Annotated in this window: 52 protein-coding genes and 2 pseudogenes (2 of these 54 running past the window's edge); 25 read left to right on the top strand and 29 right to left on the bottom strand. The window is 63.6% G+C overall.

Features of this window, described 5'->3' with window-relative positions:
* A protein-coding gene (locus KI242_RS00550; protein WP_212805826.1) for a DUF4105 domain-containing protein crosses the window boundary here: on the top strand, window positions 1-1254 show its 3' portion. The gene continues 708 nt to the left of window position 1, outside the view; 1254 of the gene's 1962 nt are visible here — the last part of the coding sequence; its start codon lies beyond the left edge, outside the window; the stop codon is at window positions 1252-1254.
* 103 nt (window positions 1255-1357) lie between these two features.
* Here KI242_RS00550 and KI242_RS00545 read toward each other — a convergent pair whose 3' ends face one another.
* Window positions 1358-1759, bottom strand: a complete 402-nt coding sequence (locus KI242_RS00545) for a GFA family protein (protein ID WP_212805825.1) — start codon at window positions 1757-1759, stop codon at window positions 1358-1360.
* A 319-nt stretch (window positions 1760-2078) separates the two neighbouring features.
* On the opposite strand from KI242_RS00545, the gene KI242_RS00540 reads away from it, so the two are divergent.
* The 9 genes from KI242_RS00540 (at window position 2079) to KI242_RS00500 (ending at window position 12318) form a co-directional block, all read left to right on the top strand.
* Window positions 2079-3386, top strand: a complete 1308-nt coding sequence (locus KI242_RS00540) for a CitMHS family transporter (protein ID WP_011058492.1) — start codon at window positions 2079-2081, stop codon at window positions 3384-3386.
* A 67-nt stretch (window positions 3387-3453) separates the two neighbouring features.
* The gene (locus KI242_RS00535; RefSeq protein WP_011058491.1) at window positions 3454-4221 is read left to right on the top strand and encodes a TerC family protein; all 768 of its coding nucleotides are present in this window, start codon (window positions 3454-3456) and stop codon (window positions 4219-4221) included.
* Window positions 4222-4437: 216 nt separating this feature from the next.
* A complete protein-coding gene (locus KI242_RS00530) occupies window positions 4438-6096 on the top strand; it encodes a Na/Pi cotransporter family protein (protein ID WP_011058490.1) in 1659 nt (552 codons plus the stop codon).
* Between the two features lie 56 nt (window positions 6097-6152).
* Window positions 6153-7535: an insulinase family protein gene (locus KI242_RS00525; protein WP_011058489.1), complete on the top strand. Its 1383-nt coding sequence runs from the start codon at window positions 6153-6155 to the stop codon at window positions 7533-7535.
* 170 nt (window positions 7536-7705) lie between these two features.
* Window positions 7706-8749 (top strand): DUF5924 family protein, encoded by a 1044-nt coding sequence (locus KI242_RS00520; protein ID WP_015633662.1) that lies wholly within the window; start codon window positions 7706-7708, stop codon window positions 8747-8749.
* Between the two features lie 54 nt (window positions 8750-8803).
* Window positions 8804-9952 (top strand): ABC transporter permease, encoded by a 1149-nt coding sequence (locus KI242_RS00515; protein ID WP_011058487.1) that lies wholly within the window; start codon window positions 8804-8806, stop codon window positions 9950-9952.
* A complete protein-coding gene (locus tag KI242_RS00510; protein WP_212805824.1) occupies window positions 9949-10752 on the top strand; it encodes an ATP-binding cassette domain-containing protein in 804 nt (267 codons plus the stop codon). Before KI242_RS00515 ends, KI242_RS00510 begins: the two co-directional genes overlap by 4 nt.
* A gap of 1 nt (window position 10753) precedes the next feature.
* Window positions 10754-11692, top strand: a complete 939-nt coding sequence (locus KI242_RS00505) for an MlaD family protein (RefSeq protein WP_212805823.1) — start codon at window positions 10754-10756, stop codon at window positions 11690-11692.
* Window positions 11689-12318: an ABC-type transport auxiliary lipoprotein family protein gene (locus tag KI242_RS00500; protein WP_212805822.1), complete on the top strand. Its 630-nt coding sequence runs from the start codon at window positions 11689-11691 to the stop codon at window positions 12316-12318. Before KI242_RS00505 ends, KI242_RS00500 begins: the two co-directional genes overlap by 4 nt.
* A gap of 72 nt (window positions 12319-12390) precedes the next feature.
* On the opposite strand, the gene KI242_RS00495 is transcribed toward KI242_RS00500, so the two are convergent.
* The 5 genes from KI242_RS00495 to KI242_RS00475 form a co-directional block, all read right to left on the bottom strand.
* A complete protein-coding gene (locus KI242_RS00495) occupies window positions 12391-13620 on the bottom strand; it encodes a spore maturation protein (protein WP_019095624.1) in 1230 nt (409 codons plus the stop codon).
* Between the two features lie 176 nt (window positions 13621-13796).
* Window positions 13797-15128, bottom strand: coding sequence for a glutamate/aspartate:proton symporter GltP (gene gltP, locus KI242_RS00490; RefSeq protein WP_011058482.1), 1332 nt, complete (start codon window positions 15126-15128; stop codon window positions 13797-13799).
* A gap of 745 nt (window positions 15129-15873) precedes the next feature.
* A complete protein-coding gene (locus KI242_RS00485; protein ID WP_015633660.1) occupies window positions 15874-16341 on the bottom strand; it encodes an inhibitor of vertebrate lysozyme family protein in 468 nt (155 codons plus the stop codon).
* A gap of 2 nt (window positions 16342-16343) precedes the next feature.
* Window positions 16344-16508 (bottom strand): DUF1328 domain-containing protein, encoded by a 165-nt coding sequence (locus KI242_RS00480; protein ID WP_003170804.1) that lies wholly within the window; start codon window positions 16506-16508, stop codon window positions 16344-16346.
* Between the two features lie 81 nt (window positions 16509-16589).
* Window positions 16590-16874 (bottom strand): hypothetical protein, encoded by a 285-nt coding sequence (locus KI242_RS00475; RefSeq protein ID WP_015633659.1) that lies wholly within the window; start codon window positions 16872-16874, stop codon window positions 16590-16592.
* Window positions 16875-17315: 441 nt separating this feature from the next.
* Between KI242_RS00475 and algB the strand changes: the two genes are divergently transcribed.
* Window positions 17316-18662: a sigma-54-dependent response regulator transcription factor AlgB gene (algB, locus tag KI242_RS00470; protein WP_011058479.1), complete on the top strand. Its 1347-nt coding sequence runs from the start codon at window positions 17316-17318 to the stop codon at window positions 18660-18662.
* 10 nt (window positions 18663-18672) lie between these two features.
* Complete coding sequence (locus KI242_RS00465) at window positions 18673-20457, top strand: KinB sensor domain-containing domain (protein WP_015633658.1); 1785 nt, start codon at window positions 18673-18675, stop codon at window positions 20455-20457.
* Window positions 20458-20461: 4 nt separating this feature from the next.
* Here the strand turns inward: KI242_RS00465 and KI242_RS00460 are convergent.
* From KI242_RS00460 to KI242_RS00430, 7 genes and pseudogenes are all read right to left on the bottom strand, one after another.
* A pseudogene (locus tag KI242_RS00460) lies at window positions 20462-22080 on the bottom strand (EAL domain-containing protein).
* Window positions 22081-22156: 76 nt separating this feature from the next.
* Window positions 22157-22936 carry an N-acetylmuramoyl-L-alanine amidase gene (locus KI242_RS00455; RefSeq protein ID WP_011058476.1) on the bottom strand — a complete coding sequence of 260 codons (780 nt, stop codon included), beginning with the start codon at window positions 22934-22936 and terminating at the stop codon, window positions 22157-22159.
* Between the two features lie 101 nt (window positions 22937-23037).
* Complete coding sequence (locus KI242_RS00450; protein ID WP_011058475.1) at window positions 23038-25221, bottom strand: GGDEF domain-containing protein; 2184 nt, start codon at window positions 25219-25221, stop codon at window positions 23038-23040.
* Complete coding sequence (locus tag KI242_RS00445) at window positions 25218-26096, bottom strand: endonuclease/exonuclease/phosphatase family protein (RefSeq protein WP_011058474.1); 879 nt, start codon at window positions 26094-26096, stop codon at window positions 25218-25220. Before KI242_RS00445 ends, KI242_RS00450 begins: the two co-directional genes overlap by 4 nt.
* A gap of 12 nt (window positions 26097-26108) precedes the next feature.
* A complete protein-coding gene (locus KI242_RS00440; RefSeq protein WP_011058473.1) occupies window positions 26109-26738 on the bottom strand; it encodes a thiol:disulfide interchange protein DsbA/DsbL in 630 nt (209 codons plus the stop codon).
* Between the two features lie 197 nt (window positions 26739-26935).
* Complete coding sequence (locus KI242_RS00435; RefSeq protein WP_011058472.1) at window positions 26936-27541, bottom strand: c-type cytochrome; 606 nt, start codon at window positions 27539-27541, stop codon at window positions 26936-26938.
* Window positions 27542-27586: 45 nt separating this feature from the next.
* Window positions 27587-27877 (bottom strand): c-type cytochrome, encoded by a 291-nt coding sequence (locus KI242_RS00430; protein WP_015633654.1) that lies wholly within the window; start codon window positions 27875-27877, stop codon window positions 27587-27589.
* Between the two features lie 191 nt (window positions 27878-28068).
* Here KI242_RS00430 and yihA point away from each other — a divergent pair, with 191 nt between their 5' ends.
* On the top strand, window positions 28069-28710 hold the full coding sequence (yihA, locus tag KI242_RS00425) for a ribosome biogenesis GTP-binding protein YihA/YsxC (protein WP_011058471.1): 642 nt from the start codon (window positions 28069-28071) through the stop codon (window positions 28708-28710).
* A 415-nt stretch (window positions 28711-29125) separates the two neighbouring features.
* On the opposite strand, the gene polA is transcribed toward yihA, so the two are convergent.
* On the bottom strand, window positions 29126-31918 hold the full coding sequence (gene polA, locus KI242_RS00420) for a DNA polymerase I (RefSeq protein ID WP_123431165.1): 2793 nt from the start codon (window positions 31916-31918) through the stop codon (window positions 29126-29128).
* A 74-nt stretch (window positions 31919-31992) separates the two neighbouring features.
* On the opposite strand from polA, the gene KI242_RS00415 reads away from it, so the two are divergent.
* Together KI242_RS00415 and KI242_RS00410 are read left to right on the top strand one after the other, a co-directional pair.
* Window positions 31993-32280, top strand: a complete 288-nt coding sequence (locus KI242_RS00415; RefSeq protein ID WP_011058469.1) for a DUF2782 domain-containing protein — start codon at window positions 31993-31995, stop codon at window positions 32278-32280.
* 65 nt (window positions 32281-32345) lie between these two features.
* The gene (locus tag KI242_RS00410) at window positions 32346-33296 is read left to right on the top strand and encodes a homoserine kinase (protein ID WP_123431164.1); all 951 of its coding nucleotides are present in this window, start codon (window positions 32346-32348) and stop codon (window positions 33294-33296) included.
* Window positions 33297-33387: 91 nt separating this feature from the next.
* On the opposite strand, the gene KI242_RS00405 is transcribed toward KI242_RS00410, so the two are convergent.
* The gene (locus tag KI242_RS00405; RefSeq protein ID WP_210671238.1) at window positions 33388-34308 is read right to left on the bottom strand and encodes a zinc ABC transporter substrate-binding protein; all 921 of its coding nucleotides are present in this window, start codon (window positions 34306-34308) and stop codon (window positions 33388-33390) included.
* 66 nt (window positions 34309-34374) lie between these two features.
* Between KI242_RS00405 and zur the strand changes: the two genes are divergently transcribed.
* From zur to KI242_RS00385, 4 genes are read left to right on the top strand one after another with little or no spacing between them, the layout of a single operon-like run.
* Window positions 34375-34857: a zinc uptake transcriptional repressor Zur gene (gene zur / locus KI242_RS00400; protein ID WP_011058466.1), complete on the top strand. Its 483-nt coding sequence runs from the start codon at window positions 34375-34377 to the stop codon at window positions 34855-34857.
* Window positions 34857-35642, top strand: a complete 786-nt coding sequence (gene znuC, locus KI242_RS00395; RefSeq protein WP_011058465.1) for a zinc ABC transporter ATP-binding protein ZnuC — start codon at window positions 34857-34859, stop codon at window positions 35640-35642. Before zur ends, znuC begins: the two co-directional genes overlap by 1 nt.
* Window positions 35635-36423, top strand: coding sequence for a zinc ABC transporter permease subunit ZnuB (gene znuB / locus KI242_RS00390; protein ID WP_011058464.1), 789 nt, complete (start codon window positions 35635-35637; stop codon window positions 36421-36423). The genes znuC and znuB overlap by 8 nt, the downstream gene beginning before the upstream one ends.
* Before the next feature lie 37 nt (window positions 36424-36460).
* Window positions 36461-37180, top strand: coding sequence for a PA5502 family lipoprotein (locus KI242_RS00385; RefSeq protein WP_041114991.1), 720 nt, complete (start codon window positions 36461-36463; stop codon window positions 37178-37180).
* 54 nt (window positions 37181-37234) lie between these two features.
* On the opposite strand, the gene katE is transcribed toward KI242_RS00385, so the two are convergent.
* Window positions 37235-39427, bottom strand: a complete 2193-nt coding sequence (katE, locus tag KI242_RS00380; RefSeq protein ID WP_280517143.1) for a catalase HPII — start codon at window positions 39425-39427, stop codon at window positions 37235-37237.
* Between the two features lie 215 nt (window positions 39428-39642).
* Between katE and KI242_RS00375 the strand changes: the two genes are divergently transcribed.
* Genes KI242_RS00375 through KI242_RS00365 form a run of 3 tightly spaced genes read left to right on the top strand, consistent with a single transcriptional unit; the run spans window position 39643 to window position 42148 of the window.
* Window positions 39643-40650, top strand: coding sequence for a methionine ABC transporter ATP-binding protein (locus tag KI242_RS00375; protein ID WP_011058461.1), 1008 nt, complete (start codon window positions 39643-39645; stop codon window positions 40648-40650).
* On the top strand, window positions 40650-41315 hold the full coding sequence (locus tag KI242_RS00370) for a methionine ABC transporter permease (protein ID WP_011058460.1): 666 nt from the start codon (window positions 40650-40652) through the stop codon (window positions 41313-41315). The genes KI242_RS00375 and KI242_RS00370 overlap by 1 nt, the downstream gene beginning before the upstream one ends.
* A 59-nt stretch (window positions 41316-41374) precedes the next feature.
* Window positions 41375-42148, top strand: a complete 774-nt coding sequence (locus KI242_RS00365; protein WP_174395494.1) for a MetQ/NlpA family ABC transporter substrate-binding protein — start codon at window positions 41375-41377, stop codon at window positions 42146-42148.
* Between the two features lie 215 nt (window positions 42149-42363).
* Here the strand turns inward: KI242_RS00365 and KI242_RS00360 are convergent, their stop codons facing one another.
* Genes KI242_RS00360 through KI242_RS00340 form a run of 5 tightly spaced genes read right to left on the bottom strand, consistent with a single transcriptional unit; the run spans window position 42364 to window position 46272 of the window.
* A complete protein-coding gene (locus KI242_RS00360) occupies window positions 42364-42999 on the bottom strand; it encodes an SCO family protein (RefSeq protein WP_015633647.1) in 636 nt (211 codons plus the stop codon).
* Window positions 42996-43898 (bottom strand): heme o synthase, encoded by a 903-nt coding sequence (gene cyoE / locus KI242_RS00355; RefSeq protein WP_011058457.1) that lies wholly within the window; start codon window positions 43896-43898, stop codon window positions 42996-42998. The genes KI242_RS00360 and cyoE overlap by 4 nt, the downstream gene beginning before the upstream one ends.
* The gene (locus tag KI242_RS00350) at window positions 43886-44965 is read right to left on the bottom strand and encodes a COX15/CtaA family protein (protein ID WP_019095615.1); all 1080 of its coding nucleotides are present in this window, start codon (window positions 44963-44965) and stop codon (window positions 43886-43888) included. The genes cyoE and KI242_RS00350 overlap by 13 nt, the downstream gene beginning before the upstream one ends.
* A 10-nt stretch (window positions 44966-44975) precedes the next feature.
* Complete coding sequence (locus KI242_RS00345) at window positions 44976-45566, bottom strand: hypothetical protein (RefSeq protein WP_015633644.1); 591 nt, start codon at window positions 45564-45566, stop codon at window positions 44976-44978.
* A complete protein-coding gene (locus KI242_RS00340) occupies window positions 45532-46272 on the bottom strand; it encodes an SURF1 family protein (protein ID WP_011058454.1) in 741 nt (246 codons plus the stop codon). Before KI242_RS00340 ends, KI242_RS00345 begins: the two co-directional genes overlap by 35 nt.
* A gap of 70 nt (window positions 46273-46342) precedes the next feature.
* Here KI242_RS00340 and KI242_RS00335 point away from each other — a divergent pair, with 70 nt between their 5' ends.
* Window positions 46343-46546: a twin transmembrane helix small protein gene (locus KI242_RS00335; RefSeq protein ID WP_011058453.1), complete on the top strand. Its 204-nt coding sequence runs from the start codon at window positions 46343-46345 to the stop codon at window positions 46544-46546.
* A 6-nt stretch (window positions 46547-46552) separates the two neighbouring features.
* Here the strand turns inward: KI242_RS00335 and KI242_RS00330 are convergent, their stop codons facing one another.
* From KI242_RS00330 to coxB, 4 genes and pseudogenes are all read right to left on the bottom strand, one after another.
* Window positions 46553-47440 (bottom strand): cytochrome c oxidase subunit 3, encoded by an 888-nt coding sequence (locus KI242_RS00330; protein WP_015633642.1) that lies wholly within the window; start codon window positions 47438-47440, stop codon window positions 46553-46555.
* Window positions 47441-47473: 33 nt separating this feature from the next.
* A pseudogene (locus KI242_RS00325) lies at window positions 47474-48030 on the bottom strand (cytochrome c oxidase assembly protein).
* 99 nt (window positions 48031-48129) lie between these two features.
* Window positions 48130-49725, bottom strand: a complete 1596-nt coding sequence (gene ctaD, locus KI242_RS00320; RefSeq protein WP_011058450.1) for a cytochrome c oxidase subunit I — start codon at window positions 49723-49725, stop codon at window positions 48130-48132.
* A gap of 82 nt (window positions 49726-49807) precedes the next feature.
* The gene (gene coxB, locus KI242_RS00315) at window positions 49808-50935 is read right to left on the bottom strand and encodes a cytochrome c oxidase subunit II (protein WP_011058449.1); all 1128 of its coding nucleotides are present in this window, start codon (window positions 50933-50935) and stop codon (window positions 49808-49810) included.
* Between the two features lie 373 nt (window positions 50936-51308).
* On the opposite strand from coxB, the gene KI242_RS00310 reads away from it, so the two are divergent.
* On the top strand, window positions 51309-51959 hold the full coding sequence (locus KI242_RS00310; protein WP_015633641.1) for a hypothetical protein: 651 nt from the start codon (window positions 51309-51311) through the stop codon (window positions 51957-51959).
* Between the two features lie 83 nt (window positions 51960-52042).
* Here the strand turns inward: KI242_RS00310 and KI242_RS00305 are convergent, their stop codons facing one another.
* The 3 genes from KI242_RS00305 to KI242_RS00295 form a co-directional block, all read right to left on the bottom strand.
* Window positions 52043-53578 carry a SulP family inorganic anion transporter gene (locus KI242_RS00305; RefSeq protein WP_011058447.1) on the bottom strand — a complete coding sequence of 512 codons (1536 nt, stop codon included), beginning with the start codon at window positions 53576-53578 and terminating at the stop codon, window positions 52043-52045.
* A gap of 91 nt (window positions 53579-53669) precedes the next feature.
* Entirely contained in the window at window positions 53670-54404 is a 735-nt protein-coding gene (locus tag KI242_RS00300) for a carbonic anhydrase (protein WP_011058446.1), read from the bottom strand.
* A 243-nt stretch (window positions 54405-54647) separates the two neighbouring features.
* A complete protein-coding gene (locus KI242_RS00295) occupies window positions 54648-55706 on the bottom strand; it encodes a PA0069 family radical SAM protein (protein WP_011058445.1) in 1059 nt (352 codons plus the stop codon).
* A 199-nt stretch (window positions 55707-55905) separates the two neighbouring features.
* Between KI242_RS00295 and KI242_RS00290 the strand changes: the two genes are divergently transcribed.
* Window positions 55906-56262, top strand: coding sequence for a hypothetical protein (locus tag KI242_RS00290; RefSeq protein WP_123431159.1), 357 nt, complete (start codon window positions 55906-55908; stop codon window positions 56260-56262).
* Window positions 56263-56307: 45 nt separating this feature from the next.
* Here the strand turns inward: KI242_RS00290 and KI242_RS00285 are convergent, their stop codons facing one another.
* Window positions 56308-56665: the final stretch of a cytochrome c gene (locus KI242_RS00285; RefSeq protein ID WP_123431158.1), read on the bottom strand. The gene runs 947 nt beyond the window's last position; the window shows 358 of its 1305 coding nt (coding positions 948-1305); its start codon lies off the right edge, out of view — the gene reads right to left on this strand; it ends in the stop codon at window positions 56308-56310.

Raw genomic sequence — 56665 nt, 5'->3', positions numbered from 1 at the left:
CTGTACCGCTATTACCAGGAACATTTCGGCTGGGCGCCGGCCACCAAGGACAGCTGCGCCAAGTCCTTCGCCTTCCTCAACGCCGGCAACGACTTCGCCAAGACGCCCCTGGGGCAGGTGGACCCGGAGCGGGTCTACGCGGTGGATTACCTGCTGGCCGAAGCCAACCAGAACTGGGTCAGCCGCTGGGGCCACAGCATGCTGCGCCTGGTGATCTGCGCCCCGGGCCGCCCCCGCGGGCCGGATTGCCGGCTGGACCTGGACCAGCACCTGGTGCTGTCCTACCGCGCCTTCGTTGGTGACGTGCAGCTCTCCAGCTGGGACGGCCTGGTGGGCAAGTACCCTTCGCGGCTGTTTGTCCTGCCGCTGTCCCAGGTCATCGACGAGTACACCAAGACCGAGCTGCGCAGCCTGGCCTCGGTGCCGTTGAAGCTGTCACGCAGCGAGATCGAGGAAGTGGTGGAGCACGCCGCCGAGATGCATTGGAGCTACGACGGCAACTATTACTTCCTGTCCAACAACTGCGCAGTGGAAAGCCTCAAGCTGCTGCGCAGCGGCAGCAACAACAAGCAACTGATCGGCCTCGACAGCATCATGCCCAACGGCTTGCTGGAGGTGCTCAAGGGCAGGGGGCTGGCGGACACCAGCGTGCTCGACGACCCGCGCGAGGCGCTGCGCCTGGGGTATCGCTTCGACTCCTTCCGCGACCGCTACCAGGCGATGTTCGAGGTGATCAAGAAGCGCCTGCCGATCAAGCAGGCCAGCGTCGAAGACTGGCTGTCGCTGAGCGCCGAGGAACGCCGGCACTGGTTCGACCAGGCCGACCTGCGCACCAGCGCCGCCTTGCTGCTGCTGGAGCAGGCCAGTTATCGCCGGCAACTGCTGCTGGCTCAGGACGAGGTCAAGCAGCGCTACCTGGGGGCTCGCGAGCTGAAAAATGGTGGTATGGAGCAGGCCAACAAGACCCTGCAGCAGATCCTCGCCAACAGCGGCTTCCTCAGCCGCCCGGCAGAATTGCTGGGCAGCGGCGGCTACGGCCTGCCTCAGCCCGCTGAATGGCAACGCCTGGAGTCCGAGAGCAGCCAGCGGCAGAAGCAACTGCAATCCTTGACCGGTGACCTGGACAAGGAAGTGCGAGCCCTGCTGGAACCGGCCCGAGCGGCGGAAATCGCCGCCAACGAGGCCAACCTGAAGCTGGTGGGCGAGCATCTGCGGACGCTGCACAAGGCGGCAGGCGGCCTGGAACTGCCGTAGCGCTGCCGAGCCCGCGAGGCTGCAAAAAGGACCGAAGGGCCTTGCTGGGCGGCCTTGAGAGCCTCGCGACCGCTGCGCGCTCGTGCGCTGCCTGCGGCAGCGGCTACAGGGTTTCCTGCGGTTCTTGCGGCAGGTGCTCGTCCAGATGCAACCAGGGCAGGCGGCTGTCGGTCCAGATATGCCGGTCTGCAGGCGCCAGTTCCGGGTGATCCAGGGTGGCGATGGTGACATCGATGTTGTCTGGGCTCAGGTGGGTGATCAGCGCCAAATGAGCACCACAGTTGCCGCAGAAATAGCGCGCACAACTTCCAGATGAGTCGTACCGGGCGGGAACGCCTTCCAGCCATTCGAAAGCCGAGGCGGGCAGGGTGATCCAGGTGCTCACCAGACCGCCACTGACCCGGCGGCAGATCGAGCAATGGCAGTGGGCGATGTCCCGCAACGGGCCGCTGAACTGGTAACGCAGCCGCCCGCAGTGGCAGCCTCCGGTGTGCAACTCTCTCATGTGCATGTCTCCCTGGCGCCGATAGCCATCACTTTATGCCGCCGGTCGCCTGCTGCAACATCCGTTCGTTCCTTTCAGCGACGAAAGCTGGCTGAAAGCTTCCCCCATTAGGATCGCCTCCACTACCGGCAACAGACCGGTTGGCCACAGCGGGCGTTTCTCGCGCTCCCGGCCCTATTAACAACAACAATGGTGATTCTGATGTCCGCTCCTACCCGCCTGTTCGCTGCAACTCCTCCCGTACGCCTCGTGCTTGCCGTTCTGCGCTGATCCCACCCGGTTCGCCATTCCCTAGCCGCGCTACGCCTGGAGTAATCCCATGCTGACTTTCCTTGGCTTTGCCATGGTCATCACCTTCATGTTCCTGATCATGACCAAGCGCCTGTCGGCGCTGATCGCCCTGATCATCGTGCCCATCCTGTTCGCCCTGTTCGGCGGGTTCGCGCCGAAGATCGGCCCGATGATGCTCGAAGGCATCACCAAGCTCGCGCCCACGGGCGTGATGCTGATGTTCGCCATTCTGTATTTCGCCCTGATGATCGACTCCGGCCTGTTCGACCCGGCCGTACGCAAGATCCTCAAGCTGGTCAAGGGCGACCCGCTGAAGGTCTCGGTGGGCACTGCGGTACTGGCCCTGGTGGTGTCCCTGGACGGTGACGGCGCCACCACCTACATGATCTGCGTGGCCGCCATGCTGCCGCTGTACAGCCGCATCGGCATGAGCCCGCGAATCATGGCCGGCCTGATCATCCTCGCCGGCGGGGTGATGAACATGACCCCCTGGGGCGGCCCGACCGCCCGCGCGGCCAGCGCCCTGCACGTGGACCCATCAGACATCTTCGTGCCCATGATCCCGGCCATGCTGGCCGGCGTGGTGGCGATCCTGGCGATCGCCTACATGTACGGCAAGCGGGAAAGGGCGCGCCTGGGTGAATTGCACTTGGCGGGCGACGAGATCGACCACAGCGAGATCAGCGTGTCGCAGTACCCCGACGCTCGTCGTCCCAAGCTGATCTGGTTCAACGGCGCCCTGACCTTCGCCCTGATGTGCACCCTGATCGCCGGCCTGTTGCCGCTGCCAGTGCTGTTCATGGTGGCCTTCAGTATCGCCATGATCGTCAACTATCCCTGCCTGCAGCAGCAGAAGGATAGGGTCGCGGCCCACGCCGGCAGCGTGCTGGCGGTGGTCGGGCTGATCTTCGCGGCGGGCATCTTCACCGGCATCCTGTCCGGCACCGGCATGGTGGATGCCATGTCCAAGAGCCTGCTGGCGGTGATCCCGGAAGCCCTGGGGCCGTACCTGGCGGTGATTACCGCGCTGGTGAGCATGCCGTTCACCTTCTTCATGTCCAACGATGCCTTCTACTACGGCGTGCTGCCGGTACTGGCCGAAGCCGCCAGCCACTACGGCATCACCGCGGTGGAAATGGCCCGTGCGTCGATCGTCGGCCAACCCGTGCACTTGCTCAGCCCGCTGGTACCCTCGACCTACCTGTTGGTGGCCCTGGCCGGTATCGAGTTCGGCGATCACCAGCGCTTCACCCTCAAGTGGGCAGTGCTGGTCTGCCTGTGCATAATGTTCGCCGCTTTGCTGATGGGGATTTTTCCGCTGTTCAGCACTCTATAAAAGCAATGCTTCTGCGCCCGGGCCGGCCTCACGGCCCGGGCTATAACACTCGCTCAAAGGAATACACATGGAATGGCTGACCAACCCGGAAATCTGGGTTGCCTTCTTTACCCTGACTGCCCTGGAGATCGTCCTGGGCATCGACAACATCATCATGATCTCGATCCTGGTCAGCCGCATGCCCAAGCACATGCAGGCGCGCACGCGGATCTTCGGTCTGGCGCTGGCGATGGTCACGCGCATTCTGTTGCTGCTGTCGATCACCTGGGTCATGCGCCTCACGGCCGACCTGTTCGTGGTCTTCGGCCAGGGCATTTCCGGGCGTGACCTGATCCTGTTCTTCGGTGGCCTGTTCCTGCTGTGGAAAAGCTCCCAGGAGATGTACCACGCCCTGGAAGGCGAGGACGAAACCATTGATGAGCCCAAGGGCAAGGGCGGCAACTTCCTCTACACCATCATCCAGATCGCCATTATCGACATCGTCTTCTCCCTGGATTCGGTGATCACCGCCGTGGGCATGGTTTCCCATGTGCCGGTCATGGTGGCGGCCATCATCGTCGCGGTGCTGGTGATGATGCTGGCGGCCGGGACCATCAGCGAATTCATCGACAAGCACCCGTCGCTGAAAATGCTCGCGCTGTCCTTCCTGCTGGTGGTGGGTACGGTCCTGATCGCCGAAGCCTTCGAAGTGCACGTGCCAAAAGGCTACGTCTACTTCGCCATGGCCTTCTCCCTGGCGGTGGAAGCCATCAACATCAAGATGCGCACCGCCATCGCGAAAAAGAAAAAACAGCAGGACCCGGTGAAACTGCGCAAGGACGTTCCTGGTCAATAATCCGGGAATGCGCTGAATGGAAAAGGGGCTCTCGAGCCCCTTTTCTGCGTCTGCAGGAAGCTGTTTTCATGACAGTTTTGTTTCAATCGCCGGTTTGGCTATGCGATGCTGGCGCCTCGTGCGTTAGCCAACTACAGCTTAAGTACATAACGTAGAACGTCGCGCAACAACGTCCACTCGCCCCGCTTGGGGCACTTCACCCCAGGGGGGGCCTCTATGCTGACCCTGCTCAATCTGCTTTCCGCCGTGGCCCTGCTGATCTGGGGTACGCATATCGTCCGTACCGGCATCCTGCGGGTCTACGGCTCCAACCTGCGCCACGTGATCGGCCAGAACATGGCCAGGCGACCACTGGCGTTCATTGCCGGGATCCTGGTCACGGCCATGGTCCAGAGCAGCAACGCCACGGCGATGCTGGTGACGTCCTTTGTCGGCCAGGGCCTGATGGCGCTGACCCCGGCGCTGGCCACCATGCTCGGCGCCGACGTCGGTACCGCGCTGATGGCCCGGGTACTGACCTTCGACCTGTCCTGGCTGTCGCCGCTGCTGATCTTCCTCGGGGTGATCTTCTTTCTCTCGCGCAAGCAGACCCGCGCCGGCCAGCTGGGCCGGGTCGGCATCGGCCTGGGGCTGATCATCCTGGCCCTGCAACTGATCGTCGAAGCCGCGGCCCCCATCACCCATGCCCAGGGCGTGAAGGTCCTGTTCGCCTCGCTGACCGGCGATATTCTCCTGGATGCGCTGATGGGTGCGGTGTTCGCCATGGTGTCCTATTCCAGCCTGGCGGCGGTGCTACTCACCGCGACCCTGGCCGGCGCCGGGGTCATCAGCCTGCCGGTGGCCATCGGCCTGGTGATCGGCGCCAACATCGGCAGCGGGGTACTGGCCTTCCTCAGCACCAGCATGCAGAACGCCGCCGGGCGCCAGGTCGCGCTGGGCAGCCTGCTGTACAAGCTCATCGGCCTGCTGCTGATCATCCCGGTGCTCGACCCACTGGCCCACTGGATGGACAGCCTGGACTTCAGCCCCCAGGAAGTGGTGATCGGCTTCCACCTGCTGTACAACACCGCCCGCTGCCTGTTGCTGCTGCCCACTGTCGGCCCCATGGCCCGGCTCTGCGCCTGGCTGCTGCCGGAGCGCCCCCAGGAAAACGGCCGCGCTCGCCCGCGGCACCTGGACCCTACCGCCCTGGCCACGCCGAGCCTGGCCCTGGCCAACGCCGCCCGCGAAACCCTGCGCATCGGTGACCTGATCGACAGCATGCTGGAGGCGATGCGCGACGCGCTGCAGGGCAAGCAGACCGCCATCACCCAGGAACTGCGCGCCCTCAGCGACGACGTCGAAGCGCTGTACAGCGCCATCAAGCTGTACCTGGCGCAGATGCCCCGGGAAGACCTCAGCGACCAGGACAGCCGGCGCTGGGCCGAAATCATCGAACTGGCGTTCAACCTCAAGCTGGCCAGCGATCTGATCGAGCGCATGCTGCGCAAGGTCCAGCAGCAGAAGACCTCCCAGCGCCGCTCCTTCTCCGAGGTTGGCCTGGAAGAGTTGACCGGGCTGCACGCGCAACTGATCGCCAACCTGCGCCTGGGGCTCTCGGTGTTCCTGAGCGCCGACCCGGAAAGCGCGCGCCAGCTGCTGCGGGAAAAACGCCGTTTCCGCGCCCAGGAGCGGCGCCTGGCCCACGCCCACGTCAGCCGCCTGCAACGCAAGATCGTCCAGAGCATCGAGACCAGTTCCCTGCACCTGGAGCTGATCGCCGACATGAAGCGCCTCAACTCCCTGTTCTGCAGCAGTGCCTACGTGGTTCTGGAAACCTCGGACACCGGCGCGCTGGAGGTCGAAGAGATGGCTGACATCACTCATTCACCCTGAACGTCCACAGTCCCACGAAGTCTGTAGAACTTACGCACGCCGTAAGGAAGCTTGTTATGCGTTGTCTGTTATTCGCCTGCCTGTTGCTGGGCAGTGCACAAGGATGGGCTTTGGATCGTTTCCAGGTCGAAGGCTACACCCTGCCCAATGGCCTGCAACTGCTGCTCAAGCCCGGCAGCGAACGCGGCCACGTGGCGATCCGCCTGGTGGTGGGAGTGGGCCTGGACGACTTCGCCTGTGCCGACAAGGAGTTGCCGCACCTGCTGGAACACCTGCTGTTCAGCGGCGTGGATGACAGCGGGGAAGGCGGCCTGGAAGAACGCATGCAGGCCCTGGGCGGCGAATGGAATGCCTACACCAGCAATGCCGACACCACCTTCGTCATCGAGGCCCCGGCGCGCAACCAGCGCAAGGTCCTGGACCTCTTGCTGTCGCTGCTGACCCATACCCGCCTGGACGACAACGCCGTGGCCGCGGCCAAGCAAGTGGTGGAACGCGAAGGCGGGGGTCACTATTCGCACCTGCAACGCTGGCTCGACCGCCAGGACCTGGGACACAAGGCAGGCAACCAGCTGGCGGTGGAACTGGGGCTCAAATGCGCCGAACGCGCCGAGGTCGGGAACCTGACCCTGGCCCAGCTGGAGCAGGTACGCAAGGACTGGTACGCCCCCAACAACATGACCCTGATCGTGGTGGGCGAGCTCGATCGCTTGCTACCGGCCTACCTGGAGCGCACCTACGGTGCCCTGGAGCCGGTGGAGCCCAGCGAACACCCCGACCTGCCGCAGATCCAGGGCACCGCCGCCCCTGAGCGCACCCTGGTCCATGGCTGGGTAGGGCAGAGCGCGCAACTGCACTGGCTGTTTCCCGAGCCCGTGCTGGACCAGCAGCACGACGAGACCTTCGACCTGCTCAAGGACTACCTGGACTGGGCGCTGTATCGCCAACTGCGTCTTGAGCATGAATTGTCCTACGGCCCCTGGAGTGATCGGGAAGTCTTCGGTGGCGTGGGCTTTCTCAGCCTCAATGCCGACCTTGAGCGCGACGACCTGCCCCAAGCCCGGCAAGTGGTAGAGCAGCTCAAGGCACGGCTGCTCAAGGACGGCCTCGACCCGGCCACCTTCGCCCGCCTGAAACAGGCTGCCATCGATCGCCAGGCCTGGGCCGTGCAGGGCAACAGCGCCCTGGCGGACTATTACTGGAGCGCCCTCGGGGACTTCGACAACGGCCGCTTCAGCGACCCGGCCAAGCGCCTGAAAGCAGTGAGCCTGGAACAGGCCAACCTGGCCCTGCGCCAGCTGCTGCAGCAGCCGGGCTACCTGCGCATCGAACAACCGCTGCTCAGTGACGAACAACTGCTCTGGCTGATCGGCGGCCTGCTGTCCCTGATCCTGCTCGGCAGCTTCGGCGTCTACCTGCTGCGCCGCCGGGCCCGCTGACCCGTGGCCAGGGAGCTTGCTCCCGCCGGGCCGCGCAGCAGCCCCAGGGACAGGGCAATGCGATCGGATTACCTCGCCAGCGCGTACGCACCTGAGCAAGCTCCCTCGCCACGGACCGCCGCCGACGTTATCCTGTCGCGGTTTTTCCTGCCCTGACTGTGATCCCCCCGATGCCGAACCTGACCCTCCTTATCCAGCGCATTCTCGAACTGATGAAGCGCTATCCGGGGATCATTGCGCTCGGCGGTTTCATCTCCGGGGTCGGCAGCTTCATCCTGGTGGACCGGCAACAGAGCCTGGCCTCGTGGATCGCCGTGATCCTGCTGGTGAGCTGGGTCTGGCTGATGCTGGAGAACAGCCTGACCCAGCTGTTCACCAAGGTCTTCAAGCGCGAGATCCCGCAGCCGCTGCTGCGCTATGCGACGCAGATGATCCACCAGGAAAGCCTGTTCTTCGTCCTGCCGTTCTTCTTCATCACCACCAGCTGGAACAGTGGCCAACTGGTGTTCACCGGCCTGCTCGGCGCCGCGGCGCTGATTTCCATCACTGACCCGCTGTACTACAAATGGCTGGCCCCGCGCCGCTGGCTGTTCCTGGCGCTGCACACCCTGACCCTGTTCGCCGCCTTGCTCACGGCCCTGCCGCTGATCCTGCACCTGACCACCGCCCAGAGCTTCAAGCTGGCCCTGGGCATCGCCATGCTCCTGTCCTTTCCGAGCCTGGCCTCGATCCTGCCGATCCGCAGCCTGCGCAGCGCCCTGACCGTGCTGGCCATCACCCTGGCCATCGGCAGCACCGGCTGGCTGCTGCGCTCCTGGGTGCCGCCGGCCACCCTGTGGCTGACCGAGGATGCCATCAGCACCCAGCTCCAGGATCGCACCCCGGGCGACAGCCTGGAGCAGATCAGCACCGCCCAGGTAAGCAGCACCGGCCTGTACGCCTACACCGCGATCAACGCCCCCCGGGGCCTGGACGAGCGCATTTACCACGTCTGGCAATTCAACGGCAGCGAGGTGGATCGCGTCGCGCTGGACATCCATGGCGGGCGCAAGGAAGGCTACCGTGCCTGGTCCCACAAGCAGAATTTCCCCGCCAACCCGGCGGGCGACTGGCAGGTGCGGGTGATCACCGAGGACGGCCAGGTGATCGGCGTGCTGCGCTTCGAGATCACCGCTCCAGATCAAGACGCGGCCAAGACCGGCGAGGCAAAGTAACCGGGATCGTGCTATTACGTAGCACTGCGAAATGGCCACACAAGCTCGGAGCTTATGACTAGCAGCGTGACGCCCGGCACCGCTCAACTGGACCTTGCCCACTCCCCGGCGCAATTGCGCATCGGCGGCGACTGGACGCTGGCGCACTACAGCGACCTCAAGCGCCTCAGCCAATCCCTGGACGGCCGCTACGACAGCAGCACCCATATCGACCTCAACGGCCTCGGCGCCCTGGACACCGCCGGCGCGTCGCTGCTGGTGGAACTGCTGGGGGCAGAACGCCTGGGGCAGTCCGCCGAACACCCCGACTGCACCTTGTCCGCCGCCGACCGCGCGCTGCTGCACACGGTCTACACCTCGTTGAACGACTTCTGCGTACCGGTCAAGGAACCGGAGATCTCGGTCAGCGTGCAATTGCTTTCGCGCATTGGCAGCGCGGTCTATACCGTCTGGCAGGACACCCTGAAGGTCCTGGGCTTCATCGGCCTGATCCTGGAAACCCTGGCCCGCGGCCTGCTGCGCCCCAAGCGCTGGCGCATCACCCCGGTGGTGGCACACATCGAACAGACCGGCCTCGACGCGGCGCCCATCGTCGCCCTGCTGACCTTTCTGGTGGGCGCGGTGGTGGCCTTTCTCGGCGCCACCGTGCTGGCCAACTTCGGCGCCAGCATCTTCACCGTGGACCTGGTGGCATTTTCCTTCCTGCGGGAATTCGGCGTACTGCTCACCGCGATTCTCATGGCCGGGCGCACCGCCAGCGCCTTCACCGCGCAGATCGGCTCGATGAAGGCCAATGAAGAGATCGACGCCATCCGCACCCTGGGCCTGGACCCGGTAGAACTGCTGGTGCTGCCTCGGGTCCTGGCCCTGCTGGTGTCGCTGCCGATGCTGACGTTCCTGGCGATGCTTTCGGGGATAGTCGGTGGCGCGGTGGTCTGCGCCCTGTCCCTGGATATCTCCCCGGCGATGTTCCTCTCGCTGCTGCATTCGGATATCGGCGTGAAGCACTTCCTGCTGGGCCTGGTGAAAGCGCCGATCTTCGCCTTCCTGATCGCCGCCATCGGCTGCCTGGAAGGCTTCAAGGTCAGCGGCAGCGCCGAGTCGGTGGGCGCCCACACCACCTCCAGCGTGGTCCAGTCGATCTTCGTGGTGATCGTCATCGATGCCGTGGCCGCGCTGTTCTTCATGGAGATGGGCTGGTGAGCCGGCCGCCACGCGCGCCGGCGAAGGCGGTGATCGAGGTCCGTGGCCTGTGCAACCGCTTCGGCAAGCAGAGCGTGCACGAGAACCTCGACCTGGATGTGTACCAGGGCGAGATCCTCGGCGTGGTCGGCGGCTCGGGCAGCGGCAAGTCGGTACTGCTGCGCAGCATCGTCGGCCTGCGCCAGCCTAGCGAAGGCTCGGTGCGGGTATTCGGCCAGGACCTGCCAAGCCTGCCGGAACAGCAACGTTCGCTGATCGAACGACGCTTCGGCGTACTGTTCCAGAAGGGCGCGCTGTTCACCTCGCTGACCGTGACCGAGAACGTCGCCCTGCCATTGATCGAGCATGCCGGCCTGTCCCGTGCCGATGCCGAACACCTGGCGACGGTCAAGCTGGCCCTGGCCGGCCTGCCGCTATCGGCGGCCGACAAGTACCCGGCCTCGCTCTCCGGCGGGATGATCAAGCGCGCTGCCCTGGCCCGGGCGCTGGCCCTGGACCCGGACATCCTGTTTCTCGACGAACCCACCGCCGGCCTCGACCCGGTGGGCGCCGCCGCCTTTGACCAGTTGATCCTGACCCTGCGCGATGCCCTGGGGCTCAGTGTGTTCCTGGTCACCCACGACCTGGACACCCTCTACACCATCACCGACCGTGTGGCGGTGCTGGCGCAGAAAAAGGTACTGGTGGCGGATGCCATCGATATCGTCGCCGAGACCGACGACGAATGGATTCACCAATACTTCCATGGCCCTCGCGGCCGCGCGGCCTACCAGGCCGCTACACAGACCAACGAGGGATGACATGGAAACCCGAGCCCATCATGTACTGATCGGCCTGTTCACCGTGATCGTGGTGGCCGGCGCCTTGCTGTTCGGCCTGTGGCTGGCCAAGTCCAGCGTCGACAGCGCCTTCCAGGACTACCAGATCGTCTTCAACGAGGCGGTCAGTGGCCTGTCCAAGGGCAGCTCCGTGCAATACAGCGGGATCAAGGTCGGTGATGTGGTCAACCTGCGCCTGGACCCCAAGGACCCGCGCCGGGTGCTGGCACAGATCCGCCTGGGCAGCGAGACGCCGATCAAGGAGGACACCCAGGCCAAGCTGGCCCTGACCGGCATCACCGGCACCTCGATCATCCAGCTCAGCGGCGGCACGCCGCAAAGCCCGACCCTCAAGGGCAAGGACGGCGAACTGCCCACCATCATCGCCTCACCGTCGCCAATCGCCCGCCTGCTGAACAACAGCAACGACCTGATGACCGGGGTCAACCTGCTGCTGCACAACGCCAACCGCATGTTCTCCCCGGACAACGTGGCCCGGGTCAGCAGCACCCTGGACAACCTGCAGAAGACCTCCGCCAGCATCGCCGAGCAGCGCGACGACCTGCGCCAGCTGATGCAGCAACTGGGCTCCATCAGCAAGCAGACCGGCGCCATGCTGGAACAGACCACCGCGCTGATGCGCAATGCCAATGGCCTGCTCAACGACCAGGGCAAGCAGATGTTCGGCAGCGCCGAGCACGCCATGCGCTCCCTGGAGCAAAGCAGCGCCACCCTGAACAAACTGCTGAGCAACAACCAGGACTCGCTGAACAACGGCATGCAGGGCCTCAACGGCCTGGCGCCAGCCGTCCGCGAGCTGCGCGAGACCCTGAGCTCGCTGCGGGCCATCACCCGGCGCCTGGAAGCCAACCCCGGCGGTTACCTGCTGGGTAACGAGAAGAACAAGGAGTTCACGCCATGAAGCGTGCCTATCGCCTGCTTGCCCCCCTGGGCCTGAGCGCCGCCCTGGCCCTGACCGGGGCCTGCTCGATACTGCCCAAGGGCGAGCCGCTGGACATCTATCGGCTGCCGGTAAGCCAGGCCGGCGCCACGGCGCCGAACCAGGCCCTGCCGTGGTCCTTGCAGTTGCTCAAGCCCCAGGCCGGGGATGCGCTGAACAGCGCACGGATCGCGGTGATTCCCCAGGGCAACCTGATCAGCAGCTACAAGGCTTCGCGCTGGAGCGACCCGGCACCGATCCTGCTGCGCAACTGCCTGCTGGACGGCTTCCAGCGCGATGGCCGGGTCCAGCTGTTGAGCACCGATGACAGCAACCTGCAGACCGACCTGGCCCTGGGCGGCGACCTGCAAGCCTTCCAGACCGAATACCAGGGCAACGCCGCCCAGGTGGTGATCCGCCTGGATGCGCGGCTGATTCGTGGCTACGACCAGAAGATCCTCGCCAGCCGGCGCTTCGAAGTGCGCCAAGCGCTGGCTGAAACCGGGGTGCCGGCGGTGGTCACAGGATTTGGCCAGGCCGGCGATGCGCTGACCCGGCAAGTGGTGGATTGGGCAGTGGGGCAGGGCAATCGGGCGCTGAAACATTGAGAGCCCTTTCGCCGGCAAGCCGGCTCCTACAGAGGGAGTAGGAGCCGGCTTGCCGGCGAAGGCTCGCTCAACTCATCCAAAGAACCAGTAGCAAACCGCAATCGCCGCCACCACACCGGCGAATTCCGCCAGCAAGGCACAGCCCACGGCGTGCCGCACCCGCTGGATGCCTACCGCGCCGAAGTACACCGCCAGCACATAGAAGGTGGTTTCGGTACTGCCCTGGATGGTGGCCGCCACCAGGGCCGGGAAGCTGTCCACGCCCTGGGTCTGCATGGTCTCGATGAGCATGGCCCGTGCCGCACTGCCCGAGAACGGCTTGACCAGGGCAGTGGGCAAGGCGTCGACGAAACGTGTGTCCCAACCGGCCCACTCCACCAGATGACGAATGCCGTCGAGGCCGAAATCCAGGGCCCCGGACGCCCGCAGCACGCCGATGGCGCAGAGCATCGCGACCAGGTATGGCAAGAGGCTCTTGGCGACGTCGAAACCCTCCTTGGCGCCCTCGACAAAGGCCTCGTAGACCTTGACCTTGCGCAGCGCGCCGACCACCAGGAACAGCATGATCAGCCCAAACAGCGTGAGGTTGCCGAGAATCGACGACAGGGACGCCAGGGCCGTGGCCGACAGGGTGGCCAGCAAGGCCATGAAGGCGCCCAGGGCCAGGGCCCCGGGAACCAGGTAGGCCAGTACCACCGGGTCCCACAGGCGCAGGCGCTGCATCACCGCGACCGACAGCAGGCCCACCAGGGTCGAGGCGCTGGTGGCCAGGAGAATCGGCAGGAACACCAGGGTCGGGTCCGCCGCGCCTTGCTGGGCGCGGTACATGAAGATGGTCACCGGCAGCAGGGTCAGGGACGAGGCGTTGAGCACCAGGAACAGGATCTGCGCATTGCTGGCAGTGGTGGCGCTGGGGTTGAGTTCCTGCAGGGCGCGCATGGCCTTGAGGCCGATGGGCGTGGCGGCGTTGTCCAGGCCCAGGCCGTTGGCGGCGAAGTTCAGGGTGATCAGGCCCAGGGCCGGGTGCCCCGGCGGCACTTCCGGCATCAGGCGCTTGAACAGCGGCCCCAGGACCTTGGCCAGCCACTCGACGATTCCAGCCTTCTCGGCGATGCGCAGAAAACCCAGCCACAGGGTCAGGGTGCCGAACAGCAGGACCATGACCTCCACCGACAGCTTGGCCATGGCGAAGATGCTTTCCACCATGGCAGCGAAGATCCCCGCGTTGCCACCCACCAGCCACTGCGCCAGGGCCGACACGGTTGCCACGATAAAGAAGCCAAGCCACAGGCCATTGAGCATCGGTCATACCCCTCGAAAGATGCGGCGAATGATAGCGGGGCGGGCAGAAACGACAAACCCCGGATTAACCGGGGCCTGTCATCTGTTGGGGCTGGATTGCTGCCGAAGGCGATCTGCAGGCAGCTGAAGGGCTTGGGGCCTCTTCGCTGGCAAGCCAGCTCCTACACAATAGGCGCTTAGCCTTTGGACGCTTCGCCTGCTGGCAGTTTTTCCTTGCTGCGCCAGTGCGGCAGGGAGTTCCAGTAACGCTGGCCCTTGGCGTCGTCGTACATGCCTTCCCAACGGGAGATGACCAGTACCGCCAGGGCGTTGCCGATCACGTTCAAGGCGGTACGCGCCATGTCCATCACACGGTCGACACCGGCGATGAAGGCCAGGCCTTCCAGAGGAATGCCGACGCTGCCCAGGGTGGCCAGCAGGACCACGAAGGACACGCCCGGAACCCCGGCGATACCTTTGGAGGTGACCATCAGGGTCAGCACCAGCAGCAGTTGCTGGCTGATGGACAGGTCGATGCCGTACAGCTGGGCGATGAAGATCGCCGCGATGCTCTGGTACAGGGTCGAACCGTCGAGGTTGAACGAGTAGCCGGTCGGCACCACGAAGCTGCAGATGGCTTTCGGCGCGCCGTAGGCTTCCATCTTCTCGATCACCCGCGGCAGCACGGTTTCCGAGCTGGCGGTGGAGTAGGCCAGGACCAGCTCATCCTTGAAGATGCGCATCAGTTTGATCACCGAGAAGCCGAACAGGCGGGCGATCAGGCCGAGGATCACGAAAGCGAAGAAGGCGATAGCCACGTACACCAGGATCACCAGCTTGGCCAGCGGCAGCAGGGAGGCGAAACCGAAGTTGGCGACGGTCACCGCGATCAGTGCAAATACGCCGATAGGGGCGTAGTTCATGATCATGTGGGTGACTTTGAACATGCTTTCCGAAACGCCCTGGAACATCTTCACCAGCGGTTCGCGCAGGTCGGACTGCAGGCTCGACAGGCCCAGGCCGAACAGCACCGAGAAGAAGATGATGGGCAGCATCTCGCCGCGGGCCATGGCCGCGAAGATGTTCGATGGAATCAGGTTGAGGATGGTCTCGATGAACGCGTGTTCATGCTGCACCTCGGCCGCAGTGGCCTGGTACTTGGAGATGTCCACGGTGCCCAGGGTGCTCATGTCGATGCCTGCGCCCGGATGGAACAGGTTGGCCAGCAGCAGGCCGACGACGATGGCGATGGTGGTCACGATTTCGAAGTAGATGATGGTCTTGAGGCCGATGCGCCCCAGTTTCTTCGCGTCACCGACACCGGCGATGCCGACGATCAGCGAGGAAATGACGATCGGGATCACGATCATCTTGATCAAGCGGATAAAGATATCGCCCGCAGGCTGCAGGACGTTGCTGATCCACCAGGCCTTTTCAGCACTGAAATGATTGAGCAGCGCGCCAATCGCAATCCCCAGGACCAGACCGATGAGGATCTGCCAGGCGAGGCTTAATTTTGCCTTCTTCATATCATTACCCTTACTTCAGTTGGACTCGGGCTGATGCGCGAACTGGAACGCTCAATGGCGGAAAAGTTTGTGCATCGGCCCCCGTATAAGGTCATCCCGAACGAGCATTTACGGCTCTCTGCGGGCGAAAAAAGGCGCAACTATTCCGATGCTAGGGAGGCACGTCTAATGCCGTAAACGCCTACCCTATGCCGAATCGGCATGAGTTTTTCCAAACAAAACGAGCGTCCCAACCGGTTCGAATACGACATTTCGGCAGGCAAAAATGCCGTGAAACGGCCATTTCAGGCGGCGTGCAGGCTTGTCGGAGGGGTCAGGAAAAAGGCTAAAAAAGTTTAGAATTGCTCTGATTCGGGCGCCCGGAAACGCTGCGCAATTCGCACAAAGTTTCTCGATATACGGTCGCAGAGAAACACCAGGAAACGTTTGATCGGAGTCAAAGGAAGATTTTTTCCCGCGCGAGCACGGAAATTGTCAGACGGACGGCTCTAGCACAGGACTTTGCCATTCAAGCACGCCGCAAGCTCATCAGGTCGGTGGCCGACCTGGGAGCTTGCGCCGCCGCTCTTTCCTGACCCGGCCCTTGCGGAGGCACTCCCTGTACCCCTAGGTCACTCCGATCACCCGTGGATCAGAACATCCCGGCCCCTTGGTCATGCACTCGCCCTCCTCGGGTGGTGCAACAGCCGAAAGCGCCAGGGCGGCCCTTTCGTCTATCTGTTATGCAATATCGGCAATTTGCACATCAGTACCAGTTCGGGTCCTTGCGCAACTGCTCCTGGAGCAGCGCTTGCATGCCGTCATCGGGCTTGCCGAGGAACCGATAATTGGCGTGGCGGGTCGGTGACTTGTCCGCGGGCAAACCCGCCGGCACGTCCACCAGCATCGCGTAGGCATGCTTCTTGTCGAAACTGAAGGCCACGATCAAACGCTGGTTCTGACAACTCTGAGCGGTTTCGCACAGAGGGCCCACCAGATACTGATCGCCGTCTTCGGTCATGGCATTCATCTGTTGCGGCGCATCACCCGAGAGGTTCATCACCCACTCGGGCAGGCGCTCCTCCTTGTGCACGACCCCCTGCCAGGTTTCACGAAACTGCGGGTCCGACCCCAGCAGCTGATTGGCTCGTGCCTGGCCATCATTGGCCGCCGACGCCAGGGCGCTGGCGCCCAGCAGCAGCGCGGCAGTCAATGTCTTCAACGAGAGACTCATGGTCAGCCTCGGCCTCGACGGCCAAAGAAGAACGAAGCGATGAACATCACCAGGAACACCACAAAGAGAATCTTGGCGATACCCGTGGCGGTGCCCGCGATACCACCGAAGCCCAGGACCGCAGCGACAATAGCAATGATCAGGAATGTGATTGCCCAGCTCAGCATGATGATTCTCCTTACTCTTCTATTAGTGGTGCTGCCTATGGAGCCAGCCCGGCGCCGCCGATTGCGGGCCCGGCCTTGGTGCTAGAACACCCAGCGTTCCTGACGTGGCGCGTCCGCGACCGGCTGTGCCTGGTCGACGGCCATCAGTTGCATGGGGGCCTGGTCGTTGAGCTGGCTGCTCACCGAACTGAAATGGGTCTGGGTGAAGTGATGAACCGGCACTCGCGGCGCGGGTGCCTGGCTGTCCTGCCAGCGCTGGAACTGTTGCCCGGCGATCAGGGTGACCAGCAACGCCAGAACGGCGAAGAGGCCTTGCTGGAGATGCAGTGGCGCAATACGCAATTGGGCAAGACGTTGGCGATTCATCCTGAAACTCCTCCCACACTGGTGGTGATGTTGTTATGGAAGCCACGGCCGGCGCTTCTCGATGAGAGGGATATTGCAGGCTGCATGCCAGCTTTTTCTTTGAAATTAAATTCAATAAAATCAAATACTTAAATAAAATTACCAAAAGCATTCCACACGCATACTGCACGATGCCCCCATGCCGGCCGTGCGAAATGCACGATGTCCCGGGAAAACAGTGAGCGTTTTTTGATCACAGGGGGAACTTTGATGAATGGCCAATAGCCTGATACAGACCCACCCAGCAGCTACTCTGGGTAAAACATGCGTAATTTCAGCCTGTTAGCCGTTTCAGCCGGAGATATCTAACCTGCTGGCGCTGGAATGGATCAGAATCAACCTTGCAACTTGCCCGATTTTTCCGGGACTAAATAAAGATCATTCATTAAGGAGCCTCGGGATATGGAGTCAGCGCCGGAGAATCAAGGCCGCATCCTTCTGGTGGATGACGAATCCGCAATCCTTCGCACCTTCCGCTACTGCCTGGAAGACGAGGGCTACACCGTGGCCACCGCCAACAGCGCGGCGCAGGCCGATGCTCTGCTGCAACGCCAGGTATTCGACCTGTGCTTCCTCGACCTGCGCCTGGGCGAAGACAACGGCCTCGACGTACTGGCACAAATGCGTACCCAGGCACCCTGGATGCGGGTAGTGATCGTCACCGCTCACTCTGCCGTGGACACCGCAGTAGATGCGATCCAGGCCGGCGCCGCAGACTACCTGGTCAAGCCCTGCAGCCCCGACCAGTTGCGCCTGGCCACCGCCAAGCAGCTGGAAGTACGCCAGCTCTCGGCACGCCTGGAAGCCCTCGAAGGTGAGGTGCGCAAGCCCAAGGACGGCCTGGACTCCCACAGCCCGGCAATGAAAGTGGTGCTGGAAACCGCGCGTCAGGTGGCCAGCACCGACGCCAACATCCTTATCCTCGGCGAGTCCGGCACCGGCAAGGGCGAGCTGGCGCGGGCCATTCACGGCTGGAGCAAACGCGCCAAGAAATCCTGCGTGACCATCAACTGCCCCTCGTTGACTGCCGAACTGATGGAGAGCGAACTCTTCGGCCACAGCCGCGGCGCCTTTACCGGGGCCAGCGAGAGCACCCTGGGCCGGGTCAACCAGGCCGATGGCGGAACCCTATTCCTCGACGAGATCGGCGACTTCCCGTTGACCCTGCAACCCAAGCTGCTGCGCTTCATCCAGGACAAGGAATACGAGCGCGTCGGCGACCCGGTAACCCGCCGCGCCGATGTGCGCATCCTCGCCGCCACCAACCTCAACCTTGAAGACATGGTGCGCGACGGGCGTTTCCGCGAAGACCTGCTGTACCGGCTGAACGTCATCACCCTGCACCTGCCGCCCCTGCGCGAGCGCAGCGAAGATATCCTGACCCTGGCCGACCGCTTCCTCGCCCGCTTCGTCAAAGAGTATTCGCGCCCGGCCCGGGTCTTCAGTGATGAAGCCCGGGAAGCGCTGCTCAACTACCGCTGGCCGGGCAACATCCGCGAACTGCGCAACGTGGTGGAACGGGCGAGCATCATCTGCCCGCAGGAACGGGTGGAAATCAGCCACTTGGGCATGGCCGAGCAACCCACCAACAACGCCCCGCGGATCGGCGCCGCCCTGAGCCTGGACGAGCTGGAAAAGGCCCACATCGGTGCGGTCCTGGCCACCAGCGACACCCTGGATCAAGCCGCCAAGACCCTGGGTATCGACGCGTCGACGCTGTACCGCAAACGCAAACAGTACAACCTGTGAGCAACACCCTATGAAGTTAGCGATGAAACTGCGCACCCGGCTGTTTCTGAGCATCTCGGCCCTGATCACCGTGGCCCTCTTGGGCCTGGTGCTCGGGCTGGTCAGCGTGATGCAGATGGCCAGCACCCAGGAATCGCTGATCCGCAACAACTTCATCACCCTGGACCTGGGCCTCAAGCTGCGCCAGACCCTGGGCGACCAGCTGATCATCATGCTCGGCAAGCAGCCGGACCGCGCCGCCCTGGAAACCTCCCGGCAGCATTATCTGGAGCTGCTCGACGAAGGCATCGCCCATGATCGGCAGACCCAGGTACAAAGTGGCTTCCAGCAGGCGCGTAGCGACTACCTGAGCTTCTACCAGGCCTTCGAGCGCAACAGCACCGCAAGCGGGCTGCATGACAACAACGAGCTGACCGAGCGCTTCAACGCCTTGCGCGGCGGGCTGATCACCGAACACAAGCGCGCCCTGGACAACATCAGCCAGGTGGAGCAGCAGGCCCGCAACCGTGCATGGCTGGTGGCCGGCCTTCTGGGCCTGGTGGCCCTGGCGGTGCTGATCATCGGCTTCGTCACGGCCCATGCCATCGCCCGGCGCTTTGGCGGGCCGATCGAAGCCCTGGCCAAGGCTGCGGACAAGATTGGCGAAGGCAATTTCGACGTCACCCTGCCCATTTCGGCGGCGGCGGAGATGAACCTGCTGACCCGACGCTTCGGCATCATGGCCGAGGCCCTGCGCCAGCATCAGGCAACCAATGTCGATGAGCTGCTGGCCGGCCAGCAGCGCCTGCAGGCCGTGCTCGACAGTATTGACGACGGCTTGCTGATGATCGACCGCCAGGGCCGCCTGGAACACCTCAACCCCGTGGCCCAGCGCCAGCTGGGCTGGGACCAGGAGCGCCTCGGCCAGGGCCTGGGCAGCGCCCTGCAACGCCCGGAGCTGGATGAGCAGCTACAGCTGGTATTGCGCGGCGGCAACCTGGAACGGGCGCCGGACGACCTGGATATCGAGGTCGACGGCGAGTCGCGCCTGCTGACCTACAGCCTGACCCCCGTCAGCCATACCCAGGGCCATATTCTCGGCGCCGTGATGGTGCTGCACGATGTCACCGAGCAACGGGCGTTCGAACGAGTGCGCAGTGAGTTCGTGCTGCGCGCCTCCCACGAACTGCGTACCCCGGTCACCGGCATGCACATGGCCTTCGGGCTGCTTCAGGAACGCCTGCACTTTCCCGAGGAGTCCCGGGAAACCGACCTGCTCAATACGGTCAACGAGGAAATGCAGCGCCTGATGCAGTTGATCAACGACCTGCTGAATTTTTCCCGCTATCAGAACGGCCTGCAGAAACTCACCCTCGCTCCCTGCCCCCTGGAAGAGCTGCTGGTGCAGGCCCAGGGCCGCTTCAGCGAGCAGGCCCAACAGCAGGGCATCGACCTGCTGCTGGAGATCCAGGCGCCGTTGCCACGGCTGCATGCCGACCGCGCACAACTGGAGCGGGTGCTGGACAACCTGATCGACAACGCCTTGCGCCACACCGCCAGCGAGGGCCAGATCCGCCTGCAGGCGAGGCGCCATGGCGAGCGGGTGATCGTCAGCGTCGAAGACAATGGCGAGGGTATTGCCTATGGCCAGCAAGGGCGGATCTTCGAGCCTTTCGTCCAGGTGGGCCGCAAGAAGGGCGGTGCCGGCCTCGGGCTGGCGCTGTGCAAGGAGATCGTCCAGCTGCATGGCGGGCGCATGGGCGTCTACTCAAGGCCCGGGCAGGGCACCCAGTTCTATCTGGCCCTGCCGCTCTAGGGCTTCATGCTTCATCATCCAGGCGCCTGGCCACCAGCCGTCGGCCACGGGTAATCAGCTCAGTGAACTGCAAGGCACTCAGGGCATGGGCGAACAGCCAGCCCTGGCCGAAGCTCACGCCCTCGCTGCTGAGCAGCAGCGCCTGGTCCTCGAACTCGATGCCCTCGGCAATCACCTTGAGTTTCAACGCGTGGGCCATGCGAATGATGTGCGGCGCCACGCCGCTGCTGGCGGCATCGTGCCCCAGGGCATCGATGAACGCCTTGTCGATCTTCAGGCAATCCACCGGCAGGCTCTGCAGGTAGGCCAGGCTGCAATAGCCGGTGCCGAAATCATCGATCAGCACCTGATGCCCGACATCGCGCAGGGCCTGCAGGTTGTTGCGCGCCACCACCACATCGATCAGCCCACGCTCGGTGACCTCGAAGGCGATCTGCCGGGCCGCTACCCGATGCGTCGCCAGCAGCCGCGCCATGACCATGCCGATCCGCGGGACCATCACGTCGCAGGCCGCCAGGTTGACTGAGATGTACAGCTGGGGATTGGCCCGTAGCACATGCCCCAGTTGCTCCAGCAGGCGCTGCAGGACGAAGTCGGTGATCTGGCGGATCTGCCCGGTGTTCTCCGCCAGCGGGATGAACAGGTCGGGGCTGGTCAGGGTACCGTCCGGGCGGCGCCAGCGCAGCAGGGCCTCGGCCCCCACGCAGAGCCGGCTACTGAGATCGAAGATCGGCTGGTACAGCACCTGCAACTCGCCGCGGCGCAGGGCCCCTTGCAGCTCCGCCCCCAGGGACTGGCGCTGGCGGACCACCTGATACACCAACCCACCGATGAACAGCGCCAGCACCAGGCTGGAGGGCAGCAACCACCACCAACCGTCGAGCACTTCGCCCTGCAGGCTGGCGCGGGGGGTGATCAGCACCAGTTGGTACTCGGGGTTGCGAGTGGGCATGCGATAGATCAGCAGGTCCGGGGTGACCTGCAAGGGCCCGTCGCGGCCCCCCGCCAAGGCTGTGCGGGGGGCCAGGCATGGGCCGGGCCGAGCACCGGTATCGCCCGGGCACCATGATCCACCACCACCATCAGGCTGCCACCGGGAGGCAGATCGACCACATCGGTCAGGTGCCCGCGGGAAGTGGCCACGCGAAAGTTGCCGCGACCCAGCATCAGCGCAGCAAGGTTCTCATTGGGCTGGGTCGAGGTGTTGAGCCAGTAGCTGTAGGTCGGCCCGCGGATATCCGGCGGCCTGGCCGCCGGCAGGAGGTTCTGCCGTGGCCAGTTGGAACAAGTGTGGGTGGCGTCCCTGTAGGCCGCTTCATAAATGAAGCGATAGCTGTAGCTGACCTGCTGCAGAGCTGCGATGAGATCGGCGTTGCACTCGCGCAGCGGCTGCGCCTCCAGCACGTCGAGACCTTCGCGCAGTTGCCCGAACAACTGCTCCAGCCGCTCCAGGAAACGCTGCCCCTGGGCGTTCATCTGCTCGCTTTCCCGTTGCTGGACCTGGTGCATGGCCAGCCCGGCGCTGCCCAGCAGCAAAATCACCGCACTCAGCACAGCCGCCAGCATCGCCAGCGTCCAGGGGCGATGGAACCAGGTACGCAAGGGCTCGCGAGCGGCCGGCATCATGGGAGATCCGAAGGATTACCAATGAGTTATAGCAACTGATTGGACAATCGGCCCCAACCGTCCGGCGGCGTCATTATTTTGTCTGGTTGAGCACCATCAGGATGGCCGCGCTTTCTGCGTCCGGCGTACCATCGAAACGCCCCGGCCGGTAGTGCATCTGGAATGCGGCCAGGACGTTACGGGTCGCCTTGTCCAGCTCGCCGGTCTGCGGCGTGGCGTAACCCAGCTGGGCCAGTTGCTGCTGGTACCAACCGATGCTCGGCGGGCTCACGGTAAAGAACGCCTGCTGGCGTGCCACTGCCTGGGCATCGGGCCACAGTCCCAGGCCGGCCTCGGCCAGGCGTTTCCAGGGAAACAACGGGCCCGGATCCAGCTTGCGCATGGGGGCGATATCGCTGTGGCCAATGATGTGGCGCGGCGAGATGTTGTTGCGCTTGCTGATGTCCTTGAGCAGCACGATCAGGTTCTGGATCTGCGCTTCGCTGTAGGGGTACCAGAGCCGCCCGCTGGGGCCATCGCGGAACCCCGGGTTGACGATCTCGATGCCAATGGAACTGGAGTTGAGCCAGGTCCGGCCCTGCCACTGGCTGTCACCGGCATGCCAGGCACGGTATTGCTCGTCCACCAGCTTGTAGATGGTGGCGGACTTGTCATCGCCGATCAGGTAGTGGCTGCTGACCTGGCCATGGGTCAATAGGGCCAGGGAGCGCTCCAGCGATGCCGAGGTGTAGTGGACGATGATGAACTGGGCGCGCTGATCGTAATTGACCGACGGGTGGCTGGTGTCGATGCGCGGGCCGCTGGCGCAGCCGGCGAGGATCAGCAGGGAGAGGGCAAGAGCAAGAAGTTTCATGGCAAAAGGCAGTACGCTGAAGACGATAATGCAACAGTGTAACGTACTGCCCTGGCGATCATGGGCAAAACAGCGCTTTCATTCAGCAAAGTGCTGGCTCCTCAACCAGCTTCCACCCGGTTACGGCCGGCATCCTTGGCCCGGTACAGCGCCTGATCGGCTCTTTTGATCACCAGATCGCTGCGATCACCGGCCTTGAACGCACTCAGCCCGACGGACACGGTGATGGTCACCGGCTCGCCCTTGAAATGGAACGGGCACGCCTCGATTGCCGCGCGCAGGGCTTCCACAATGCGCACACCCACCGGCCAGGGGGTGTTGGGCAGCAGCAGAACAAACTCCTCGCCACCGAAACGTGCGATGAAATCGCTGCCTCGCAGGCGTTTGCGCAGTACGTTGGCGATGATCTTCAACACCTTGTCACCAGCCAGGTGACCGTAGTTGTCGTTGATCCGCTTGAAATGATCGAGATCGAGCATGGCCAGCAGCAGGCTGTTGCCATGTTGTTGCCATTGGCCGACTTCATGTTCCAGGCGTTCACTCCAGGCTGCACGGTTGGGCAGGCCGGTAAGCGGATCGATCAGCGCCTTCTGCCGCTGCTCTTCCAGGTGCTCACGGTAGCCCTGGGCTTCCTGCTCCATGCTCGAAACCCGCTCCGCCAGGCTTTGCAGGCGGGCGGCCACTTCCCGTTCACGCTCGTCGCGCTGCTTCTGGTGGTGGTCCATGGTGCCCAGCAGGCCCTCCAGGTGGCTTTCCAGCACTTGCTTGAGGTCATCCAGGTCGGCGGCCTCCTGCACGCTGCTTTGCAGGCCGTCGACCTGTTCACGGATCTGGCTGTCCATGGCCCGTGCTGCCGAACTGCTGTCGGCATGGCCGTCGCTGGCCGCCTGCAGGTTGCTCTGGAAGGCCTCCAGGCGCTCGTTGAGCTGCTTGAGGTAGGTCTCGAACTCATGCTGGCCAGAGTCGGTGATGGCCAGCATCAACACCGCCAGATCGTCGAGGATCGGCAGCAATTCGTACCAGTTCAACCCATGCTGCAGACGATCGCGCATGGCCTCGGCCTGTGGCCGGTGGCGCTCCGGCAGGCTCAGGTCGTCGAGCAGCCCCAGCAAGGTGTGCTCGATGTGCTTGGCCACCGAACTGTAGGAGGGCTCGGGCGAATCCGGCAGAGCGTAGAGCACATCGTGCTCCGACTGCTCCGGATCGATGGCGGCCAGGGCCTCGGCCATGACTGCCGGCAGGGGCAGGCTGTCCAGCAGCACTGCCGGGGAAACCGTCGGCAGGGGCACCAACTCGTCGGGATTGAGCGCGGCTTCGGCGACAGGCGCTGGCGGCGAATCGGAAGCGGCGACCACCCCGGGATCGACGGGCGCTTGTGGCTCCGCGACAGGCGAAATGGTGGCTTGAGGTTCGACCTCGATAGCGGGTACAGGCTCGGCGGGCGCCTCCTGCACCAGTACCGGAGGCACGAACGCCACCACCGGGGCCGGAGCGGGCACTGCAGCAACCTCCGGCTCGTCGCTGGCAACCGGCTGGGCACCCGGCTCAGGTTCGAGCTGCACTTCGGGCTGTGCCGGAGCGGGCGCGGCAGGCGCCGAAACCGCCTCAGGCAAGGCCTGGGTCGGCGTCTGATAGTGCTCGCGCGCGCCATCCTCCGGGGCCGGGGCTTCCTCGGCTTGCGGATGAGCCTCCGCCGCGGCGGCCGGGAGCGGCGGATTCGTCGCAACGGCTTCCTCCGCCGGGGCCGGCGTCTCGCTCGCCTCGCGGCTGCCGAACAGGCGCTGCAACAGGCTTGGGCGGTCGGGTTCGGCCGGGGTTTCCAGCTGGCTCAGGGCCTTGCCCTGCAGGCTGCTCAGTTCGCCGAGCAGCAAGGGAATTTCCCGCGCCTGGCCAACCCGGCCATCCAGTTGCTTGGCAAAGGCTTTCAGCGGACGGCTGACCTCCCGGGGCAGGGGCAGGGACTGCAACTGGCTGACCAGCGCCGTCAGCGCGCTGCTCATCTGCTCGACCCGGGTTTCCCGCCGCTGCTCGGAGTCCAGCACGGCTTTTTCCAGACGCGGCAGAAGGGCAGCAAGTCCGGCGTCCATGTCGTCGGTGCGTACCACCTCGCGCATTTCCTTCATGCACTGGTCGACCGCGCGATCGGTGCCCTCCGCCGCCAGGGTGCTGCGTACCAGGCCACGACGCAGCAAGTCGAGACGGGCCGCCCATCGGCGTTCGAGCTTTTCCTGCTGTTCGATACTTTTGAGGTATTTCTCTTTCCAGCGATTGGCGTCGTCGCTCATTCATCGGTTCCGCGAGGGGCAGGACTCAACGCGGGCAATGCATCAGCCGTGAGCGAACCCGGCAGACGAATCTCTACCGCGACCGGCAGGTGATCGGATATGGGTTGGGCCAGGACCTCCACGCGCTCCAGGGTCAGGCTGGGGCTGAGCAGAATATGGTCCAGGCAACGTTGCGGACGCCAGCTGGGAAAGGTCGCCTGCAGTTGCGGCGCCAAGAGGCTGAGGTCCCTTAGAGGGGAATGCTCCAGCAGGTCGCTGGCATGGGTGTTCATGTCCCCCATCAGCACCTGATGCTTGTAGCCGCCGATCAACTCGCGGATGTACGCCAGTTGCCGGGTTCGGGTGCGGGCACCGAGCGCCAGATGCATCATCACCACCACCAGTGCCTCGGGACCCTCGCCAAAACGCACGAGGATCGCGCCGCGCCCCTTGGGGCCAGGCAGCGGGTGGTCTTCGATGGCCCAGGGGCGCAGGCGGCTGAGCACGCCATTGCTGTGCTGAGCCAGGCGTCCCAGGTTGCGATTGAGCTGTTGGTACCAGTAGGGGAAGGCGCCCAGTTGGGCCAGGTGTTCCACCTGATTGACGTAGCCGGAGCGCAGGCTGCCGCCATCGGCCTCCTGCAGGGCCACCAGGTCGAAATCGCCAAGCAGGTTGCCGATTTTCTGCAGATTGTCGGCACGCCCATGATGGGGCAGCAGGTGCTGCCAACCACGAGTCAGGTAATGGCGATAACGTTCGGTGCTGATACCGACCTGGATATTGAAACTGAGCAAGCGCAGACGACTGTCTGCCGGCAGGCCGGACGACGCCAAATGGTGCTCGTTGACCTGCGGATCATGCAGGCCAACGATGCGTTCCGAGCTCCAGCGCGGCATGGCGGCGGGCGCTTACTTGGCTGCGCGCTCTTTGGCGATCAACTGGTCAGCCACGCTCAGCGCGCCTTCAGGACCACCGGCGGTGCCCAGGTCGAAACGATACTTGCCGTTGACCACCATGGTCGGTACGCCGGTGATCTGGTAGGCCTGGGCCTTTTTCTTGGCGTCTTCGACCTTGCCTTTGACGGCGAAGGAATTGTAGGTGCTCAGGAACTTGTCCTTGTCGACGCCTTCGCCCGCCAGGAACTCGGCCATCTCTTCAGGAGTAGCGAGTTTCTTGCCGCCATGGATGGCTTCGAATACGGCCTTGTGCACCTTGTGCTCGACACCCATGGCTTCAAGGGTGATGAACAGTTGGCCATGGATGTTCCAGATACCGCCGAACATGGCCGGGATACGGACGAAGTTGACGTCGGCCGGGAGTTTTTCAGCCCAGGGATTGATGGTGGGTTCGAAAGCGTAGCAGTGCGGGCAGCCATACCAGAACAGCTCAACCACTTCGATCTTGCCTGGCACGGCAACCGGAACGGCGCTGCTCAACTCGACATATTGTTTACCGGCTTCAAGCGGTTCGGCCGCTTGAGCGGTCACGCCAAACAGGCTGGCGGTGACGAGTGCGGCGCTGAGAATCAGATTACGCATGCTTTACTCCTGGACAATTTTGGCGCCTCGCTCGACCTGAATTCGACCAGGTCTTGGCGGGCTTGAGTTCGCTAGTGTAGCGGCAGACGCCATAAAAAAGGGCGGCCTGAGCCACCCTTTATGCTTGCACCGTCAGATTAATCGATCATTAACGTTGCCGTGGCTTAGCACCTTGGGCAACGCTGATCGAGCCGGCCTCAGTGCAGGCCCTGAATATAGCTGGACACCGCTTCGATGTCTTTGTTGCTCAGCTTGCCAGCGATGCTGCGCATCACCAGGGTATCGCCGTCGTTGGTACGGTTGCCTTCGCGGAAGTCGGTCAACTGCTTGGCCACGTACTGTGCGTGCTGGCCGCCCAGATGGGGGAAGCCGGCTGCTGCGTTACCCGCACCGTTTGGCGAGTGGCAACCGGTGCAGGCAGGCATGCCCTGGTCGAGCTTGCCGCCACGGAACAGTTCTTCACCACGGGCCACGACTTTAGGATCTGCTGCGCCGACGCTGCCTTTCTGGCTGGCGAAGTAGGCGGCGATGTCAGCCAGGTCCTGATCGCTCAGGTTGGTCAACAGGCCTGTCATCTCCAGCACCTGGCGCTTGCCGGACTTGATATCGTGCAACTGCTTGTTCAGGTACTTTTCCCCCTGACCCGCCAGCTTGGGAAAGTTTGGCGCCATGCTGTTCCCATCAGGGCCGTGGCAAGCACCACAGACTGCGGCTTTCGCCTGACCGGCAGCAGCGTCGCCTGCGGCATGGGCGACACCTGTGATGCCCAAGGTCAACAGCAGACTCACGAGTAATTTGTTCATCAGCTAATCCAACTACGGCTAAGGGTTAAGAGTTATGGACCGGGATCACTCGCTCATCCAATGGATGATGACTCGGTAATCCTCGGCACTGCAGTCCATGCACAAACCACGCGGCGGCATCGCCTTGAAACCCTGGGTCACGTGTTGCACCAGCGTCTCCATACCTTGCGCCAACCTCGGCGCCCAAGCTTCCTGGTCGCCCTTGCGGGGCGCCGTGGGTAGTTGGCCGGAATGACAAGCCCCACAAACACGGTTGTACACAGCTTCCGGATCCTGTGTAGCCTGAGCGCCGTAAAACGGCATCAAGACACCGGCAGCTAGCAGCCATTTCGTCATAAAACGACCTTTTCAGGGTTGAGAGCGTGGTGCGTTCTAATGCGCATTCAAGGTTTATCGCTCTCGTGAACTTCATCCTACGCTGGGACAAAGCGCACACAAAATCTGCGGCATTATATACTGGCGTTACTGAAACGGAAACGACACCGCTCGCCGCGTCCACTCTCGGCATCGCCCCAATCGGAAATCCCATGCAACTCAAGAACCCCATCCTCGGTCTGTGCCAACAGGCTACGTTCATGCTCAGCGCCGCCAAAGTCGATCAATGCCCTGACGATGAAGGCTTCGAAGTGGCCTTTGCCGGGCGTTCCAACGCCGGCAAATCCAGCGCCCTGAACACCCTGACCCACGCCAGCCTGGCACGCACCTCGAAAACTCCGGGTCGCACGCAGTTGTTGAACTTCTTCAAGCTAGACGACGATCGCCGTCTGGTCGACCTGCCGGGCTACGGTTACGCCAAAGTGCCAATCCCGCTCAAGCAACACTGGCAGCGTCACCTGGAAGCCTACCTGGGCAGCCGCGAGAGCCTTAAGGGCCTGATCCTGATGATGGATATCCGTCATCCCATGACCGACTTCGACCTGCTGATGCTGGACTGGGCGGTCGCCAGCGGCATGCCGATGCACATCCTGCTGACCAAGGCCGACAAACTGACCTACGGCGCGGCCAAGAACACCCTGCTCAAGGTGCAGTCGCAGATCCGCAAGGGCTGGGGCGAAGCCGTCACCATCCAACTGTTCTCGGCCCCCAAGCGCATGGGCCTGGAAGAGGCCTACACCGTGCTGGCGGGCTGGATGGAACTGGCCGACAAAGGCGCCGAAGCCGAGGCCTGAGAGACGTAGGGAAAATTGCCTGGGGGATGATCAGGCAAGGCAAAAGCGCGGTGCGAAAGCGAAGTTTACTGGCTGTAAATGAGCATTTCGCGCCGCGCTTTTAACGCCGCATGATCATTTCCCAGGCGGTTTTCAGGCAAAAAAAACCCCGGACTTCGTATGGGGAGGGGGAAGTTCGGGGTTCAAGTTCTAGACCGCTAGGGCGGGGTCCAGATATCTGCCAACACTTAACACAACATAGGAGCATCGAAGGGCTTCACCAGCCATTCAGTAACTCTGAGTGGGCGTTCACCTATTTAGTTCCGGCCGGTTGCAAAAACTATTGGCAATAATCGATGAAATTTTCGGTGCTAATAGCTCTTCGCTAGTTTTTGCCGCGACACTATGCCGCGGCAAAAACACCTGAAAAGTGCCCTTAATGAGCCTCATCCCAGTTATTTCCCACCCCCACTTCCACCAATAGCGGCACATCCAGGGTCGCGGCACCGCTCATGTGCCCGCGAATTTCCTCACGAACCTGGTCCACCAGGTCCTCGCGCACTTCCAGCACCAGTTCGTCGTGCACCTGGAGAATCACTCGGGCATCCAGCCCCGAGGACTCCAGCCAGTTGTCCACGGCCACCATGGCTTTCTTGATGATATCTGCCGCGGTGCCCTGCATCGGCGCATTGATCGCGGTGCGTTCGGCGCCGGCGCGCTCCTGTGGCTTGTTGGAGTTGATCTCCGGCAGGTACAGGCGGCGACCGAAGATGGTCTCGACATAACCCTGGTCCGCGGCCTGGGCGCGGGTGCGGTCCATGTACTCGCGAACCCCCGGGTAACGCGCGAAGTAGGTGTCGATATAGGCCTTGGCCTGCTTGGTATCGACACCGATGTCCTTGCCCAGCTTCTGCGCGCCCATACCGTAGATCAGGCCGAAGTTGATGGCCTTGGCGCTGCGGCGCTGATCGGAAGTGACGTCCTTGAGCTCGACCTTGAACACCTCGGCCGCCGTGGCGGTGTGCACGTCCAGGTTGTTGCGGAAGGCGTTGAGCAAACCTTCATCGCGGGACAGGTGCGCCATGATCCGCAACTCGATCTGCGAATAGTCCGCTGCCAGCAGCTTGTAGCCTGGCGGCGCGATGAAGGCCTGGCGAATGCGCCGGCCTTCAGCGGTACGTACCGGAATGTTCTGCAGGTTCGGATCGCTGGAGGACAGCCGGCCGGTGGACGCTACCGCCTGATGATAGGAGGTATGGATGCGCCCGGTACGCGGGTTGATCTGCTCCGGCAGGCGGTCGGTATAGGTGCTTTTCAGCTTGCTCATGGAACGGTACTGCATCAGCACCCGCGGCAGCGGATAGTCGTCTTCCGCCAGCTTGGCCAGCACCTCTTCAGCCGTGGATGGCTGGCCCTTGGCAGTCTTTTTCAGCACCGGCAGGCCGAGCTTGTCGTAGAGGATGCTGCCCAGCTGCTTGGGCGAGCCCAGGTTGAACTCCTCGCCGGCGATCTCGAAGGCTTCGCGCTCCAGGGCGACCATCTTGTCCCCCAGTTCGATGCTCTGCACTCCCAGGAGCTTGTCGTCCACCAGTGCTCCCTGGCGCTCGATGCGCGCCAGGACCGGCACCAAAGGCATTTCGATATCGGTGAGCACGCTGGCCAGGCTCGGTATCGCGGTCAGCTTGTCGAACAGGACCTGGTGCAGGCGCAGGGTCACGTCGGCATCTTCCGCGGCGTAGGGGCCGGCCTGCTCAAGAGGAATCTGGTCGAAGGTCAACTGCTTGGCACCCTTGCCAGCGATGTCCTGGAAACTCACAGTGCTGTGGTCCAGGTACTTCTGCGCCAGGCTGTCCATGTCATGGCGGGTGGCGGTGGAGTTGAGCACGTAGGATTCGAGCATGGTATCGAAGGCCACGCCGCGCACAGTGATGCCATTGGCCTGGTCGCCGCCGATGGCGCAGTTGGCCAGGATGTTCATGTCGAACTTGGCGTGCTGGCCGACCTTGAGCAGCTTGGGATCTTCCAGCAAGGGCTTGAGGGCCAGCAGTACGCTGTCGCGATCCAGCTGTGCCGGCGCGCCCATGTAGGAGTGGGTCAGGGGAACATAGGCCGCTTCGCCGGCCTTGACCGAGAAGGACAGGCCCACCAGTTGCGCCTGCTGCGCATCGATCCCGGTGGTTTCGGTGTCGAAGGCAATCAGCTTGGCGCCCTTGAGCTTCTCCAGCCAGGCATCGAAACGCTCCTGGTCGAGGATGGTTTCGTACTGCAGCTCCAGCGGAGCTTGCTCCACAGTCTGCGGCGGCGGCACGGCGGCGGGTGTCGCCTCAGCGCCGCTGAGCTCGACACGCTTGGCATCGCGCTGCAACTCGTCGAGCCAGCTCTTGAACTCCAGCAGGCTGTAGAGCTCCACCAGCTTCTCGCGGTCCGGCTCGCCCAGGTGCAGGTCGTCGAGCCCGACATCCAGCGGCACGTCGACCTTGATGGTCGCCAACTGATAGGAGAGGAAGGCCATTTCCTTGTGTTCTTCGAGCTTGGCCGGCAAGGTCTTGGCCCCGCGGATCGGCAGGGTCGGTACGATATCGAGCTGTTCGTACAGCTCCTTCAACCCGCCATTGACCCCGACCAGCAGGCCGGAAGCGGTCTTCGGACCAATGCCCGGCACCCCGGGAATGTTGTCGGAAGAGTCGCCCATCAGCGCCAGGTAATCGATGATCTGCTCGGGAGCGACGCCGAATTTCTCCTTCACGCCTTCCACGTCCATGCTGCTACCGGACATGGTGTTGACCAGGGTAATGTGCCCGTCCACCAGCTGTGCCATGTCCTTGTCGCCAGTGGAAATCACCACCGGGCGGTCCGCTGCCGCGCTGCTGCGGGCCAGGGTGCCGATCACGTCATCGGCCTCGACCCCTTCCACGCACAACAAGGGGAAACCCAGGGCGATCACGCTGGCGTGCAACGGCTCGATCTGCACCCGCATGTCGTCGGGCATGCTCGGACGGTTGGCCTTGTATTCGGCATACATGTCATCGCGGAAGGTCCCGCCCTTGGCATCGAAGACCACGGCGAACGGGCTGTCCGGGTACTGTTTGCGCAGGCTCTTGAGCATGTTCAACACGCCCTTGACCGCGCCGGTAGGCAGGCCTTTGGAGGTGGTCAGCGGAGGCAGCGCGTGGAACGCGCGGTACAGATATGAAGAACCGTCCACCAGGACGAGGGGGGCTTGGCTCATGAGCGGGATCAACCTTTTCGGCGGGTCCGGCGCTAGAATAGCGGGACCGTTGACGACAAAGGGACAAGGTTATCATGCGCACACTAAATCGCTTGCTGCTGACCGGCTTGATTGCAATCGCTCCATTGGCCGCGATCGCCGCAGAAGATGCGCCATCAGCGGACCCGGAAGTAACCATTCGCACGGAAGGCGACAAGACCATCCAGGAATACCGGCAAAATGGCTTCCTGTATGCCATCAAGATCACGCCAAAGGGCGGCAAACCCTACTTCCTGGTGCGTGCCGATGGCTCGGACGGCAACTTCATCCGTTCGGATCAGCCGGATATGCTGATCCCTTCGTGGAAAATCTTTGAGTGGTAAACCACTCCGACTTCAACTCAATGGCGCTGGCTGGATAGCAGCGCCCGTACTGGCAGTTTTTAACCATGTCTGTGTTCACCCCCCTGGCTCGGCCCGAGCTGGAAACCTTTCTCGCCCCGTATGGGCTCGGCCGCCTGCTTGATTTCCAGGGGATCGCCGCTGGTAGCGAAAACACCAACTTCTTCATCAGCCTGGAACGGGGCGAGTTCGTCCTGACCCTGGTGGAACGTGGCCCGGTCCAGGAAATGCCGTTCTTCATTGAACTGCTGGACGTGCTGCACCAGGCCAACCTGCCAGTGCCCTATGCCCTGCGCACCACCGACGGCGTCGCCCTGCGCGAACTGGCGGGCAAGCCGGCGCTGCTGCAACCGCGGCTGGCGGGCAAGCACATCAAGCAGGCCAACGCCCAGCACTGTGCCCAGGTCGGTGAGCTGCTCGGCCACCTGCACGTGGCCACCAAGGACCACATGATCAAGCGCAAGACCGATCGCGGCCTGGACTGGATGCAGGAAGAGGGCAGGCAACTGCTGTCGCACCTGGCCCCCACGGCCCAAGACCTGCTGCAACGGGCCCTGGATGAAATCGCCGCTCAGAAGATGAAGATCCTCGCCCTGCCCCGGGCCAACATCCACGCCGATCTGTTTCGCGACAACGCCATGTTCGAAGGCACCCACCTGACCGGCCTGATCGACTTCTACAACGCCTGTTCGGGACCGATGCTCTACGACGTGGCGATCGCCCTGAATGACTGGTGCTCCGACGATGAAGGCGTACTCGACGGCCAACGGGCCCGAGCCCTGCTGGGCGCCTACGCGGCGCTGCGCCCGTTCACTGCGGCAGAGGCCGAACTCTGGCCGACCCTGCTGCGGGTAGCCTGCGTGCGCTTCTGGCTATCGCGGCTGATCGCCGCCGAGAGCTTCGCCGGGCAGGACGTGCTGATTCACGATCCGATGGAGTTCCAGCAGCGCCTGGCGCAGCGGCAACAGGTCAGCATCGCGCTGCCGTTCGCCCTGTAAAACGCTTCGCGGGCAAGCCCGCTCCTACAGAGATACGCTCAACCTGTAGGAGCGGGCTTGCCCGCGAAAGCCCTCGCGCAACAATCCCCGCTTAAAGCTGCTCCAAGCAGCCCGCCAGATCATTCCCCAACTTCTCCAGCACCTGCTCATAGCCTTGAGCGGTTGCCGGCGTGTAACCGCCCAACGCATCCAGCTCCGCCAGTTTCACCGGCAGGCCGGCCACCAGGGTTTCCGCCAGGCGTGGGCGCAGGGGCGGCTCGCTGAATACACAGGTCTTGCCCACCTGCTGCAAGCGCGCGCGCATGGCGGCGACGTGCTGGGCCCCCGGCTGGACTTCCGCTGCCACGCTGAACACCCCGGCGTGCTTGAGGCCGTAGGCGTCCTCGAAGTAGTCGAAAGCTTCGTGGAACACGAAGTAAGACTTGCCGGCGATCCCCGCCAGGCGGGCTTTCAAGCGGGCATCCAGGGCATCCAGACGCTCGCTGAACGCCTTCAGGTTGCTCTGGTAGCGGGCGGCATTGGCCGGGTCGGCGGCGCTCAGGTCCGCGGCCATGCGGGTGGCGATCACCCGGGCATTGACCGGCGACAGCCAGAGGTGCGCGTCCAGGGTGCCGGGGCGATGATCATGGTCATGTTCGTCGGCATCTTCAGCGTGGGAGTGGCTATCTTCGGCAAAGTGCCGGAGTTTCATGCCCGGCAGGTCCTGTACCGCCACCGAGGGCAGGCTACGGCCCTTCAGCACCCGCGGCAGGAAGCCTTCCATGTCCGGGCCGATCCAGTACAGCAGGTCCACACTCTGCACCTTGCGCACGTCCGAAGGGCGCAGCGCGTAGTTGTGCGGGGAAGCTCCGGGCGGCAGCAGCACCTCGGGAACCGCCACGCCATCCTGCACGGCGGCGGCAATCAGTTGCAGCGGCTTGATGCTGGTCAGCACCCGCACTTCGGCCTGGGCCGAGCCGATCGCGAACAGGCTGAAGGTAAAAGCGACAAAAAGGCGAAAAAGTCTGGGCACGATGGACACTCGAGGAGGCGAGAACGGGTAACATAATAACGTCTCTCACAAACCTCGTCGCCGCTCATGCCTAAAACACCCCTTGCCAGCCGTCCACACGACCACTCTCACTGCGTACACAGCGCACTGTCTGAGGCCGACGCCCTGTGCGCACGGCAAGGCCTGCGCCTGACCGCCCTGCGCCGGCGGGTGCTGGAGCTGGTGTGGCAAAGCCATAAGCCCCTGGGGGCCTACGACATCCTGGCCGTGCTCAGCGAGCAGGACGGCCGTCGCGCCGCCCCGCCAACGGTTTACCGGGCGCTGGATTTCCTCCTGGAAAACGGCCTGGTGCACCGCATCGCCTCGCTCAATGCCTTTGTCGGCTGCAACCACCCCGAGCACGCGCACCAGGGCCAGTTCCTGATCTGCCGCGAATGCCACGCCGCCATCGAGCTGGAACAGAAATCCATCAGCGACGCCATCATCAGCAGCGCCCGCGACGTCGGCTTCGTGGTCGAGGGCCAGACCGTCGAAGTGGTCGGGCTCTGCTCGGGCTGCCAGGGGGCTTGATGAGCAATGCGTTGATCCGCCTCGAGCAGGTCGGGGTGACCTTTGCCGGGCAGAACGTGCTGGAGAACATCCAGCTCAGCGTTGAACCCGGCCAGATCGTCACCCTGATCGGCCCCAATGGCGCCGGCAAGACCACGCTGGTGCGCGCCGTGCTCGGCCTGCTCAAGCCCGACACCGGCAGTGTCTGGCGCAAGCCCAAACTGCGGGTGGGCTACATGCCGCAGAAGCTTCATGTCGACCCGACCTTGCCGCTGTCGGTGCTGCGCTTTCTGCGCCTGGTGCCGGGAGTGGACCGTACCCGGGCGCTGGCAGCGCTCAAGGAAGTAGGTGCCGAGCAGGTGATCGACAGCCCGGTGCAGAGCATCTCCGGTGGCGAGATGCAGCGTGTGCTGCTGGCCCGGGCGCTGCTGCGCGAGCCGGAGCTGCTGGTGCTCGATGAACCGGTGCAAGGCGTCGACGTGGCCGGCCAGGCCGAGCTCTACAGCCTGATTACCCGCCTGCGCGACCGTCACGGCTGCGGCGTGCTGATGGTCTCCCACGACCTGCACCTGGTGATGAGCACCACCGATCAGGTGGTCTGCCTCAATCGCCACGTCTGCTGCTCTGGCCACCCCGAGCAGGTCAGCGGCGACCCGGCCTTCGTCGAGCTGTTCGGCAAGAACGCACCGAGCCTGGCGATCTACCACCACCATCACGACCATGCCCACGACCTGCATGGTTCGGTCGTCACCCAGCCCGCTTCGGGCCACGCCCATGTCCATGGAGAAAACTGCAAGCATGGCTGATTTTCTGCTCTACGCCCTGCTCGCAGGCCTGGCCCTGGCGGTGGTTGCCGGCCCCTTGGGGTCCTTTGTGGTCTGGCGTCGCATGGCCTATTTCGGCGACACCTTGTCCCACGCCGCGCTGCTCGGCGTGGCCCTGGGCTTTCTGCTGGATGTCAGCCCGGCGGTAGCGGTCACGGTCGGCTGCCTGCTGCTGGCGGTGCTGCTGGTGACCCTGCAACAGCGCCAACCCCTGGCTTCCGACACGCTGCTGGGGATTCTTGCACCCAGCACCCTGTCTCTGGGCCTGGTGGTACTAAGCTTCATGCATGAAGTGCGAATCGACCTGATGGCCTACCTGTTCGGTGACCTGCTGGCGATCAGCCCGGGCGACCTGGCGTGGATTCTCGGCGGTAGCGCGGCGGTGCTGTTGCTGCTGGTGGCGCTGTGGCGCCCCTTGCTGGCGATCACCGTGCACGAGGAGCTGGCCAGGGTCGAAGGCCTGCCTGTGGCCTCGCTGCGCCTGGCGCTGATGCTGCTGATCGCCGTGGTGATTGCCGTGGCCATGAAGATTGTCGGGGTGTTGCTGATCACTTCGCTGTTGATCATCCCGGCCGCTGCGGCACAGCGTCACGCCCGCTCGCCGGAGCAGATGGCCCTGGGCGCCAGCCTGCTGGGCATGCTCGCGGTGTGCGGCGGGCTGGCGCTGTCCTGGTTCAAGGACACACCGGCCGGGCCGTCGATCGTGGTCACCGCCGCCACACTGTTTCTGCTGAGTTTTGTTCTGCCCCGTCGAGGGGTGTAGACTTGCTCGCTTTTTGCGCAATTAGAGAGTCGCAGGAATGAAGCCGTTCGCCTCCCGTTATCTGCTCCTTGTCGCATTTTCCCTGCTACTGGGAGCCTGCCAAAGCACGCCACCAGCGGCCACCGAGGTCCCTGATGCACGGGCCACGGCCATCGCGCAGCTGGAACAAAACATCGCCAGCAGCGAACTGGCCACCGCGGAAGATCAACTCAGCGCCTTGCAGGCGCAGACGCCCGACGACCCGCAACTGGTGCAGTACCAGCGGCAGTTGGCCGAAGCCTATCTGCAGCGCAGCCAGATCGTCCTGCAGAAGGGCGATGTGAACGCCGCAGCCACGGCCCTGAGCCGTGCCCGGGCACTGATGCCCAAGGCTCCGGCGCTGACCGGTGGGGTCAACAATGCCATTGCCCACGCCCGCAAGGCGGAGCTGGACAAGGCCGAAGCCGCCCTGAAGGCCGCCGAAGCGCGCCCTGCGGCCAAGCTGATCGATCCGACCGCCGAGAGCACCACCGTCGCCTTGAACGTCACTGATATCCGCAAGCTGCGGCACCAACTCGATGCCCTGGCCGCCGATGTAGTGAATTACCAGTGCGACGTGAGCATCCAGGTACCACGCACCGAGGATTACCCCTGGCTATCGACCCTGCTCGGCAAGCGGGTGAAGAAGCTCGACCCGGACTTTGAACAGAAGATCAGTCGGCAAATCGTGCGCCATGTACCGGCGCAGATGGTGCTGACTCCGCGCAAGGCGCAGTAAAGCCTTCGCCGGCAAGCCGGCTCCTACACGGAGCAGGCTTGTCGGAGAAAGTGTTCAGGCCGGGATTGCCTTGGCCTTTTCCTCTCGGCTCCAGACCCGATGCTGAGCGATGGCGGCAATGAATGCCTTCAGCGCCTTGGCATCGGCCCCCACGATCAAGCCTTCATCCGCCTCCAGCCGCAGGCTGTGCAACAGCTCCCGGGCATCGCCGTGCAGGGCAATCGCCTTGAGGTGCTTGTACGCCTCCAGCAAGTAATGCAGGGCCACGCCATTGCCGCTCAAGGCCTTGATCGACTGCGCACCTCCGGGCACGAACACCGCATCGAAGGCCACCGATGGCAAGCCCTCCATGGACGCATCCACCGGCAGGCTCTTGCCGTCCGCCGTGGTGACCGGCGCCGAGGTCGACCCCAGTAGCTTGGCGTGCGCTCCTTCGGCCTTGAGAGCCTTCTTCAGCGCATCGATCGCTGCACCATTGACGCCATTGGCCGCCAGAATCGCCACCTTCCGGGTTTTGATATTGCCCGGCAACAGGTTCGCCTGGCTCAGGGCCGGCGAGCGCGAGAGCGAAGTCTTGCGCTCCGCCACCGTGGCTTTCTTCGGCGCCGCCAGCCCGAGGTTCTCGGCCACTCGCGCGGCCAGTTGCAGGTCGATGTTGGCCAGAATCTCGTTGACCTGGCGTTCGCGGATCCATTCACGTTCCACCTTGCCCAGCTCAAAGCTGTAGGCGGCGATGATGTGCTCCTGCTCGTGCTTGCTCATGCTCTTGTAGAAGAGCCGCGCCTGGGAGAAATGGTCGCTGAACGATTCGCTGCGCTGGCGGATCTTGTGCGCATCGATACGCTCGTTGTAACTCTCGAAGCCGCCATCCTCGGCCGCCGGTGGGGTTTCCCGGGGCCAGCCGCCGTCGATGGAATTGGGCTCATAGGAGGCCCGGCCCTTGTCCAGGGTGATGCGGTGCATGGCGTCGCGCTGGCTGTTGTGGAAGGGCGCCAGCGGCCGATTGATCGGCAATTCGTGGAAGTTCGGCCCACCCAGGCGGCTGATCTGGGTATCGGTGTAGGAAAACAGCCGTCCTTGCAACAGCGGGTCGTTGGAGAAGTCGATCCCGGGCACTATGTGCCCCGGGCAGAAGGCGACCTGCTCGGTCTCGGCAAAATAGTTGTCCGGGTTGCGGTTCAGCACCATCTTGCCCAGGGGCGTGATCGGCACCAGCTCCTCGGGAATCAGCTTGGTCGGGTCGAGGATGTCGAAATCAAAGTTGTGCTCGTCTTCCTCGGCGATGATCTGTACACCGAACTCCCACTCCGGGTAATCCCCGGCTTCGATCGATTCCCACAGGTCGCGGCGATGGAAGTCGGTGTCCTTGCCCGCCAGCTTCTGCGCCTCATCCCAGACCAGCGAACAGGTACCCACCGTCGGCCGCCAGTGGAACTTGACGAAGCTCGACCGGCCCTGGGCGTTGATCAGGCGAAAGGTATGCACGCCAAAGCCCTGCATGGCCCGCAGGCTTTTCGGAATGGCCCGGTCGGACATGGCCCAGATCACCATGTGCGCCGATTCCGGCTGCAGCGAGACAAAGTCCCAGAAGGTGTCATGGGCCGAGCCGCCGGTGGGTATTTCGTTGTGGGGTTCGGGTTTCACGGCGTGTACGAAATCGGGGAACTTGATCGCGTCCTGAATGAAGAACACCGGCATGTTGTTGCCCACCAAGTCGAAGTTGCCTTCGTCAGTGAAGAACTTCACCGCAAAGCCGCGCACGTCACGCACGGTGTCGCCAGAGCCCCTTGGCCCCTGGACCGTGGAAAAGCGTACGAACACTGGTGTTTTCTTCCCCGGATCACGCAGGAAACCGGCCTTGGTCAATGCCGAATGGTTGTCATAGCTCTGGAAGTAACCATGGGCTCCCACCCCTCGGGCATGCACGATGCGCTCGGGAATCCGCTCATGGTCGAAGTGGGTGATCTTCTCCCGCATGATGAAGTCTTCCAGCAGCGAAGGCCCACGAGCACCGGCTTTGAGGGTGTTCTGGTTGTCGGCGATCTTCACCCCCTGGTTGGTCCGCAGGGCCTGCCCGGTGGCGTCGGAGCGGAACGTCTCCAGGCTCTTGAGCTTGCTGTTGCTGTTGCCGCGGTCCAGGGTGTCGGTCCCGGCCATCTGGCTTTTTGGGGTATCGGGCTTCTTCGTGCTCATCAGGCAAAACTCCTCGTTGGCGAAATCCCTGGCGTGCCGGGGCTTCGTGGGCAAAGGCCTCCAGGCACGGCACCTGGCGGCTTTCGAGTGACTTAACTAGTGACTGACGAGAAGGTGCGAGCGTTCCTTTTTTATGACCTTTGATCGCGTTATTGCCAAATGGCAGGATGATTGCGAAATAAATGCTAAGAACCTCTATACGGACAGGCTAAAATGCGCGCCCGGCTAACCGCTGATCCTTTTCTAACGCGCCCCACAAGGTTCGCTACGTGATCGAGTTTCAAAACGTCCATAAAACCTACCGGGTCGCCGGTAAGGATATTCCCGCCCTGCACCCGACCAGCCTTCGGGTCGAGAATGGCCAGGTGTTCGGCCTGATCGGCCACTCCGGTGCGGGTAAAAGTACTCTGCTGCGCCTGATCAACCGCCTGGAAAACCCCAGTGGCGGCACCATCGTCGTCGACGACGAAGACGTCACCGCCCTGGACGCCAGTGGCCTGCGCCGCTTCCGCCAGCAGGTCGGCATGATCTTCCAGCACTTCAACCTGCTGTCGTCCAAGACCGTGGCCGACAACGTCGCCCTGCCCCTGACCCTGGCCGGCGAGCTGTCGCGCAGCGACATCGACCGCCGGGTGGCCGAGCTGCTGGACCGGGTCGGCCTGGCCGACCACGCGAAGAAATACCCGGCGCAGCTGTCCGGCGGCCAGAAGCAGCGCGTCGGCATCGCCCGCGCCCTGGCCACCAAGCCGAAGATCCTGCTGTGCGACGAGGCCACCAGCGCCCTGGACCCGCAGACCACCGCCTCGGTCCTGCAACTGCTGGCCGAGATCAACCGCGAGCTGAACCTGACCATCGTCCTGATCACCCACGAGATGGACGTGATCCGTCGCGTCTGTGACCAGGTGGCGGTGATGGACGCCGGCGTGATCGTCGAACAGGGCCCGGTGGCCGACGTGTTCCTGCACCCCAAGCACCCGACCACCCGGCGCTTCGTCCAGGAAGACGAGCAGATCGACGAGAACGAGCAGCGCGACGACTTCGCCCACGTACCGGGGCGCATCGTGCGCCTGACCTTCCAGGGCGATTCCACCTACGCGCCGCTGCTGGGCACCGTGGCCCGGGAGACCGGGGTCGACTACAGCATCCTCGCCGGACGCATCGACCGCATCAAGGACACCCCTTATGGGCAACTGACCCTGGCCATCACCGGCGGTGACATGGAAGCGGCCTTCGCCCGCTTCACCGCGGCGGATGTCCACATGGAGGTGCTGCGCTGATGGATACCTTCTTCGCCAACATCGACTGGCTGGAAATCTGGCTGGCCACCGGCGACACCCTGATGATGCTCGGCGGCTCGCTGCTGTTCACCGTACTGCTGGGCCTGCCACTGGGCGTGCTGCTGTTCCTCTGCAGCCCGCGCCAACTGCTGGAGCAGAAGTCGCTGTATGCGCTGCTGTCGCTGGTGGTCAACATCCTGCGTTCGCTGCCGTTCATCATTCTGCTGATCGTGATGATTCCCTTCACCGTACTGATCACCGGCACATCGCTGGGGGTTGCCGGGGCCATTCCACCGCTGGTGGTCGGCGCCACGCCGTTCTTTGCCCGGCTGGTGGAAACCGCCCTGCGCGAAGTGGATCGCGGCATCATCGAGGCCACCCAGTCCATGGGTGCCAGCACCCGGCAGATCATTACCAATGCCTTGCTCCCGGAAGCCCGCCCGGGCATCTTTGCCGCTATCACCGTGACTGCCATTACCCTGGTGTCCTACACCGCCATGGCCGGCGTGGTGGGGGCCGGTGGCCTGGGCGACCTGGCGATCCGCTTCGGCTACCAGCGCTTCCAGACCGATGTGATGGTGGTGACCGTGGTGTTGCTGCTGGTGCTGGTCCAGGTTCTGCAAACCGTCGGCGACAAGCTGGTGGTGCACTTTTCCCGCAAATAAAATTGCCGGCCCAGGCCGGCAGGCGCCCGGGGTCGGGCGACTTACAAGGAGCTTGTTGGATGAAAAAACTACTCGTCGCTTTCGCAGCCGTTGCCGCGTTCTCCGCGCACGCCGCCGAAACCCTGACCGTGGCCGCCACACCAGTGCCCCACGCCGAGATCCTGGAATTCGTCAAACCGGCCCTGGCCAAGGAAGGCGTGGACCTGAAGGTCAAGGTCTTCACCGACTACGTGCAGCCCAACGTGCAAGTCGCCGAAAAGCGCCTGGACGCCAACTTCTTCCAGCACCAGCCCTACCTGGATGAGTTCAACAAGGCCAAGGGCACCCAGCTGGTGAACGTTGCCGGTGTTCACGTCGAGCCCCTGGGTGCCTATTCCAGCAAGTACAAGCAGCTCTCCGAACTGCCGGGCGGCGCCACCGTGGTGATCCCCAACGACGCCACCAACGGCGGCCGCGCGCTGTTGCTGCTGGACAAGGCCGGCCTGATCAAGCTCAAGGATTCCAACAACATCCTGGCCACCATCAAGGACATCACCGAGAACCCAAAGGACCTGAAGTTCCGTGAACTGGAAGCCGCCACCATCCCGCGCGTGCTGACCCAGGTCGACCTGGCGCTGATCAACACCAACTATGCCCTGGAAGCCAAGCTGGATCCTTCCAAGGACGCCCTGGTGATCGAAGGCAAGGATTCGCCTTACGTGAACATCCTGGTGGCCCGTCCTGACGACAAGGATTCGGACGCCATGAAGAAGCTGGTCGCGGCCCTGCACAGCCCTGAAGTGAAGCAGTTCATTCTCGAGAAGTACAAAGGCGCCATCGTGCCGGCGTTCTGATCGGTTGCAGAAACACAAACGGGGCGCCTTGGGGCGCCCCGTTTCGTTGTAGCCGCTGCCGAAGGCCGGGATAAGGCGCCCAGCGTCTTCCGAGGGCCTCAGGAGCGCGTCCTCTTCGAGGCCGATCGCAGCCTGCGGCAGCGGCTACAGGGTTCGGCGGTTCGGCGGTTCGGCGGTTCGGCGGTTCGGCGGTTCGGCGGTTCGAGCATGTAGCGTTATTTGCGCTGCAGCATCACAGGCAGTTGGGCCACCAGCTTCTGGTTGTTCAGCGGAGCACGGATGAAACCGCGCTGGGTACCGTCCGGGCCGATCACCGCCAGGTTGCCGCTGTGGTCCACGGTGTAGTTGGGCTTGCTGGTATCGGCCGGGATGAAGGGAATGCTCACGGCGTTGGCGAGCTTCTGCAGGTCTTCCACCGAGGAGGCGGTCAGGCCCTTGAAGTCCTTGTCGAAGTAGCCCAGGTACTGCTTGAGCTGCTGCGGGGTATCACGGTTGGGGTCGACGCTGACCAGGACCACCTGCAGCTTGTCCACCGCTTCCTTGGGCAGCTCGCTCTTGATCTGCCGCAACTGCGCCAGGGTGGTGGGGCAGATGTCCGGGCAGAAGGTGTAGCCGAAGAACAGCAGCGACCATTTGCCCTTCAGCTCGTCGATCACCACTGGCTGGCCGTCCTGATCGACCATCTTCACCGCAGGCAGGGTACGGCTTTGCGGCAGCAGGATGATGCCCGCATCGATCAGTGCAGTGGGGTCGCCCTGACCCTTGCCGGACAGTACTTTGTTGACGGTAAGCCCCAGCACCAGGGCCACCAGGGCAACGAGAATAAAGACGGTTTTCTGAGTTCGAGTCATAGGTTCAACAATAGGTAGTGGTCTACGAGCAGGGCGATGAACAGCAGGAACAAGTAATAAATAGAGTACTTGAAGGTGTTGATCGCCGCGTGCGGCCGAGTGCCACGGTACAGCACCCAGGCCCATTGCAGGAAGCGCCCGCCCAGGGCCAGGGCACACACCAGGTACAGCACGCCACTCATGTGGATGACATAGGGCAGCAGGCTCACCGCCAGCAGGGCAAAGGTGTAGAGCAGGATGTGCACCTTGGTGTAGTGCTCGCCATGGGTGACCGGCAGCATCGGGATATCGGCCTTGGCGTACTCCTCTTTGCGGTGGATGGCCAGGGCCCAGAAGTGCGGCGGGGTCCAGGCGAAGATGATCAGCACCAGCAGCAGCGGTTCGGCGCTCATGTGCCCGGTGGCGGCGACCCAGCCCAGCAACGGTGGAGCCGCGCCGGCCAGCCCGCCGATCACGATGTTCTGCGGCGTCGCGCGCTTCAGAAACCCGGTGTAGACCACCGCATAGCCCAGCAGCGAGGCCAGGGTCAGCCAGGCCGTGAGTGGGTTGGTGAAGGTCAGCAGCAGCGCCTGCCCGGCTAGCGCCAGGAGCAGGGCAAAGGCCAGCGCCGCTCGTGGCGATACCCGGCCTTCGGCCAGGGGCCGCTTGTGGGTCCGGGCCATCAGCGCGTCGATGCGCCGGTCCACCACATGGTTGACCGCCGCCGCGCCACCCGCGCACAGGGCAATGCCCAGGTTGCCGAACACCAGCACGGTCCACGGAACCCCAGCGCGGGTGGCGAGGAACATGCCCACCAGCGAGGTGATCAGCATCAGCACCACCACCTTGGGTTTGGTCAGCTCCAGGTAATCGCGCCAGATCGCCTGGGGATGCTGACGTTCGCTGATCAGAGTCGCCATGGCATCTCTCCTTTGATGGTGATGGGACCCGCCATCTGTTTACGCGGGCTGAGCCGCCAGCCCAGGGGCAGGCGATCCCGGGCCCGTACCAGGCTGGTACGGGCGTGGTAGTTGACCAGCACCAGGGTCAGCAGCAGCGCCGCCCCCCCGGCGTTGTGGGCCACGGCCACCGGCAGTGGCAAATGAAAGAACACGTTGCTCAGGCCCAGGCTGACCTGCGCGCCCAGCGCCACCAGCACCAGCCCGGCCAGGCGGGTCATGCCGGTCTGCCGCAGCTGCCAGGCCAGGCCCAGCAACACCAGGGTCACCAGCACCGCGCCAACCCGGTGGGTCATGTGGATGGCGGTGCGGGCATCGCTGTCCAGTTGCCCGCCCAGGTAGTTGGGGCCGATGTGCTGGGTCAGGTGGAAGCCGTTGGCGAAGTCCATGTTCGGCCACCACTGGCCATGGCAGGTGGGCAGGTCGATACAGGCCACCGCCGCGTAGTTGGAACTGACCCAGCCACCCAGGGCGATCTGCCCGATCACCAGCACCAGCCCGGCGGTGGCCCAGTACTGCAAGCGCCGCGGCACGATCAGCGCCGGCAATACCCCGGACAGGCGCAAGGTCAGCAGGAACAACAGGCTCAGGGTGGCGAAACCGCCCAGCAGGTGCGCGGTGACCACTTGCGGCCAGAGCTTGAGGGTCACTGTCCACATGCCGAAGGCCGCCTGGGCGAACACCACTGCCAGGAGGAACAGCGGTAGCTTCAGGGGCTGCCCCGGATGCCGGCGATGGGTCCAGGCCCGGGCCGCCAGGAGCACGATCAGCAGCCCCAGGGTACCGGCGAAGTATCGGTGGATCATCTCGTTCCAGCCCTTGTGGGCCTCCACCGGGGTATCGGGAAAATGCAGCTCGGCATGGGCCAACTGGGCTTCGCTTTTCGGCACGCTGATAAAGCCGTAGCAGCCGGGCCAGTCCGGGCAGCCGAGGCCGGCATGGGTCAGCCGGGTGTAGGCGCCGAGCAGCACCACGATCAGGGCCAGCAAGGTGGCAAACAACGCGAGGCGAAATCCAGGTTTGGCCATGACGATGCCCTTATCCGATGTTCGACAGTTTCAGCAGGTGGCGCAGGTCGTTGAGCAGGTCCTTGCCCTTGACCCGGGCGTCATAGCGCAGCACCAGGTTGCTGTGGGGGTCGACGATCCACAGCTGCGGCGCCTCCTTGTCGTTGGCGCCCTTGGTGAAGGTCGCCAGGTCCAGGGGGTAGCGTTGCAGTTGCGGGTATTCACGCTGCAGCTTGGCTTCGTATTCGGCGCTCAGGGGCCGGGCGCTGGCCAGGGCATGGCTGGCCCGCGAGGCATCACGGCCCAGGGCGATCTGGATCTGCCGCGCCAGGTACACCAGTTGCTGGCAATCCACTGCGCACTCCCCGGGCGCGGTGACCAGAACCTGCCAGCGATCCTCCTCGGCCTGCACGCCGATCTGGGCGCGGGTCTGGCCATTGCCGATCAGCTCGCCGTGATAGCTGCGGCTTTCCGGTACCCAGAACTGCAGCTTGTACATGCCGGTGGCAAGGATCATCGGGCCGATCACCATCAGCAGGATCAGCACCAGTTGCCAGCGGCCGCGCCGCCGGTTGGGCGCCTGGGCGTCAGAGATGTTGGGTGGATTCATGGCCGTTCCCATGGCGTTTCTCCCGAGTGTTGTGCCAGCCGAAATAGAGATAGAGAGCGAACAGCGCCAGGGCCATGGCGAACCACTGCACCGCATAGGCCTGGTGTTTTTCCGGGCCCATGGCGACCACCGGCCATTCGGTCAGGTAGGCACCCGGGCCCGACTCCAGGCGCACTTCATGGTCGAAACCGCTGCGGCCCAGCTCGGCCCAGAGCGCCTGTGGACCCACGGCGGTAATCAGCCGCGGCCAGCTCGCGCCGCTGGGGTCGGCGTGCAGCTGGAATGCCGCGCCCGGCGAAACGTAGACCCAGGCATCCAGGCTCAGGCTCTGCTGCGGGGTGCTGAATACGGGAGGCGTGCGCCGGTCGGGCCAGGGCAGCCAGCCGCGGTTGACCAGCAGCCAGCGACCGCTGGCCTGGTCGAGGAAGGGTTGCAGCAGCTCGACCCCGACCTTGCCGTCATGCAGGCGGTTATCCAGCAACAGGCTGTGGTCGGCATCGAAATGACCGTGCAGGCGTACCCGGCGAAAAGCCGGATCCTCGCTGGCCAACAGCTCGAACAGGGCCACCGGCTCCGCCGCACGGCGCTCGGCGTAGCTGGCCAGCAACTGGCGCTTCTGCTCGCCCCGGCCCAGTTGCCAGAAGCCCAGGGCAACCAGCACCGGCAGCAGCAAAAGCACCACCAGGGTCGGCCCGATGCCCGGCCGGAAGCCCTTCATGGCTGGCCTGCAAGGCTGAGAAATCCACTCGCTATACTGCTGTACATCGCGTTTCCCCCGGAGTCCCACCATGCTCAAAGCAGCCATCGTCCTGATGCTGATTGCCACGGTTGTCAGCCTGTTCAGCGGCCTGTTCTTTCTGGTCAAGGACGACAGTTCATCCAAGCGCCTGGTGACCTCACTGAGCATTCGGGTCGCGCTGGCCGTGGTCACCGTCGGCTTGATCGCCTGGGGTTTCTTCAGCGGCCAGCTGGTCTCCCACGCGCCCTGGTAGGGCGCCTCAGAGCACGTAGACGAAAACGAACAGGCCGATCCAGACCACGTCGACGAAGTGCCAGTACCAGCTGGCGGCCTCGAAGCCGAACTGGTGCTCGGCGTCGAAATGCCCGCGCATAATGCGCATCAGCATCACGAACAGGATCAGGGTGCCAATGGTCACGTGGGCACCGTGGAAACCGGTGAGCATGAAGAAGGTGGCGCCGTAGATCCCCGAACCCAGGGTCAGCCCCAGCTCGTGGTAGGCATGGATGTATTCCTCGGCCTGAAAGCCCAGGAAGGCGCAACCCAGCAGCACCGTCAGCGCCAGCCAGATCTTCAGCGCGCCCCGATGGCCTTTCTTCAAGGCGTGGTGGGCGATGGTCACGGTGACGCTGGAACTCACCAGCAGGATGGTGTTGAGCAGCGGCAGGCCCCAGGGGCTGATGGTGCCCTTGGGCGGCGGAAAGAGTTTCGGGTCGGGGTTGTTGAGCAGCGGCCAGACGAACTCGAAGTTCGGCCACAGCATGTGGGCGATGCCCTTGTGCCCCTCACCGCCGAGCCAGGGCCCGGACATGTGCCGCACATAGAACAGCGCACCGAAGAAGGCCATGAAGAACATCACTTCGGAAAAGATGAACCAGCTCATGCCCCAGCGGAACGAGCGATCGAGCTGGGCGCTGTAGAGCCCGGCGCGGCTTTCCTTGACCACCGCACCAAACCAGCCGAACAGCATGTAGGCCAGCAGCAGGCCGCCGACGAAAAAGATCAGCGGGCCGTGGGATTCCGGTCGCGCAGCCTTGAGGTCGTTGAACCAGATGCCCAGGCCCACCACGGTGACGAACATGCCCACCGTTGCGATGATCGGCCACTTGCTCTGGGCGGGAACGTAATAGTGCTCATGAGTCGCCATGGGTTGTTCTCCTTATCGGGCACGCTAGATCGTCTAGCCACCGTTCTTGGCGGCAACCGCCACCGGTGGATGACGCGCGGTGATATCGAACAGCGTGTAAGCCAGCGTCAGGTGCTTCACATCCTTGGGCATGTCACGGTCAACGATGAAACGCACCGGCATCTCGATCTTCTCGCCCGGCTGCAGCACCTGCTGGGTAAAGCAGAAGCACTCGGTCTTGTGGAAATACATGGCCGCGCTGCTGGGGGAGATGCTCGGGATCGCCTGGGCGCTCATCGGGTGGTCGCTGGGGTTGCGGGCGATGAAGATCATCTCGTTCACCGCCCCGGATGGACCACGATGTCATCGGACTTGGGATAGAAATCCCAGACCATGTCGATGGCATTGGTGGACAGGAACTGCACCCGCACCTGGCGCGATACATCCACCTGCTGCCCCTGGTCCGCATACTGCCCACCGGTCTTGCCGTTGATCCCCAGGGCCTTGCACATCACGTCGTAGATCGGCACCAGGGCAAAACCGAAGACGAACATCGCCACCACCACCAGCAACAGGCGGGTCACCAGTTTCTTCAGCGTTACCTCGGCCATCTCAACGTCCTCCCAAGCCTGTAGGAGCCGGCTTGCCGGCGAAGCGGGCACCACCCTCTGGCGCCTTCGCGAGCGAGCTCGCTCCTACAGCACAGATGTTCATTTCACTTCCGGCGGGGTGACAAAGGTGTGGTACGGCGCCGGCGAGGGAATACTCCACTCCAGGCCTTCGGCACCTTCCCAGGGTTTGGCCGGAGCCGCTTTGCCGCCGCGGATGCACTTGATGACGATGAACAGGAAGAAGATCTGCGTCGCACCGAAAGTGAAGGCACCGATGGAGGACACCATGTTGAAGTCGGCGAACTGCAGGTTGTAGTCCGGGATCCGCCGCGGCATGCCCGCCAGCCCCACGAAGTGCATGGGGAAGAACGCCATGTTCATGCCGACGAAGGACAGCCAGAAGTGCAGCTTGCCCAGGGTCTCGTCGTACATGTGCCCGGTCCACTTGGGCAGCCAGTAGTAGGCCGAGGCGAAGATCCCAAAGATCGCCCCCGGCACCAGTACGTAGTGGAAGTGCGCCACCACGAAGTAGGTGTCCTGGTACTGGAAGTCCGCCGGGGCAATGGCCAGCATCAGCCCGGAGAAACCGCCGATGGTGAACAGGATGACGAAGGCCACCGCGAACAGCATCGGTGTCTCGAAGGTCAGCGAGCCCTGCCACATGGTACTCACCCAGTTGAACACCTTGACCCCGGTGGGCACGGCGATCAGCAGGGTGGCGTACATGAAGAACAGCTCGCCCACCAGCGGGATGCCCACCACGAACATGTGGTGCGCCCAGACGATGAACGACAGGAAGGCGATCGCTCCGGTGGCATAGACCATCGAGGTGTAGCCGAACAGTGGCTTGCGGCTGAAGGTGGGGATGATCGAGCTGACCGCGCCGAAGGCAGGCAGGATCATGATGTACACCTCGGGGTGGCCGAAGAACCAGAACACGTGCTGGAACAACACCGGGTCACCGCCGCCGGCTGCACTGAAGAAGCTGGTGCCGAAATGGATGTCCATCAGCATCATGGTCACCACCCCGGCCAGTACCGGCATCACCGCAATCAGCAGGAAGGCGGTGATCAGCCAGGTCCAGACGAACAGTGGCATCTTCATCAGGGTCATGCCCGGGGCTCGCAGGTTGAGGATGGTGGCGATCACGTTGATCGCGCCCATGATCGAGCTGACGCCCATCAAGTGGATGGCGAAGATGAAGAAGGTCACGCTTTCCGGGGCGTAGGTGGTGGACAAGGGGGCATAGAAGGTCCAGCCGAAGTTCGGCCCGCCGCCGGGCATGAACAGGGTCGAGATCAGCAACAGGAAGGCCGCCGGCAGCAGCCAGAAGCTGAAGTTGTTCATCCGCGGCAGGGCCATGTCCGGCGCGCCGATCATCAACGGGATCATCCAGTTGGCCAGGCCGACGAAGGCCGGCATCACCGCACCGAAGACCATCACCAGGCCATGCATGGTGGTCATCTGGTTGAAGAACGCCGGCTCGACGATCTGCAGCCCGGGCTGGAACAGTTCGGCACGGATCACCATGGCGAACGAGCCGCCCAGCAGGAACATGCAGAAGCTGAACCACAGGTACAGGGTGCCGATGTCCTTGTGGTTGGTGGTCAGTACCCAGCGCATCAGGCCCTTGGCCGGGCCATGGGCGTGGTCATCATGGCCGGCGTGGCCGTGGTCATCGATCACAGCACTCATGTCCTGTCTCCTGCGAGCGAATGGACTGGATGATCGGCGGCGAAACGCCGCGACCGGTTGCGCACATACCCCATGAGCCGGCTCATTTGCTTTCCGCCTGCTTCAGCGCCAGGACTTCCTTGGGCGTCACCATGTCGCCCTTGTTGTTGCCCCAGGCGTTGCGTTCGTAGGTGACGACGGCGGCGATGTCGACTTCCGACAGCTGCTTGCCGAAGGCGGCCATGGCGGTGCCCGGCTTGCCGTGGAACACCAGGCTCAGGTGAGCCTCCTTGGGACCGGTAGCGATCTTCGAGCCCTTGAGGGCCGGGAACATCGGCGGCAGGCCCTGGCCTTCCGCCTGGTGACAGGCAACGCAGGTGGTGTGGTAGATCTTGTCACCGCGGGCCACCAGCTCGTCGAGGGTCCATTCCTTGCTGGTCAGCTCCTTGAGCTTGGCCGCCTCGGCCTTGCGCTCGCCCATCCAGGTGTCGTAGTCGGCCTGGCTCTTGACCTCCACCACGATCGGCATAAAGCCGTGGTCCTTGCCGCACAGCTCGGCGCATTGGCCACGGTAGATGCCGGGCTTGTCGACCCGGGTCCAGGCCTCATTGACGAAACCCGGGATAGCATCACGCTTGACCGCAAAGGCCGGCACCCACCAGGAGTGGATGACGTCGGCGGCGGTCACCAGAAAGCGCACCTTGGCCCCCACTGGCAGTACCAGCGGCTGGTCGACCTCCAGCAGGTAGTGCTCGCCCTTGGTGCTCTGGTTGTGGATCTGGTCGGCGGGGGTGGCCAGGTTGCTGAAGAACTCCACGTCCTGGCCGAGGTACTTGTAGTGCCACTTCCACTGATAGCCGGTGATCTGGATATCCACGTCCGGCTCGCTGGTGTCGTACATCTTGATCAGCGTCGCCGTGGCAGGCACGGCCATGGCCACCAGGATCAGGAAGGGAATGATGGTCCAGAGGATTTCCACCGTGGTGCTTTCGTGGAATTTGGCCGGGACCTGGCCGACGGAACGGCGGTGAACGATCATCGACCAGAACATCGCACCGAAGACGATGACGCCGATCACCACACAGATCCAGAAGATGGTCATGTGCAGGTCGAATACCGCGTGGCTTATCTCGGTCGCCCCAGGCGTCATATTCACGGTCCAGGCGGCTTGCGCCTGGCTGAATACCGACCACAACAGGAGGCCCATCCAGACATGTGGATGTCGCATCATTGCGGGTTCCCCTTATCGTTCTTGTTATCCCGCCGGCTTAACACCTGCGGCAAGGGAGCGGCTGCCTAGACTACGAACTTAAACCGGCCGAGCCTTCGCTGCATTTGCAGTCGGGCGTCATCAGCTAACTTCATACAAGGGCGAGTATAGACAGCGACTCCCACCTCGCAACGCGAGGGCGTAAATCAGCTGAAACACTAATAAGGAGGTTTGCAGGCCACGGCGGGAAAGGGATCGAGTGCCCTGGATGGCGAAACGATATAACCGTGGTGACTAAGCATGAAATAATTATGACAAATGCGTCTTAAGCGCTTTTGTAAGCAGGCTAACTTATGTTCTCCCTATTCAATTGCCCTTGTTCCCTGGAGTTTTCATGAACACCGCCGCATTGCGCGAGCAGATCAAACTGGCCCAGCAGCACGAAGCCAGTACCGGCCTCCTGACCCGTCAGTTGGAGAGCCAATTGCCTCACCTGCACCCCGCCATCCAGCTGCCCGAAGTCGACGCCAAGGGCGTCATGACCCGTTTTGTCAGCGCCTATATCGACCAGGTTCCAGACCTTCTGGACGCCGCCAACTCTGTAGCCCGGGAAGCCGGCATCGAGTCGCAGATCAAGCCGGTGCTGAAGATCGCCGAGCAATTCTTCCTCCAGCCGCCGGCCATCATGGATGGCCACGTCGGCCTCGACGGCCTGCTGGATGAAGCCTATCTGGCCCACCGTCTGGTGGAAGAGGTCAACGACCTGTACATCAAGCATTTCGGCCGTCCGCTGATCCCCCTGGACATGACTGTCGCCAACCTCATCGCCCACCAACTGATCGGCGAAACCTTCGCCAACCAGCTGGACGAAGCGGTGCACCACGCCGTCGACGCCATGCTCGACGAAGAAAGCTTCGCCCTGGAGTCGGTGGAAGCCTACCGCGAGAAACTCAGCAGCCCGGACACCGAGGCCGCCTGGAAACGCTGGCCTTGCCTGTCACGCCAACTGGGCGTGGAACTGGAACTCGACCAGCCAGCCGCCTGACCCACTCCTCGCCAGCAAGGCTCGCAGCGAGCCTTGTGGCGAAGGGCCTGGCTTGCCCAAGCCCCTCCCGTCCACCCGGCGATTCAACCTCTCGCCGCAGCCGCCCCCACGCCGCTGGTGGTGGTCAACCGGCCCTCCAGGCGCCGCTTCAAGCCCCGCGTTTCGATCACCAGCCGCGAGCCCTTGGCACTGTTGGCCCGATTCCAGTCTTCCAGCAACTCCAGGCACGCATGGTCGATATAACTGAGGTTGCTGAGGGGCACATGCACAGTGGTGGCCGGGGGAATCGTCGCCAGCACCCGAGTCAGGGCCGGCACCTTGAGAAAGGTCGCAGCGCCGACCAGACGCAACTCCATCTCGCCTTCCTCTGCCAGGTCGATCAGGCTGATCTTCAAGCGCGACGCCTTGAACGCCAGCTTGGCCAGGGTCAGGGCAAAGCCGATCAGTACCCCGGTCAGCAGGTCGCTGAAGACAATCGCCAGGGCCGTCACCGCGTAAGTCAGCATCGGCATGCGCCCGTAGCGCCCCAGGCCGCGAAAGACCTTGAGGTCCACCAGCTTGAAGCCGGTGTAGACCAGCACCCCCGCCAGGCTCGCCACCGGAATGCTCTGCAGCACGCTGGACAGCACCAGCACGAAACCCAGCAGCCACAGGCCATGGAAAATCGTCGAATAACGGGTCTGGGCCCCGGCCTGGACATTGGCCGAGCTGCGCACGATGACACCGGTCATGGGCAGGGCACCCAGCAGACCGCAGAGCATGTTGCCCACGCCCTGGGCCGACAGTTCACGGTCGAAGTCCGAGCGCTGGCCGCTGTGCATGCGATCCACCGCGGCGGCGGACAGCAGGGTTTCGGCACTGGCGATAAAGGCCACGGCGAAGGCGGCGATCAGCAGGTTGGGGTCCGCCAGGTTGAGCAGGTCGGCGGGGCGCAGCCAGTCGATGGCCTCGGCCAGGTTGGCCGGCACCTCGACGCGCTTCACCGGCAGCGCCAGCAGCAGGCTGGCCAGGGTCGCCAGCCCGACACCGAGCAGGGCACCGGGGATGAACCGCAGCGCCTGGGGCCGCCACTTGTCCCAGCCCCACATCACCGCGATGGTCGCCAACCCCAGCAAGCCAGCCTGCCACCCCAGGCTCGGCAAGGCCTGCGCCAGAGCCTGGGGAAAGCCCACAAGGTTATCCAGGCCCGAGGCCTGGGGCGCGGCATCGAGCATCACATGCACCTGGGACAGCACGATCAGCACGCCGATGCCCGCCAGCATGCCGTAGACCACCGCTGGCGCCGTGACCCGGAACCAGCAACCCAGGCGCAGGCGCCCGGCCAGCAATTGCAGCAGCCCGGCCAGCAGCAGGATCGGCCCGAGCATGGCCACCCCATGCTGGCGCACCAGCTCGAACACCAGCACCGCCAGCCCGGCCGCCGGCCCGCTGACCTGCAAGGGCGAGCCCGCCAGCCAGCCCACCACCAGGCCACCGATGATCCCGGTGATCAGGCCCTTGGCCGGCGGCAGGCCCGAGGCAATGGCGATCCCCATGCACAGGGGCAGGGCCACCAGAAACACCACCACCGAAGCCAGCAGCTCCCGTGGCAGGACACTTTTCAACTGTGCTGCACGCATGACAGTTCTCCCGACTTTTCTTCAGGCGTGGCAAAGCCGGGCCGCCAGATGGCAGCCCTGGCTACAACCACTCAGGGGGATTGAGGTGGGATCAGAAACGCGCTTTGGGCGTCGCTACCGGGATCGGGTGGCTGCCATCCAGAGGCAGGAAACAACCCTTGTCGGCGTCGTAGGCCTTGATCGAGCTGGTCTCGATGTCATAGACCCAGCCATGGATGAACAACTGGCCGTTGGCCATGCGCGAGGCCACGGAAGGATGGGTGCGCAGGTGCTGCAGTTGAGCAATGACGTTCTCTTCGGTCAGCACATGCATGCTGGAGGATTCGTCGGCGCAATCGCAGTTCTCGTGGACCATGGTCCGCGCCACTTCGGCGTGGCGCAGCCAGGCCTTGACCGTGGGCATTTTCTCCAGGCTCTGCGGGTTGAGTACCGCGCGCATGGCGCCGCAATCCGAGTGCCCGCAGACGATGATGTGATGCACCCCCAGGGCCAGCACCGCGTACTCGATCGCCGTGGAGACACCACCGTTCATTTGCCCGTAGGGCGGCACCACGTTGCCCACGTTGCGGGTCACGAACAGATCGCCCGGGGAGCTTTGGGTGATCAGCTCGGGAACGATGCGCGAGTCGGCGCAGGCAATGAACATCGCCCGCGGCCGCTGAGCGGTGGCGAGTTTCTTGAACAGCTCTTCCTGCTGCGGGAAGACTTCATGATGAAAATGCAAAAAGCCGTCAACGATGTGCTGCAGCGCTGCATCGGCGGTCTCGGCGACTTCTGTGGGTGCCGGAGCCGACGCAGCCAACGGCTGTTTATCCTTGTCACTCATGATTCATCCTCTCTGTCGGATTTGGTGAATTTTCCAGAAATATCCGGCACGACGCCAGCCATCGATAAAAAAACCACCGACCCGCTGGCGGCGACCCGTAGGTCACTCGATGAACAAGGTAGCCATGAATACTTAACTCAAACTGAACGGAAGGCTCTAGAACGCCACTATGAGCGATGGCAAAAGGCGACCAGAGTACCTCGGGAACGCTGCGCCCACTACTCAACGATAGGCCAATGCCGCTCACAACAACGACATCTGCCCGCCCGGCGGACAGAAGGCTGAACAGTCGAGATCGAAACCCTCGCGACGGTTGAGCCCCAGACGCTTGAGCGCCTTGGCAAAACGCTGGGCCAGCAGATCGGCGAAGGGCCCTTCACCGCGCATGCGGGCGCCAAAACGGCTGTCGTAGAGCTCACCGCCACGGCTCTGGCGGATCAGGCTGAGCACATGGGCCGCCCTTTGCGGGTAATGCGCCGCCAGCCACTCCTCGAACAGCGGCGCCACTTCCAGGGGCAGGCGCAGCATCATGTAGGCCGCGCTCTGCGCCCCTGCGGCATGGGCCTCGCTGAGCAGGCTTTCCAGCTCGCTGTCGTTGATCATCGGAATCATCGGCGAACACAGCACGCCCACCGGGATGCCCGCCCCGCGCATCACCCGGATGGCCCGCAAGCGCGCCTTGGGCGCCGCCGCCCGGGGCTCGAGAATGCGCTTCAACTCATCGTCCAAAGTGGTCAGGCTGATCATCACCGCCACCAGGCGCTGGCGCGCCAGCTCGCTCAGCAGGTCCAGGTCCCGGAGGATCAACGAGCCCTTGGTGACGATGGTCACCGGGTGTCGATAGCGCAGCAGCACCTCCAGGGTGCGCCGGGTCAACTGCTGTTCGCGCTCGATGGGCTGGTAGGGATCGGTATTGGACCCCAGGTTGATCGGTGCGCAGCGATAGCCGGGCTTGGACAGTTGCTGCTCCAGCAAGGCCGCGGTGTTGCTCTTGGCGATCAGCTTGGTTTCGAAATCCAGCCCCGGGGACAGGTCCCAATAGGCGTGGCTGGGCCGCGCGTAGCAATAGATGCAACCGTGCTCGCAACCGCGATAGGGGTTGATGGAGCGGTCGAAGGGCAGGTCCGGCGAACTGTTGCGGGTGATGATCGACTTGGCCGTTTCAAAGCGCACCTCGGTGCCCTGGGTCAACGGCACTTCCTGGTACCAGCCATCATCCTCGGCCACCGAACGATTGGGCGCAAAACGGTTGTGCGGATTGCTCGCGGTACCGCGACCACGGGGAGGCAGGGGGTTGAACATGGAAGTACTCCATAACTGTATGTACATACAGTAATGGAGCTGGAATTACCTGACCAGCACCGTCGGACCGAAACCCACCCCTGCCAGCGGACGTTCCCCAGTGCGACACAAGGCGTACCGCATCCTTGGCCGACAAGCCGGCTACTGCGGGCGTATGGCGTTAGGGTATAAGGCAGGCTCAAAGAACAGGAGCACAAGCATGCCCAGGACACCCGGCACGCTGGAAAAGATTTTCTACGCCGCAGAGGCCTACCTCCCCAGCTACGAACAAGGTGCCGACCTGATCATTGTCAGGGCCCCCGACGGGCAGTTGTGGGGAGTGGCCTGCGAATTCGAGCTGTGCACCCAGGACATCGAAAAGGCCACTGTGAGCGACCAGCAACCTTTCGATGAAGCGGACCCGAAGTTCGCCGAGGTGCGCTGGAGCCCCTGCCACGACGGCATCGGCCTGCTACCCGCAAGCTGGCAAGACCTGATGACCGCCGGGCTGGCGGACTGCATTGCCGGCTATCAACTGGAAAGCCGCCTGGGCATCCAGCGCTTCACCCAGGGCTGAACGGCCATCCCGGGCCGGCGCCCGCAGCGAGCGCCGGCCTTGGGGTTAGTGGCTGGTGACCTGCCCCAGGTCGTCGTTGGAGGTGCTCTGCAAGTCGCCGTTGCGCAGCGCCGCCACATCCCCGGGCTTCACCGCCGAGGCCTGGTTGCCCCAGCTGCTGCGGATGAAGTTGACCACATCGGCCACCTCCTGATCCGACAGGCGCCAGGCGAAGGCCGGCATGGTGAAGGTCGAAGGCGCGCTGTGGGTCGCTGGCAAGGTGCCGCCCTTGAGCACGATATGGATCAGCGAGGTGGCATCCGCCGATTGCAGCACGGGGTTGCCCGCCAGCGCCGGGAACACCCGGGTGTAGCCGTGGCCGTCGGTGCGGTGGCAGGCCGCGCAGTTGTCGATGTACACCGCC

Origin of the sequence: Pseudomonas sp. Eqa60, from assembly GCF_018326405.1 — a bacterium.
Lineage (GTDB): Bacteria > Pseudomonadota > Gammaproteobacteria > Pseudomonadales > Pseudomonadaceae > Aquipseudomonas > Aquipseudomonas protegens.
This window is presented reverse-complemented; position numbering and strand designations above follow the sequence as displayed.

Coding starts and splice junctions, on each gene's coding strand:
- KI242_RS00475 (WP_015633659.1), bottom strand. CDS start 16,874: ATGAATCGCCAACGTCTTGCCCAATTGCGTATTGCGCCACTGCATCTC.
- coxB (WP_011058449.1), bottom strand. CDS start 50,935: ATGATGCGACATCCACATGTCTGGATGGGCCTCCTGTTGTGGTCGGTA.
- KI242_RS00310 (WP_015633641.1), top strand. CDS start 51,309: ATGAACACCGCCGCATTGCGCGAGCAGATCAAACTGGCCCAGCAGCAC.
- KI242_RS00520 (WP_015633662.1), top strand. CDS start 7,706: ATGCCGAACCTGACCCTCCTTATCCAGCGCATTCTCGAACTGATGAAG.
- KI242_RS00495 (WP_019095624.1), bottom strand. CDS start 13,620: ATGCTCAATGGCCTGTGGCTTGGCTTCTTTATCGTGGCAACCGTGTCG.
- KI242_RS00365 (WP_174395494.1), top strand. CDS start 41,375: ATGAAAAAACTACTCGTCGCTTTCGCAGCCGTTGCCGCGTTCTCCGCG.
- KI242_RS00350 (WP_019095615.1), bottom strand. CDS start 44,965: ATGGCCAAACCTGGATTTCGCCTCGCGTTGTTTGCCACCTTGCTGGCC.
- KI242_RS00455 (WP_011058476.1), bottom strand. CDS start 22,936: ATGAAACTTCTTGCTCTTGCCCTCTCCCTGCTGATCCTCGCCGGCTGC.
- znuC (WP_011058465.1), top strand. CDS start 34,857: ATGAGCAATGCGTTGATCCGCCTCGAGCAGGTCGGGGTGACCTTTGCC.
- yihA (WP_011058471.1), top strand. CDS start 28,069: ATGCAACTCAAGAACCCCATCCTCGGTCTGTGCCAACAGGCTACGTTC.
- KI242_RS00410 (WP_123431164.1), top strand. CDS start 32,346: ATGTCTGTGTTCACCCCCCTGGCTCGGCCCGAGCTGGAAACCTTTCTC.
- KI242_RS00500 (WP_212805822.1), top strand. CDS start 11,689: ATGAAGCGTGCCTATCGCCTGCTTGCCCCCCTGGGCCTGAGCGCCGCC.
- KI242_RS00535 (WP_011058491.1), top strand. CDS start 3,454: ATGGAATGGCTGACCAACCCGGAAATCTGGGTTGCCTTCTTTACCCTG.
- KI242_RS00345 (WP_015633644.1), bottom strand. CDS start 45,566: ATGGGAACGGCCATGAATCCACCCAACATCTCTGACGCCCAGGCGCCC.
- ctaD (WP_011058450.1), bottom strand. CDS start 49,725: ATGAGTGCTGTGATCGATGACCACGGCCACGCCGGCCATGATGACCAC.
- KI242_RS00330 (WP_015633642.1), bottom strand. CDS start 47,440: ATGGCGACTCATGAGCACTATTACGTTCCCGCCCAGAGCAAGTGGCCG.
- KI242_RS00515 (WP_011058487.1), top strand. CDS start 8,804: ATGACTAGCAGCGTGACGCCCGGCACCGCTCAACTGGACCTTGCCCAC.
- KI242_RS00505 (WP_212805823.1), top strand. CDS start 10,754: ATGGAAACCCGAGCCCATCATGTACTGATCGGCCTGTTCACCGTGATC.
- KI242_RS00370 (WP_011058460.1), top strand. CDS start 40,650: ATGGATACCTTCTTCGCCAACATCGACTGGCTGGAAATCTGGCTGGCC.
- KI242_RS00290 (WP_123431159.1), top strand. CDS start 55,906: ATGCCCAGGACACCCGGCACGCTGGAAAAGATTTTCTACGCCGCAGAG.
- KI242_RS00485 (WP_015633660.1), bottom strand. CDS start 16,341: ATGAGTCTCTCGTTGAAGACATTGACTGCCGCGCTGCTGCTGGGCGCC.
- KI242_RS00385 (WP_041114991.1), top strand. CDS start 36,461: ATGAAGCCGTTCGCCTCCCGTTATCTGCTCCTTGTCGCATTTTCCCTG.
- gltP (WP_011058482.1), bottom strand. CDS start 15,128: ATGAAGAAGGCAAAATTAAGCCTCGCCTGGCAGATCCTCATCGGTCTG.
- zur (WP_011058466.1), top strand. CDS start 34,375: ATGCCTAAAACACCCCTTGCCAGCCGTCCACACGACCACTCTCACTGC.
- KI242_RS00430 (WP_015633654.1), bottom strand. CDS start 27,877: ATGACGAAATGGCTGCTAGCTGCCGGTGTCTTGATGCCGTTTTACGGC.
- polA (WP_123431165.1), bottom strand. CDS start 31,918: ATGAGCCAAGCCCCCCTCGTCCTGGTGGACGGTTCTTCATATCTGTAC.
- KI242_RS00295 (WP_011058445.1), bottom strand. CDS start 55,706: ATGTTCAACCCCCTGCCTCCCCGTGGTCGCGGTACCGCGAGCAATCCG.
- KI242_RS00435 (WP_011058472.1), bottom strand. CDS start 27,541: ATGAACAAATTACTCGTGAGTCTGCTGTTGACCTTGGGCATCACAGGT.
- KI242_RS00530 (WP_011058490.1), top strand. CDS start 4,438: ATGCTGACCCTGCTCAATCTGCTTTCCGCCGTGGCCCTGCTGATCTGG.
- algB (WP_011058479.1), top strand. CDS start 17,316: ATGGAGTCAGCGCCGGAGAATCAAGGCCGCATCCTTCTGGTGGATGAC.
- KI242_RS00300 (WP_011058446.1), bottom strand. CDS start 54,404: ATGAGTGACAAGGATAAACAGCCGTTGGCTGCGTCGGCTCCGGCACCC.
- KI242_RS00450 (WP_011058475.1), bottom strand. CDS start 25,221: ATGAGCGACGACGCCAATCGCTGGAAAGAGAAATACCTCAAAAGTATC.
- KI242_RS00525 (WP_011058489.1), top strand. CDS start 6,153: ATGCGTTGTCTGTTATTCGCCTGCCTGTTGCTGGGCAGTGCACAAGGA.
- KI242_RS00415 (WP_011058469.1), top strand. CDS start 31,993: ATGCGCACACTAAATCGCTTGCTGCTGACCGGCTTGATTGCAATCGCT.
- KI242_RS00545 (WP_212805825.1), bottom strand. CDS start 1,759: ATGAGAGAGTTGCACACCGGAGGCTGCCACTGCGGGCGGCTGCGTTAC.
- KI242_RS00360 (WP_015633647.1), bottom strand. CDS start 42,999: ATGACTCGAACTCAGAAAACCGTCTTTATTCTCGTTGCCCTGGTGGCC.
- KI242_RS00445 (WP_011058474.1), bottom strand. CDS start 26,096: ATGCCGCGCTGGAGCTCGGAACGCATCGTTGGCCTGCATGATCCGCAG.
- KI242_RS00305 (WP_011058447.1), bottom strand. CDS start 53,578: ATGCGTGCAGCACAGTTGAAAAGTGTCCTGCCACGGGAGCTGCTGGCT.
- KI242_RS00335 (WP_011058453.1), top strand. CDS start 46,343: ATGCTCAAAGCAGCCATCGTCCTGATGCTGATTGCCACGGTTGTCAGC.
- KI242_RS00340 (WP_011058454.1), bottom strand. CDS start 46,272: ATGAAGGGCTTCCGGCCGGGCATCGGGCCGACCCTGGTGGTGCTTTTG.
- znuB (WP_011058464.1), top strand. CDS start 35,635: ATGGCTGATTTTCTGCTCTACGCCCTGCTCGCAGGCCTGGCCCTGGCG.
- cyoE (WP_011058457.1), bottom strand. CDS start 43,898: ATGGCGACTCTGATCAGCGAACGTCAGCATCCCCAGGCGATCTGGCGC.
- KI242_RS00480 (WP_003170804.1), bottom strand. CDS start 16,508: ATGCTGAGCTGGGCAATCACATTCCTGATCATTGCTATTGTCGCTGCG.
- KI242_RS00440 (WP_011058473.1), bottom strand. CDS start 26,738: ATGCGTAATCTGATTCTCAGCGCCGCACTCGTCACCGCCAGCCTGTTT.
- KI242_RS00465 (WP_015633658.1), top strand. CDS start 18,673: ATGAAGTTAGCGATGAAACTGCGCACCCGGCTGTTTCTGAGCATCTCG.
- KI242_RS00540 (WP_011058492.1), top strand. CDS start 2,079: ATGCTGACTTTCCTTGGCTTTGCCATGGTCATCACCTTCATGTTCCTG.